43 protein-coding genes (2 of these 43 cut by a window edge) are annotated in these 57,671 nt (G+C 43.0%); 32 read left to right on the top strand and 11 right to left on the bottom strand.

Annotated features, from left to right (window positions below; genetic code table 11):
* The 3 genes from JMX70_RS04180 to JMX70_RS04170 form a co-directional block, all read left to right on the top strand.
* Positions 1–598, top strand: partial view of a YhdH/YhfP family quinone oxidoreductase gene (locus JMX70_RS04180; protein WP_201589863.1) — the 3' portion only. The gene continues 407 nt to the left of window position 1, outside the view; the window shows 598 of its 1,005 coding nt (coding positions 408–1,005); the start codon falls outside the window, past its left edge; its stop codon occupies positions 596–598.
* A 195-nt stretch (positions 599–793) separates the two neighbouring features.
* Positions 794–2,425, top strand: a complete 1,632-nt coding sequence (locus tag JMX70_RS04175) for a site-specific DNA-methyltransferase (RefSeq protein ID WP_201589861.1) — start codon at positions 794–796, stop codon at positions 2,423–2,425.
* Positions 2,416–5,061, top strand: a complete 2,646-nt coding sequence (locus JMX70_RS04170) for a DEAD/DEAH box helicase (protein ID WP_201589859.1) — start codon at positions 2,416–2,418, stop codon at positions 5,059–5,061. Before JMX70_RS04175 ends, JMX70_RS04170 begins: the two co-directional genes overlap by 10 nt.
* A 288-nt stretch (positions 5,062–5,349) precedes the next feature.
* Here JMX70_RS04170 and guaA read toward each other — a convergent pair whose 3' ends face one another.
* On the bottom strand, positions 5,350–6,960 hold the full coding sequence (gene guaA / locus JMX70_RS04165; protein WP_201589857.1) for a glutamine-hydrolyzing GMP synthase: 1,611 nt from the start codon (positions 6,958–6,960) through the stop codon (positions 5,350–5,352).
* Positions 6,961–7,362: 402 nt separating this feature from the next.
* On the opposite strand from guaA, the gene JMX70_RS04160 reads away from it, so the two are divergent.
* From JMX70_RS04160 to JMX70_RS04145, 4 genes are all read left to right on the top strand, one after another.
* Entirely contained in the window at positions 7,363–9,105 is a 1,743-nt protein-coding gene (locus tag JMX70_RS04160) for an FAD-binding oxidoreductase (protein WP_201589854.1), read from the top strand.
* Between the two features lie 24 nt (positions 9,106–9,129).
* Positions 9,130–10,836 (top strand): glycerol-3-phosphate dehydrogenase/oxidase, encoded by a 1,707-nt coding sequence (locus tag JMX70_RS04155; protein WP_201589851.1) that lies wholly within the window; start codon positions 9,130–9,132, stop codon positions 10,834–10,836.
* 29 nt (positions 10,837–10,865) lie between these two features.
* A complete protein-coding gene (locus JMX70_RS04150; protein ID WP_201589848.1) occupies positions 10,866–12,434 on the top strand; it encodes an FGGY-family carbohydrate kinase in 1,569 nt (522 codons plus the stop codon).
* A 71-nt stretch (positions 12,435–12,505) separates the two neighbouring features.
* A complete protein-coding gene (locus tag JMX70_RS04145) occupies positions 12,506–13,003 on the top strand; it encodes a cupin domain-containing protein (RefSeq protein ID WP_201589845.1) in 498 nt (165 codons plus the stop codon).
* Between the two features lie 35 nt (positions 13,004–13,038).
* On the opposite strand, the gene JMX70_RS04140 is transcribed toward JMX70_RS04145, so the two are convergent.
* Both JMX70_RS04140 and JMX70_RS04135 read right to left on the bottom strand, forming a co-directional pair.
* Positions 13,039–14,196, bottom strand: coding sequence for a MalY/PatB family protein (locus JMX70_RS04140; RefSeq protein WP_201590583.1), 1,158 nt, complete (start codon positions 14,194–14,196; stop codon positions 13,039–13,041).
* Between the two features lie 27 nt (positions 14,197–14,223).
* Positions 14,224–15,030, bottom strand: a complete 807-nt coding sequence (locus JMX70_RS04135) for a crotonase/enoyl-CoA hydratase family protein (protein ID WP_201589842.1) — start codon at positions 15,028–15,030, stop codon at positions 14,224–14,226.
* Positions 15,031–15,271: 241 nt separating this feature from the next.
* Between JMX70_RS04135 and rlmF the strand changes: the two genes are divergently transcribed.
* Positions 15,272–16,324: a 23S rRNA (adenine(1618)-N(6))-methyltransferase RlmF gene (gene rlmF, locus JMX70_RS04130; RefSeq protein WP_201589839.1), complete on the top strand. Its 1,053-nt coding sequence runs from the start codon at positions 15,272–15,274 to the stop codon at positions 16,322–16,324.
* 120 nt (positions 16,325–16,444) lie between these two features.
* Here the strand turns inward: rlmF and JMX70_RS04125 are convergent, their stop codons facing one another.
* The 6 genes from JMX70_RS04125 to dnaA all read right to left on the bottom strand — a co-directional run bounded on the left by JMX70_RS04125 (position 16,445) and on the right by dnaA (position 26,083).
* Complete coding sequence (locus tag JMX70_RS04125; protein ID WP_201589836.1) at positions 16,445–17,053, bottom strand: manganese efflux pump MntP; 609 nt, start codon at positions 17,051–17,053, stop codon at positions 16,445–16,447.
* 59 nt (positions 17,054–17,112) lie between these two features.
* Positions 17,113–18,594 (bottom strand): DUF6880 family protein, encoded by a 1,482-nt coding sequence (locus JMX70_RS04120; RefSeq protein WP_201589834.1) that lies wholly within the window; start codon positions 18,592–18,594, stop codon positions 17,113–17,115.
* A gap of 132 nt (positions 18,595–18,726) precedes the next feature.
* Positions 18,727–21,261: a DNA topoisomerase (ATP-hydrolyzing) subunit B gene (gene gyrB / locus JMX70_RS04115; RefSeq protein WP_225211616.1), complete on the bottom strand. Its 2,535-nt coding sequence runs from the start codon at positions 21,259–21,261 to the stop codon at positions 18,727–18,729.
* A 670-nt stretch (positions 21,262–21,931) separates the two neighbouring features.
* Positions 21,932–23,191, bottom strand: a complete 1,260-nt coding sequence (gene recF / locus JMX70_RS04110) for a DNA replication/repair protein RecF (RefSeq protein WP_201589832.1) — start codon at positions 23,189–23,191, stop codon at positions 21,932–21,934.
* 80 nt (positions 23,192–23,271) lie between these two features.
* Positions 23,272–24,447: a DNA polymerase III subunit beta gene (gene dnaN / locus JMX70_RS04105; RefSeq protein WP_201589830.1), complete on the bottom strand. Its 1,176-nt coding sequence runs from the start codon at positions 24,445–24,447 to the stop codon at positions 23,272–23,274.
* Between the two features lie 190 nt (positions 24,448–24,637).
* Positions 24,638–26,083 (bottom strand): chromosomal replication initiator protein DnaA, encoded by a 1,446-nt coding sequence (gene dnaA, locus JMX70_RS04100; RefSeq protein ID WP_191690856.1) that lies wholly within the window; start codon positions 26,081–26,083, stop codon positions 24,638–24,640.
* A 647-nt stretch (positions 26,084–26,730) separates the two neighbouring features.
* Here dnaA and rpmH point away from each other — a divergent pair.
* From rpmH to JMX70_RS04060, 8 genes are all read left to right on the top strand, one after another.
* Positions 26,731–26,865, top strand: coding sequence for a 50S ribosomal protein L34 (gene rpmH, locus JMX70_RS04095; protein ID WP_007394757.1), 135 nt, complete (start codon positions 26,731–26,733; stop codon positions 26,863–26,865).
* A 205-nt stretch (positions 26,866–27,070) separates the two neighbouring features.
* Entirely contained in the window at positions 27,071–27,442 is a 372-nt protein-coding gene (gene rnpA / locus JMX70_RS04090) for a ribonuclease P protein component (protein ID WP_201589828.1), read from the top strand.
* 1 nt (position 27,443) lies between these two features.
* Positions 27,444–27,818, top strand: a complete 375-nt coding sequence (yidD, locus tag JMX70_RS04085) for a membrane protein insertion efficiency factor YidD (RefSeq protein WP_201590580.1) — start codon at positions 27,444–27,446, stop codon at positions 27,816–27,818.
* A gap of 215 nt (positions 27,819–28,033) precedes the next feature.
* Positions 28,034–29,716 (top strand): membrane protein insertase YidC, encoded by a 1,683-nt coding sequence (gene yidC, locus JMX70_RS04080; protein ID WP_200663705.1) that lies wholly within the window; start codon positions 28,034–28,036, stop codon positions 29,714–29,716.
* 214 nt (positions 29,717–29,930) lie between these two features.
* Complete coding sequence (gene mnmE / locus JMX70_RS04075; RefSeq protein ID WP_201590577.1) at positions 29,931–31,376, top strand: tRNA uridine-5-carboxymethylaminomethyl(34) synthesis GTPase MnmE; 1,446 nt, start codon at positions 29,931–29,933, stop codon at positions 31,374–31,376.
* A gap of 107 nt (positions 31,377–31,483) precedes the next feature.
* Positions 31,484–31,942 carry a transcriptional regulator NrdR gene (nrdR, locus tag JMX70_RS04070; protein WP_068405041.1) on the top strand — a complete coding sequence of 153 codons (459 nt, stop codon included), beginning with the start codon at positions 31,484–31,486 and terminating at the stop codon, positions 31,940–31,942.
* Positions 31,943–32,051: 109 nt separating this feature from the next.
* Entirely contained in the window at positions 32,052–33,107 is a 1,056-nt protein-coding gene (gene ribD, locus JMX70_RS04065) for a bifunctional diaminohydroxyphosphoribosylaminopyrimidine deaminase/5-amino-6-(5-phosphoribosylamino)uracil reductase RibD (RefSeq protein WP_201589826.1), read from the top strand.
* 465 nt (positions 33,108–33,572) lie between these two features.
* Positions 33,573–34,247, top strand: coding sequence for a riboflavin synthase (locus JMX70_RS04060; protein ID WP_201589824.1), 675 nt, complete (start codon positions 33,573–33,575; stop codon positions 34,245–34,247).
* Positions 34,248–34,304: 57 nt separating this feature from the next.
* Here the strand turns inward: JMX70_RS04060 and JMX70_RS04055 are convergent, their stop codons facing one another.
* Positions 34,305–37,238: a response regulator gene (locus tag JMX70_RS04055; protein WP_201589822.1), complete on the bottom strand. Its 2,934-nt coding sequence runs from the start codon at positions 37,236–37,238 to the stop codon at positions 34,305–34,307.
* Between the two features lie 233 nt (positions 37,239–37,471).
* On the opposite strand from JMX70_RS04055, the gene fmt reads away from it, so the two are divergent.
* From fmt to JMX70_RS04010, 9 genes are all read left to right on the top strand, one after another.
* Positions 37,472–38,578 (top strand): methionyl-tRNA formyltransferase, encoded by a 1,107-nt coding sequence (fmt, locus tag JMX70_RS04050; protein WP_201589819.1) that lies wholly within the window; start codon positions 37,472–37,474, stop codon positions 38,576–38,578.
* Between the two features lie 84 nt (positions 38,579–38,662).
* Positions 38,663–40,249, top strand: coding sequence for a transcription antitermination factor NusB (locus JMX70_RS04045; RefSeq protein WP_201589816.1), 1,587 nt, complete (start codon positions 38,663–38,665; stop codon positions 40,247–40,249).
* Between the two features lie 58 nt (positions 40,250–40,307).
* Positions 40,308–41,729, top strand: coding sequence for a threonine synthase (gene thrC, locus JMX70_RS04040; RefSeq protein ID WP_201589814.1), 1,422 nt, complete (start codon positions 40,308–40,310; stop codon positions 41,727–41,729).
* A gap of 348 nt (positions 41,730–42,077) precedes the next feature.
* Positions 42,078–43,175, top strand: a complete 1,098-nt coding sequence (locus JMX70_RS04035) for a LysM peptidoglycan-binding domain-containing protein (protein ID WP_201589812.1) — start codon at positions 42,078–42,080, stop codon at positions 43,173–43,175.
* A gap of 79 nt (positions 43,176–43,254) precedes the next feature.
* A complete protein-coding gene (dprA, locus tag JMX70_RS04030) occupies positions 43,255–44,520 on the top strand; it encodes a DNA-processing protein DprA (RefSeq protein ID WP_201589810.1) in 1,266 nt (421 codons plus the stop codon).
* A 106-nt stretch (positions 44,521–44,626) separates the two neighbouring features.
* A complete protein-coding gene (locus tag JMX70_RS04025) occupies positions 44,627–45,286 on the top strand; it encodes an L-threonylcarbamoyladenylate synthase (RefSeq protein ID WP_201589808.1) in 660 nt (219 codons plus the stop codon).
* A 159-nt stretch (positions 45,287–45,445) separates the two neighbouring features.
* Positions 45,446–46,408: a TIGR01777 family oxidoreductase gene (locus JMX70_RS04020; RefSeq protein ID WP_201589807.1), complete on the top strand. Its 963-nt coding sequence runs from the start codon at positions 45,446–45,448 to the stop codon at positions 46,406–46,408.
* Between the two features lie 492 nt (positions 46,409–46,900).
* A complete protein-coding gene (locus JMX70_RS04015; protein ID WP_227671162.1) occupies positions 46,901–47,677 on the top strand; it encodes a metallophosphoesterase in 777 nt (258 codons plus the stop codon).
* Between the two features lie 119 nt (positions 47,678–47,796).
* On the top strand, positions 47,797–48,933 hold the full coding sequence (locus tag JMX70_RS04010; RefSeq protein ID WP_201589805.1) for a metallophosphoesterase: 1,137 nt from the start codon (positions 47,797–47,799) through the stop codon (positions 48,931–48,933).
* 107 nt (positions 48,934–49,040) lie between these two features.
* Here the strand turns inward: JMX70_RS04010 and JMX70_RS04005 are convergent, their stop codons facing one another.
* Positions 49,041–50,528, bottom strand: a complete 1,488-nt coding sequence (locus JMX70_RS04005) for an alpha/beta hydrolase (protein ID WP_201589801.1) — start codon at positions 50,526–50,528, stop codon at positions 49,041–49,043.
* Positions 50,529–51,005: 477 nt separating this feature from the next.
* On the opposite strand from JMX70_RS04005, the gene grpE reads away from it, so the two are divergent.
* The 7 genes from grpE to JMX70_RS03970 form a co-directional block, all read left to right on the top strand.
* On the top strand, positions 51,006–51,620 hold the full coding sequence (gene grpE, locus JMX70_RS04000) for a nucleotide exchange factor GrpE (RefSeq protein WP_201589798.1): 615 nt from the start codon (positions 51,006–51,008) through the stop codon (positions 51,618–51,620).
* A 253-nt stretch (positions 51,621–51,873) separates the two neighbouring features.
* On the top strand, positions 51,874–53,817 hold the full coding sequence (gene dnaK, locus JMX70_RS03995) for a molecular chaperone DnaK (protein ID WP_201589795.1): 1,944 nt from the start codon (positions 51,874–51,876) through the stop codon (positions 53,815–53,817).
* 332 nt (positions 53,818–54,149) lie between these two features.
* Complete coding sequence (locus JMX70_RS03990; RefSeq protein WP_183619232.1) at positions 54,150–54,692, top strand: porin family protein; 543 nt, start codon at positions 54,150–54,152, stop codon at positions 54,690–54,692.
* A gap of 238 nt (positions 54,693–54,930) precedes the next feature.
* Positions 54,931–55,506, top strand: a complete 576-nt coding sequence (locus tag JMX70_RS03985) for a porin family protein (protein WP_201589792.1) — start codon at positions 54,931–54,933, stop codon at positions 55,504–55,506.
* Positions 55,507–55,654: 148 nt separating this feature from the next.
* Positions 55,655–56,128: an NfeD family protein gene (locus JMX70_RS03980; RefSeq protein WP_201589790.1), complete on the top strand. Its 474-nt coding sequence runs from the start codon at positions 55,655–55,657 to the stop codon at positions 56,126–56,128.
* A gap of 21 nt (positions 56,129–56,149) precedes the next feature.
* Positions 56,150–57,010, top strand: coding sequence for an SPFH domain-containing protein (locus tag JMX70_RS03975; RefSeq protein WP_201589788.1), 861 nt, complete (start codon positions 56,150–56,152; stop codon positions 57,008–57,010).
* A gap of 156 nt (positions 57,011–57,166) precedes the next feature.
* Positions 57,167–57,671: the 5' portion of an esterase-like activity of phytase family protein gene (locus JMX70_RS03970; RefSeq protein ID WP_201589786.1), read on the top strand. It continues 872 nt past the right edge of the window; the window shows 505 of its 1,377 coding nt (coding positions 1–505); the start codon lies at positions 57,167–57,169; its stop codon lies off the right edge, out of view.

Genomic DNA, 57,671 nt, shown 5'->3' with positions numbered 1-57,671 from the left:
AACCGCAGCGTTAAGTGTGCAAAAGCTTGAGAAAATGGGCGCAAAACCTGAAGACGGTCCAGTCGCGGTGACAGGTGCAACGGGCGGCGTCGGTAGTATCAGCATCGCCATATTAAGTCAGCTTGGTTATGAGGTCATCGCCTTTTCTGGCAAGCCTGAGCAAAGTGACTATCTAAAAGAGCTTGGTGCAAGCGAAGTCCGTCATCGCGATACCATCAATGAGATCGGCGATAAACCTGTCGGTCGTGAGCTCTGGGCCAATGCTATCGATACCGTCGGCGGTGACTATTTAGCGAATCTACTTAAGCAAACCAAAGCAGGCGGCGCGGTGACGTCTTGTGGTCTCGCTGCTTCCGCTGAATTCTCCATGACGGTATTACCGTTTATCACTCGCGGCGTGTCCCTACTCGGTATCGATTCGGTCTATATTTCCCTTGATGATAAAAAGGCGATTTGGCAGCGTGTCGCCACTGATATGAAATTGCCTAATCTTGATAATTACGGCGAAGAGATTACCCTTGAGCAAACGCCTGAGTACTTAGATCGCTTTATGGCGAGTCAGACGGTTGGGCGTTATGTGGTGAATGTGCAGGGTTAGTTTTTGGTTTGGAAACTAGGTTTTTAGATAATGGCAGCGCTCCTTTTGGGGTGCTGCTTTTTTTATGACTCGAATTTGTGACTATTCAAAACTGTAAAGTAACTGTGAAATTAGACAAAGATAGTATTAAAATGTTCTGAGACATATACTAACCATATCAAATAGAAACAAACTCATATGACTAAAGGGATATAAATGCCAACACTCAATTGGATTGGTAAAGAAGCAGTAGAAAAGCACCATAAAGAAGTACCATTTCGCTTATTAGAACCTGTAGAAGCGTTATCTTGCGGGGATGCTGATAGCGGGAACCTCATTGTGCAAGGTGATAATTTAGATGCCCTCAAGGCCTTATTGCCACGCTATGCTGGAAAAGTAAAGTGTATCTATATTGACCCGCCCTATAATACGGGTAATGAAGGCTGGGTGTATAACGATAATGTGAATAGTCCGGAAATTAAAAAATGGCTAGGTGAAGTTGTGGGTAAAGAAGGCGAAACCTTAGACCGTCATGATCGCTGGTTGTGTATGATGTATCCACGGTTATTATTGTTAAAGCAGTTCTTAACTGAGGATGGTGTTATTTTTGCATCGATTGACGATAATGCACATTGCTACTTGAGATTTCTTCTTGATGAAATATTTGGCTCAAATTGTTATAAAAATACAATAGCAGTTAGACGTGGGATAAAAAATGTACAAGCACAATTTGATGATTGGAGCGCTCTTGCTGTAGGTCATGAATATATCTTAATGTATTCAAAAAACAAAAGTACTCGTTTACCAAAGCTAATGTTAGAGCATGAAGTTGAAAAACCTGGGAAATGGGATACTTTTTGGCGTGGTACTGATAGACCAACAATGAGATATAAACTATTTGAATTCACTCCTGATAAAGGTCAGTGGCGTTGGGAACGCGGAAGAGCGACTAAAGCTCAGAAGAACTACGAGTATTATCTTAATAATATTCAAGACGATATGAGTTTAGATGAATGGTTTATTGAAAACCTTACTGCTAATAACTCAAAGTTAGATTTCGTGCGCGAGAATGACCAAGGAAGTATTCAGTATTACGTCCCACCTAGTAGCGGAAAAATACTGAGTGATAATTGGATGGATATATTACTCAGTGGGACTGAAACCACTTTTGAGACAGAGAAAAGTATAAAAATAATAGAGCGTATTATCTCTTGGATAACGAAAGAAGGAGATGTCATTTTAGATTCTTTTGCTGGTTCAGGTACAACCGCACACGCCGTAATGGCAGTTTCACATAGAGAAGACTGCAAGAGAGATTTCATTGCGATAGAAATGGTAGAAAATATCTCTAAAAATATTCTTATACCTAGGCTAAAAAATGCTGTAACTGGCTACACCAAAGGAAAGAAGGAAATTCCACCATTAGGTGGCGGCTTTCAAGTTCTTAAATTATCAAAGTCGTCGCTTTTTAGTTCTGATGGTCAAATTCGCTCCGACGTTACCTTTAAGCAGTTAGCCGAATTTGTATGGTTTATAGAAACAGGAACTGGCTTAAATCAGTCTGATTTAAAAGCTACGGATAAAAAAAGTAGTACGCCCTATCTTGGGCAATACAAAGATAGAGCAATGTTTTTACTGTATAACGACATCTTAAAAGATAAATCTGACGCTGGCGGTAATGTACTAAATGGTAGAACTCTTGAGCTACTAGAAGAGGCTTTGCCAGACTTTAAAGGACAAAAGATTGTCTATGGTGCTCGCACACGGTTTGATAAAACAAAACTAGCCAGACTGAATATTACTTTTCACCAACTCCCTTATGAATTGGCGGTTAAAACATGGTTCTAAATAATAAATCACTAAAAGACTATCAAAAAAACTTACTTGCAGATTACTCAAGCTATCTATACCGCTGTAGAGAGTTGAAAGACCCTGCTGCCGCCTTTGCAGAATCTACCCAGTTGATGACTTCTGGTCTAGCTCAGCCTTACCATCCATTGCCAGAGATGGATCATGTGCCTTATGTCTGTCTTCGAGTGCCCACTGGTGGCGGAAAAACACGCATAGCAGGACAATCTATAAAGCGTGTGAATGAGGCATTTTTAGCGACAGAACATTCTCTAGTGCTGTGGTTAGTACCTTCAGACCCTATACGCGAGCAGACCTTGTATGCGCTCAAAACTGAGGGAGAAATGCTTCATCAAGATATGCGTCACTTATTTGGTGCCGTCAACGTCTTAGATATCAACGAAGCCTTGTACGTGCAGCCTGCTACGCTAAATACAGGTAATACTATTATTGTCGCGACTATGCAGAGCTTTAAGCGTGATACAGATGACGGTTTACGAGTGTATCGTCAAAACGGTGCCCTTATGCCACATTTTGAAGGGGTAAGTAATGAGCAAAAAGGCGAGCACTCGTTAGTAGATGTTATCCGCTTGCGACGACCTTACGTTATTGTAGATGAGGCGCATAACCAAGGTACTCAATTAGCGACTGACACGCTCAAACGTTTTAATCCTAGCTGTATATTAGAACTTACCGCAACGCCAGATAGATCTCATCAACCCTCTAACGTCTTACGTAGTGTTTCTGCTGCTACTTTGCAGTCAGAAGATATGTTAAAGCTACCATTAGAGTTAGCCATTCATCCAGAGTGGCGCGTTTCATTGACAGAAGCAATCGCTCGGTTACGCCAACTAGAAAAGAATGCTGAACAAGAAAAACAACTCACTGGTGAAATCATAGACCCAGTCGTTATGCTGATACAGGCTGAACGGACGGCTAAGAACAAAGAAACGTTCACACCAGATAAAGTAAAACAACACTTGATTGAGGACTTTAATATTGCCGAAGAGGCGATAGCTATTGCAACGGGCGCTATCGATGACTTAAAGGGCAAGAAGCTAGGAGATCCTGACTATCCGCAGTTTATTATTACCGTTGATAAACTACGTGAAGGCTGGGACTGTCCGAATGCGTACGTTTTGTTTTCGTTCAGAAATACTACTTCTGCTACCGCAGTAGAGCAAGTGCTTGGTCGAATATTACGTATGCCTCACGTTGTACGTAAAAATAAAGAAGCGCTCAATCGCAGTTATGCCTATGTTGTTTCAAGCGAGCTTGCCACGACTGTTCAGAATTTAAAAGATGGTTTGGTGCAAAGTGGTTTTGAGCGTTTAGAAGCGAAAGATTTAATAGTCGATCGAAGTGAAGAGCATAATGGCGATTTATTTTCGCAACCTACCGATTTGATTATCCCGTTGCCTGAACATGATGGATTGTTGTCCCTTCCTGATGAGGACTCAGTGTTAGGATTACCCAAATCTTTACGTGAGAAAATTGAAATTTCGCCAGAAACTTCTACATTGACCATAAAACAAGGTGCAACCTCTAAACAGATTCAGCAGATATCAGAAACCTTTAAACAGCCAGATATAGCAGAATCGATAAAGGAACAACTAAATACAGCGCTTGCCATTCAAGCCGCGCCCATAAAAGAACTAACGCCTGCAGAAAAAGGGGTTTCAGCTAGAATACCTTTACTTAGCTATACTCAGTTTAGTTTTTTTGACGTTTTTGATGAAACGCCACTATTAGATGCTGACTGGGAAATATCAGACTTCGACTACAAGCTAACAGATTCTGAGTTTTCTCCAGATATAGAAACTATGCGACGTGCTTCACTAAGTATTTCTCAATTAGAAAAAGTAGAATGTGATGTTTATGACCAAATGGATAGTCAACTCGCGCTTTTTGGCAAAGAACAAGGTTGGCAAGTAACAGATCTTATATATTGGCTAGATAGAAATCTATATTTTCCATACTCTGAACGGGATGTAAAAGTTGCTTGGCTGAATGCTGCTGTTTCTTACTTAATGGACGAAAAGAATTTTACATTAGACGAATTAGCGTACCGTAAGTTTCGTTTGCGAGGGGCACTGCAAAGGAAAATGGCTGCAGGACTGGTAGAAGTGAAACAACGTGTTTTTGATAATTTGTTTGATGATGAAGATAAATTTGAAGTCAGAAATGAACATGCCATTACTTTTGAACAAGGTCGCTATGGTTATGACAGTATTTACAACGGTCTAATTCCTTTAAAAAAGCATTTTTTTAAGGCTATTGGTAACCTTAAGGATAAAGGAGAAGAGTTTGAATGCGCCGAATACATTGCGCATCAAATGCAGGGAGTCGAATGGTGGGTACGAAACGTAGAAAAAAAACCTACTTCTTTTTGGCTACAAACAGCTTCTGATAAATTCTATCCTGATTTTGTTGTTCAGCTTACAAGCGGAGTAATCTTAGCTATTGAGTATAAAGGAAAGGATCGCTCTGTAGAGATGGGTAATCGAGACAGTATAGAAAAGAAACGTATTGGAGATTTATGGGCAAAACGCAGCAATGGCACTTGTGGCTTTGTATGGGTAGAAAATAAGAACTGGCAAGCTTTGAAAGAAGCGGCTGTAAAATATGGTTCTTAGTAAACCTCTAATTAATTTAAATGAGCTACTTTCAATAACCGTTCAATCCACGACTTGTAGAGCGTTTTAGTCTCGATTGCAGCGGTTATCCTTGTTTGAGCACTAGATTGCAGCGACTTAGCTCGCGGTGGTATCGCGGTAGCAGGAACACAGCGAGCTTTAGTCGGTGCTCTAGTTGGCAGACAAGATAATAGCAGAAAGCGAGAATAGCTCCAGAAATTCCAAAGCAAAAAAAACACCCAACCAAGTTGAGTGTTTTTTTTATTTCAGCTAAAGACTAAGTAGATATTACTCCCATTCAATCGTCGCAGGCGGCTTGCTCGACACATCATAAGTCACGCGTGAGACGTCAGCGATTTCATTCATAATGCGGTTCGATACCGTTTCAATCAAATCATACGGCAGATGGGCAAAGCGCGCGGTCATAAAGTCGACAGTCTCAACCGCACGTAGCGCAATCACCCACGCATAACGGCGGCCATCACCAACCACCCCGACCGATTTAATTGGTTGAAATACCGCAAAGGCTTGTGCGGTCTTATCATACCAGCCTGAGCGCTCAAGCTCTTGCATAAATATGGCATCGGCAAGGCGGAGGATATCAGCGTATTCTTTCTTCACTTCACCTAAGATGCGCACGCCTAGACCTGGTCCTGGGAACGGATGACGATAGATCATTTTGGCTGGCAAGCCTAAAGTAATACCGAGTTTACGCACTTCGTCTTTAAACAGGTCGCGTAGTGGTTCAATAAGCTTAAAAGCTAAATCATCAGGTAGACCGCCGACGTTATGGTGGCTCTTAATCACGTGCGCTTTGCCTTGGTGCGACTTAGCGGATTCGATGACGTCGGGATAAATCGTGCCTTGTGCTAAGAACTCAATCTCTTTGCCATCGCTCTCTTCGCTGACTTTACGGGCGCTATCAGCAAATACATCAATAAAGGTTTTACCGATGATTTTACGTTTGGCTTCGGGATCTGACTCGCCTGCTAGTGCGTTTAAGAATAAATCTTCGGCATCGACACGGATGACTTTGACGCCCATGTTTTCGGCGAATACTTGCATCACCTGATCGCCTTCATGCAGACGCAATAGGCCATTATCAACAAACACACAAGTGAGCTGATCGCCAATGGCTTTATGCAATAGCGCGGCGACCACCGAACTATCGACCCCGCCTGACAAACCTAGCAATACTTGCTTATCACCGATTTGCTCTTTGAGCTGTGCCACGCGCATATCGATAATATTGTCAGGCGTCCAATCGCCGGCGCAGTCGCAAATCTGATGGACAAAACGACCCAATAACGCTTGACCTTGTAAAGTATGCGTCACTTCAGGGTGGAACTGTAGACCATAGTACTGCTTGTCGTCATTGGCCATAATGGCAATCGGACAGCTCGGCGTACTGGCGATAATATCAAAGCCTTGCGGCGCTTCGATCACTTTATCACCATGACTCATCCAAACGTTTAGCGTGGTCGCGTTGTCTTCACTGACGTGGTCTTCGATACCTTCGGTTAATTTTGAATGACCATCGACATTGATGGTCGCGGCACCAAATTCATGGATATCGCTGGCATGAACTTTACCGCCGAAACGATCCGCCATTGCCTGCATACCGTAGCAAATGCCCAATACTGGCACACCAAGCTCAAACACAGCGTCATTGATACGCGGACTGTTTTCAGCATGCACGCTCTCAGGGCCGCCCGATAGGATGACACCCTTTGCGCCAAAGTCCGTGATGCGCTGGGTGTCGATATCATAAGGGAACATCTCACAAAAAACGCCAGAGTCGCGTACACGGCGAGCAATCAGTTGGCTATATTGCGAGCCAAAATCAAGAATAAGAATACGATCTTCTTTGATAGTAGGGATAGCAGCGGCAGTGGTCATAAATCGATGTCCATCAAGAAAAAATTAGTGCCCTATTTTAACAAGTTTGCGCCTATTAATGGCTATTAGATGGTGAATTATTGACGATTTTTGCGAGATATTACGCCTTGATAAGAATAATACGCCAACGCGAACCCCAATAATGCCGCTACTAAATAAAAGTCATAAATTCTTATTATACAAAAGCCGAGTCTATATGAAATATTTGTTTATATTGTGCTATGCTCAAACGATAAATATGTTTGCTTTAGGATTGGTGATTGGCATCAGCGCTTAATATCGTATGATTTTTACGATAACCCTGAGCCTAATCATTCATCTATGCTGAGTAGAAAAACTGAATCAGCTTTAACCGAATTCTTTAATATAAAACCGTGATAACGAATCGACAGGTATGTCCCTATGAGCATAATCAAATCTCTTATTCGTAAAACCACCAACTTTCCTGCTACCAAAAACACTGATAATAATTTAGAACCTATCCAAAAAAATAATACGGCTACTAATTCGACTGCCAATACGCCTATTGAGCAGACGCGCTGGAACGGTTGGGGCAATGTCAGTATCAATAAAACTGTCTCGCCGCATGGTGCAAAATTAATAAAATCACATATCGGTAAAACCAAAAAACTGTCCTCTGTGAGCTTACAACAGGTACTCAAAACCGTACCAAAATCACGCCTGCCTGCTGCGCTCACCGACCTTAATATCGTCTCAACTGATAAAGAAGTGAGGCTCAGACATGCGCGCGGTCAAAGCTTCCCTGATTGGATAGCGATGCATGGCGGCGACTTTGAAGTATTTCCTGATGGAGTCGCTTTTCCTGAATCGACCGCTGATGTCGAGACTTTATTAACGCTCGCCAATGAGCATGACTTAATTGTCATTCCTTTTGGTGGCGGCACCTCCGTGGTCGGTCATATCAACCCACAAAAGGGTTCACGTCCAGTCCTTACCATCGCCATGAGCAAGATGGATCAGCTGCTTGACTTAGATTTTGAGAGCCAAATCGCAACCTTTGGCGCGGGCACACAAGGGCCAGCTGTCGAAGCGCAATTGGACGCGCACGGTTACCGCCTAGGACATTATCCGCAGTCTTGGGAGCTATCAACGCTTGGTGGTTGGATTGCCGCGCGCTCTAGCGGTCAGCAGTCATTGGGCTACGGACGCATCGAGCAGCTATTTGCCGGTGGTACATTAGTCACTCCGCAAGGTGTGCTCAATATCGCCGATATTCCAGCGTCATCAGCAGGACCTGATTTGCGTGAGATGATGATGGGCACTGAGGGTCGTGCTGGTATTTTTACGACAGTCAAAATGCGTGTACAACCGCAGCCTGAGGAAGAACTGTTTAAAGTGGCTTTCCTGCCTAATTGGGAAGCAGGTAAAGAAGTGCTTAGACAAGCGGTGCAAAAAAATGTTCGCTTATCTATGTTACGTCTCAGTAATGCCGTCGAAACTGATGCGCATCTGCATTTAGGCACGTCACCGAGCCAATTTTTAGCCATTAGCACCTATCTAAAAGCCCGTGGACTAAGCTCAGATAAGGTTATGCTCACTTACGGCGTATCAGGCGATAAAGCGCAGAATAAATTGGCGCTGACACAGTTTAATAAGCTGTTAAAGCAGCACGGTAGTGTCACGGGTAAAATCACTGATATCATGGGCAGTGTTTGGGCGCATGGGCGCTTTAAATTCCCTTATTTGCGTGGCACTTTATGGGACAAAGGCATCATGGTCGATACCTTTGAAACTGCTACTAATTGGAATAATATCGACGAGCAGATGCAGCAGATGCAAGAAGCGGTGCAAAACGCCTTAACAGATGAAAATGAGGCGGTTATGGCCTTTACCCATATCTCACACGTCTATAAGCAAGGTGCGAGCCTTTATACCACTTACTTTTTCCGCGCGGCAAAAGACCATGCGACTACCTTACAGCGCTGGCAAAAAATTAAACATGCTGCCAGTGTTAGCCTTGCTCATGGTAAAGCGACCATCTCGCATCAACACGGCGTTGGCCGTGATCATGCGCCGTATCTTGCCGTCGAAAAAGGAAAGCTTGGCATGCAAGTAACCCATGATATGCTCAAAAGCCTAGACCCTGAACAGCGTATGAACCCAGGTGTATTGCTTGAGAAGTAATAAACCAATTAAGAAGAGTGAGATATGACTCAAACCAAGCAACGCCAACAAGTATTAGCGCCTTTATCTTGTGGCTCGTCTCAAGTAAAACCTTGGGACATGCTTATCATCGGTGGCGGCATTACTGGCGCTGGGATTGCGCGCGAAGCGGCACGGCGCGGCTTAGCAGTATTGTTAATCGAACAAAAAGACTTTGCTTGGGGCACCTCCAGCCGTTCAAGCAAGATGGTACATGGCGGATTGCGCTACATTGCCTCGGGTGATTATAAAACCACCTTGCTGAGCGTGCGCGAGCGTGAGCGTATGCTCAGTGAAGCAAGCGGCCTTGTGAATGAAATGCACTACATCATGCCGCATTATAAAGGCAAGTTTCCGCCGCCATGGATATTTAAAATTTTATTACGCGTTTACGATGGACTGGCGGGCAAGCGCTACTCTAAGTACTTTAAAAAAGATGCCTTTCTTAGCCTGAACCCAAATATCAAACAAGACAAATTTTTGGGTGCCAGTCAATTTAGCGATGCGGTGACCGATGACTCGCGGCTGGTGATGCGCGTCCTTGCTGAGGCGATTCACGACGGCGCGCAGGCGATTAATTACCTAAAAGCCGAAACGTTGATTACCAATCAACAAGGCTTGGTAGTAGGCGCAACGCTTAAAGATACTTCTTCTGAAGACAAAGCTCAAAACAAAGCTCAAAACAAAGCTCAAAACAATGTTCAAAGCAAAGCTCAAAGTTATGATGTTTACGCCAAAGTGGTGGTCAGTGCCACAGGCGCTTGGGCGGATACCTTACGTATGCAGGCCAGTAAGCAAACCGAACAAAGTTTTCATAAGCAAATTCGTCCGTCACGTGGCAGTCACTTGGTCGTGAGCAAAGAGCGTTTGCCAATTAAGCAAGCCTATACCTTTTTGCATCCTGTCGATAAAAGAGCGGTATTTGTCTTCCCATGGGAAAACCGTACCGTCCTTGGTACTACCGATTTGGATCATCCGCCTTTGGATGATAGTGAAGTTGGTATCACGAATGAAGAGGTCGATTATTTATTAACTGCAACCAACACGCTGTTTAACGATGCTCATCTAAACCGAGAGGATGTCATTAGTACGTGGGCAGGCGTGCGTCCGCTGATATCAGAAGGCGGTGACGGTAAGCGCGTGAGCCCTAGTAAAGAAAAGCGCGACCATAGCGTGTGGCTCGATAATAATCTGGTGACCGTCAGCGGCGGCAAGCTAACAACCTTTCGCCTTATTGCTTTAGATGTCCTTGAAAAGTGTCAAGAAGTGCTCGCGCTCGATAAATCTGTCATTCAAAATCAAACCATAAATGGCGATCACGTCTTTAGCGATACCACACCAAGCAATCCTAAATTTTCTACTTTACCAAAAGATCTACAACAACGCTTACAAGGGTTTTACGGCTTACAGCTCGATACTTTGCTTGAACTAGCGCATGACGAAGACATGGCTTATGTCACCGATAGCAATACCATTTGGGCGGAGATTCGCTTTGCCGCGCGCCATGAGCAGGTTATTCATTTAGATGATTTATTATTGCGACGTACACGCTTGGGTTTAATCCTACCGCATGGCGCAATGACGCCGCTTATCAGCACAAGACTAAAGCAAATATGTCAGCAAGAGCTCGGCTGGGATGAGCAAAAGTGGCAACAAGAAGTTGCTCGCTATCAGGACTTGTGGCAGCGCTATTACCATTTGCCTGCGGCTTAATTTATATGACTACATAGTTAAGGACGACTATGACCACGAACCTTGATGACCCTATTTATTTCTTAGCCATTGATAATGGTACCCAAAGTGTTAGAGCGCTTATCTTTAATCAGTTTGGCACTGAGATTGCCAAAGCTCGCGTCCCTATCGAGCCGTATTTCTCTCTCCAGCCCAATTTTGCCGAGCAACATGCCGATTATTATTGGCAAAAGCTAAGCGAGGCTTGTCAGCAGTTGTGGCAAACCAGCGCTATAAGCCCTGAGCAAATCGCAGGCGTCAGCCTCGCCACCCAGCGCTATACCATGATATGTCTGGATAAAGACAAGCAACCGCTGCGCCCTGCTATTGTTTGGATGGATTTGCGCCGCGGCGAAACCAACGATATCGGCTTTCTTAGTCCATTAACCAAAATCATTGGTATGGGCGAACTGGTAAAAGAAGCACAGCAAAAAGCCCGCTGTAATTGGCTTGCACACCATGAGCCAGAGATGTGGGCAAAGACCGCTCATTACGTCAATCTATCAGCGTACCTTACCTATCAGCTCACAGGCGAATTAGCCGATTCCAATGGTCACGCCCTAGGCTATCTGCCTTATGACTATAAAGCCCAAACGTGGATGAAACCTAAAGATCTTAAATGGCGTTTATTTAGCTGTCGACCTGAGCAAATGCCTAAGATAGTGCCGCCAGGTCAGCCACTAGGTCATATCAGCGCAAAGGCAGCTAAAGCCACGGGGATTTTAGAAGGTACGCTGATGATTGCTGCTGCTAGCGATAAAGCTTGTGAAGCTTTAGGCTCTGCCGGTCTGGCAGCAGATACTGCCTGTTTAAGCTTTGGCACTACTGCGACTATCAATACCACGTCGAGCAATTACGTCGAAATCCTTAAGCATATGCCCGCCTACACTGCTGCCGCGCCGAACTACTACAACCATGAGTACATGATCTATCGCGGCTTTTGGATGGTTAGCTGGTTTAAGGAACAATTTGCCCACTATGAAGAGCAGCTAGCAAAGACCCAAGGCATCGATACCGAAAAACTCCTCGATCAGGCAGTTAAAGATATTCCGGCGGGTTGTATGGGGCTGATGATGCAGCCGTATTGGTCACCCGGCGTCCGTCATCCGGGACTTGAAGGTAAAGGTGCGCTCATTGGTTTTGGCGATGTGCACACGCGGGCGCATGTTTATCGCGCTATCTTAGAGGGGCTCGCTTACGAGCTAAAACTTGGCTTTGATACCATTGAAAAGCGTACAGGCAAAACCATCAAGCACCTGCGTGTCTCAGGCGGCGGCTCCCAAAGTGACTCAGCGATGCAGCTTACTGCCGATATCTTTGGTATGCCCGCTTATCGCCCGCACACTTACGAGGCTTCAGGTTTAGGCGCTGCCATCAACTGCGCAGTCGGAATCGGCGTCTATCCCGATCATGCGGTTGCAAGTGAGGCAATGACCCATTTAGGCGATGAATTCTTACCTATTGAGGCCAATGTCCAACTCTACAAACGCCTTTATAATGAGGTTTATCTAAAAATGTATGAGCGCCTAAAACCTTTATATCAAAGCATACAAGATATTACTGGTTATCCTGCAAAGTGAATTAAGCCTCTAAGTTAACTTTATTACTTCTATAGACTCAAGCTTAAGATAATAATAACGGAGACTAAGCTATGACTACACCAAAGTCTGCACTCAAAAACACTCAGCATTACGTCCTAACCAAATCCAATATTGAAAACACCCCTGCAACCAAACACGTCCATCAGTTTAACGACAATGCCATTCGCCATACGGTTTCATTAAGTGATATTGTCGGTCTTACCAAATTCGGTCTGCATCTCGTACGTGTTGAATCGGGTGATGAAACCACGCAACACCACTATCATGAAAATTCAGACGAGTTCATTTATATGCTATCTGGCGAGCTTTCACTACATTATGGCGATGAAGTTTATCAACTACATGCAGGAGATTTTGTCGGTTTCCCCGCACACGGTGCAGCGCATTCTATGCGTAATAATAGTGATACGGACGCTACCTACTTAATGGGAGGCAACAGACCAGCGTTTGATATCTGTAATTATCCAGACATCAAACGCAGAATGTATACTATCCATGGCAAAAAGGAGTTTGTAGACTTAGAGAATTTAGGTCAAATAGAGCATTGAGAACATTAAATCTCGTCTCGCTTTATAAATCCTTATTAACCAATAAACGCCGCATAAACTCGATTTAATCCCTCGCGCAGCAGTGCCTCAGGACACGCCACATTTAGGCGCATTTTAAGATGTCCCTCAGTGCCGTATTTGATACCCGCATTGAGCTCAACCTTCGCCTCTCTTAACTTATCATAAAGCTTCTGATTATCTTGTACATAAGCCGAACAATCCAGCCAAATTAAATACGAGGCTTCTGGGCGCATAATCTTGATATCGGGCAAATGCTCTTCTAAAAAGCTAATGGTTAAGTCAATATTGGCTTCAATATAATTAAGCGCCTGCTCCAACCACTCACCACCCTCTTCATAAGCACTTTGCATCACGGTATAGGCAAATAAATTGAGCTCATATTCATCATTTAACTGCTGCTGCTGACTGATTTTTTTGATTAATGCATCGTCTTTAGCAAATATCATCGAGCCTTTAATACCTGCTACGTTAAAGGTTTTGGTCATCGAGGTCAGGCTGACGACTTTATGCTCGTAACCTTTTGCGAGGGTTAAAAGAGGTGTAAAAGTATAACCACTCAAGGTTAAATCTTGATGAATCTCATCACTGACAATCGCCACATCATGCTTTTTGCAAAGTGCCAGTAACGCTTCAAGCTCCTGCCTCGTCCACACGCGCCCGCCCGGATTGTGCGGATTGCATAATAAATATAGCTTAACCTTATGCTCGATTATCTTGGCTTCGATATCAGCCAAATCCAGACGATACTTCCCCTCGACCTCCTTTAATAGCGATGTCACAAGCGCGCGACCATTTTGCTCAACCTTGGTCATAAAAGGCGTATAAATGGGGTCATTAACCAGTACCGCATCGCCTACTTCAGTAAATACGTTCATCATCAGCGCTAAACTTGGCACGACGCCCGGCGAGAACAAGATATTTTCTTTATCTAGCTGTAAATTATAACGACTGCCATGCCACTGAATAATAGACTCGTACAATGCCTCAGTCGGTTTGGTATAACCCAATATGCCATGCTGCGCAACTTGCTCAATCGCCTTTAAGATAGGCTGGGCGGCCTTAAAGTCCATGTCCGCGACCCATAGCGGGATGGTATCATCGTTATAATGCCATTTGACTGACCCTGTATCACGTCTATCTATTATTTCATCGAAATTGTATTGCACCATCAGTCTCCTAAAGCATAGATCTTTGAATTATTAACGCCCCTTAAACTCAGCCTCCCTTCTCTCTACCATCGCCATCGCACCCTCTTTCGCATCTTCTGAATGAAATAAATGCGGCAAATAGCTATGAATATTAGCCAATGCAGCGGCAGTTCCACTACGACTGACATCTTGTGCTGAGGACAGTAACCCTTGTACGCCAAGCGGTGCAGCTTTACAAATCTCTTGCGCAATAGTTATTGCTCGTTCGTATTCTTCGCCATTCGGCACTACTTCACTGACCAGATTTAGTCTATCAGCAGTTTGCGCGTCAAAGGCTTTACCAGTAAGCAAATACGGCATAGCTTTTTGCCAACCTGCTGCTGCGACGAAACGTACCGTCGCGCCACCAAACGGCATGATACCGCGCTGAACTTCCATTTGTGCAAAGTTGCAGTTATCACTTGCGATAACGACATCACTATTTAGCATTAATTCAATGCCAGCGGTAAAGCAAGTTCCTTGAATCGCAACGACCACAGGTTTGCTGCGTAATTTGCCACCGATTCCCCATGGGTCAATCTCATTATCATTAAACTCAAACGCGCCTTTATCCCACTTATCTTGCAACTCCATTAGATCAAGTCCGGCGGTAAAGTGCTCACCATGGGCAAATATGAGCGCACAGCGTAAGTTCTCGTCGTTTTCATAACGCGTCAGTGCTTCGGATAATTGCTTAATCATATGGCTATCAAAGGCGTTGCGTTTATCGGCGCGATTGAGCCCGATTAGGCAGATATAGCCGTCGGTTTCATAGGTGATGCGGTTATCGGTACTGGATTTATTACTTTCCGTTGTCATATTTTTATCCTTTTAAATGCATTATTGTCATCTGCTGCGCTTATAAAATAGCCGCTTTATGCTCATTTGGCTTAGTTTCAATATAGACACCCCCATGCGATAACGCAAGGACAGATATACGCGCACAGGCAGATTGCTATTTTATTCGCCATAGGTAAATGAGTAGCCATGGATAAACCGATAGACGGGCGTGAAATCTGCTAAACTGGGTGATTATATTCAAACATTGTAGTCCGAAACTATGACCAGTAAGCCCAGCACCAATATATCAAACGCCCGTAGAGCAAATGCTAATACTCATCGCAACCGCTCACCTGAGACTGCCAAAAAGCTCGGCAAGCTACATCCGCGCAATCCGCATCAAGGGCGCTATGACTTTGCGCTATTGACCCGTGCCCTGCCGGAATTGGCTAAGCACACCATCACTAACCCGAAAGGTGAGCCGACGATTAACTTCTCTGATAGTGAGGCGGTACGCGTCCTCAATCAGGCGTTACTCGCGCATTATTATGGCGTGAAGTTTTGGGATATTCCAGAAGGCTATCTCTGCCCACCGATACCGGGTCGCGCCGATTACATCCATTATATTGCTGATTTACTGGCGCAAACCACGCACGTTAATGACGACAACACACCGCCGACGGGTAAAGAAATTCACGCCCTTGATATTGGTACCGGGGCCAGTGCGATTTATCCGATTATCGGTAGCCAAAGCTATGGTTGGCGCTTTACCGCGAGCGACATTGACCCTATTTCAGTCAATACCGCCGCGCTGATTTGCGAAGCCAACCCAAAGCTAAAAAGTGCCGTTAAAGTAAAACTACAGCCTGAGCCTAAGTTTATTTTTAAAAACATCATCGGTCGTCAAGATTACTTCGATGTGGTCGTTTGCAACCCACCGTTTCATGCGTCATTAGAAGAAGCGATGCAAGCCAATACCCGCAAGCAGCATAATCTGCAACGCCATCGTGGTAAGAATGAAAACGAGCAAATCAGCCGCCATTCAACCAAGGCTGGAAATGCTGCGCAAAATCTCAACTTTGGTGGTCAGCATAAAGAGCTGTGGAGTGAGGGCGGCGAAATTGCCTTTTTGACCAAAATGATAAAAGAAAGTCAAGATTTTGCCGAGCACGTTGGCTGGTTTACCAGCTTGGTGTCAAAGTCAGAGAACGTGAAACCATTACAACTGTTATTAAAACAGCTTGATGTTGCCCAAATGCGCATCATCGAGATGAGCCAAGGGCAAAAGAATACCCGTGTTCTAGCGTGGCGCTTTAATACTGACGAAGCGTAATTAATAAAAAATGACTGTCTGAAAAACATCTATTTGAAGTTTCACGTGAAACAAAAAAAAACACCGCTTTGATTACCAAAGCGGTGTTTTTTTATAGAGTAAAAGGTAAAGATTAATAAACTAGCTAAAGAACATCACCTTTAAGCCAATGAGTATAAGTACTAGCCCACCAAGCGCTTCCGCCTTATCTTCAAGATACGTCCCTGATTTCTTACCCAAATACACACCAAAGACGCTAAAAATAGCAGTGATAATAGCGATAATTAAACAAGCCAACCACGCATTAAGCGCCAACAAATTCAGCGTAAAGCCAGCTGCCATGGCATCAATACTGGTGGCAATCGCAAGGGTAAACATGGTGCGATGATTGATATTTTTCTTTAAGCTGTCATTTACAGACACTGTCTCACTATTTATATGCAGCGCTTTATCTACCGCCTCTTCTCCATCTCCTAAAAACACTTCATAAAGCATTTTGCTACCAAGACCGATAAGAATAAATCCACCAATCCAAGGTGCAGCAGCAGCCAACCAGCCTAATAAAGCTGCGCCCAATAAATAACCAATCAGTGGCATCACGCCCTGCGCAATACCAAAATACAAACCCGCATAAATCGCCAAACGCAGCACATAATGACGATGCTGTTTTTGTGATTTCGCCCCTAGCCCAATCGCAACAGCAAACGCATCCATCGCAAGAGCAATGGCAAGTAATATAACTTCAATCATTTTATTCTTCGCTTATTTCTGCTTATTGTCATAAGTTTCACGTGAAACACTATATCAATCTAATCGTTTACCTTTTCCCAAAAACTACGCTTTTTACCATGCTTGTCTTTAAGGGTAATGACATATTCTTTATGGGTCGCAAGTTCACTGTAAGGCTTAGACGATTTACTAATAACCGTATCAAGTTTGGTTAGACGATCGAAGTAGCGAGCGGCGTGACCATAAGCTTTGCTGCGAGAGCTGTCTAGAATATCGTTAAGTAAAGTGCGGTAAATAATAACTTGAAGTAAATCTGTCTTAGTTGGCAAATCTTTTAACATGCTTGTGAGATCTGTGTAATGCACATCAGCAAACTGGGAATGACGGGCAACTGCAACCTCATTAGCAAGCTCAATCTCTCCTATTTCTAGCAGTAGCGATGTGGCCATAAATACATTTTCTTGTTGTTCTGCCAGCTCATAAGCTCTTTTTCGCCACTTAGATTGCTGAGCAGGACTGGCCACAGCCATGATAGCTTTTAACCGCGAAGGGGTTGATTGTAGCTCAAACGCCTCGCCTAGCACCTCCATGAGCGCGTCGGTATCTTTTTGCATGTGATATATGTGACTCAGCCAATCCAAACGTCTGATCTTATCTAACAGACCATCGCTTTGCCACTCTTCATTTAAGTAGTGTAATGCCTTATCAAAAGCTCTTTGATTTAGCAGAAATGTTAGCAACTCTTCTAATCTTCGAGGATGAACCGGTCTAGTCTCTTGCATCTCAAAGAATATGGTTTCAAAAAAACCCACATCACCTAGCGCCCTTGTTAGGTTTTTTATGGCGATCTCAATTACCATTTTTTCATAGTTAATTGAAAAAGCATCATCACTTAAAGGGCTGTTTTGCCTTTCATTGAGCGTATCTTTAATTGCTTTTTTTGTTTGGATATTCTCACGCTCTTGTTGATAATCAGCGATCAATCCACGTATCTCAGTCTCAGATAACAGTTGATCAATATTTTCTAATAAACTATCTTTGGTACCATAATCATTATCGTCAGCCAGCACTTTTACTTTCTTTATCCAAGCTTGACTGAGTATATCGCGCTCATCAACAGGTATGTCTCGCTTTTCTTGCTCATAGCAAGTGCTAGCCACTGCTAGCCAAAATGACGTCAAACTCCTATAAATATCACCGATATAACCGTTGGAATCATCAGCACGTTCTAGGCTAGCATTAGTAGACTCTATAAATAACTCAAGTAACGTCAAGCACTCTCGTGGTTGCGCAGGGTAAAGGCTCATTATATCGCTGGCTAAGTGCTGAAGCTCAGTAGCAAATTCACTAGATTCCCAGTAATCTACAAACTTCCTTCGTCTTCTAAGTCCTTTTAGTGTAGTGGTTAACTTTTTTATAAGTTTAGGTTTATCTGATTGTAATAGCAGACGCTCAATTTTTTTATCGAGCATTTTATCTATACCATACACCTCAGAGACAAAATCAATTAAGGTCTTTTTTGATAGTTGTGACAAATACTTCTTTTGTTCTGCGTTTAGCATAGTATTCCCTTCACTACTTTATTGATAATATTTCACATGAAAAAAGCCACCTTGCGAGCAAGATGACTTTATACCAATAAACAATTATATTCAAACTTCAAAACTATAACTTCAAGGTCTATAAACTAAAAGCTAAATATCTAAATTAGACACGGTCAGCGCATTCTCTTCAATGAAAATGCGACGTGGCTCGACATGGTCACCCATTAGGCAGGTAAACATATGGTCAGCGGCAATCGCATCTTCAATTGTCACGCGTAACATACGGCGGTTTTCAGGATCCATGGTGGTATCCCAAAGCTGATCAGCGTTCATCTCGCCCAGCCCTTTATAACGCTGAATCGCCAAACCACGACGCGCCTCAAGCATCATTTGTTGCCAGAGATAATCAAAATCGCGTACTGGGATATCTTTGGTCGTACCTGCGCTTGCTTCACGGCGGATAAAGGCATCTTCTGCAAGCAAGGTATTCCATTCAGCGGATAAGCGCAGCAGCTTGGTATACTCACCTGAATTGATAAAGCTGGCATCTAACAAATAATGATGCGCCAATTGATGCACATAAACAGTGATACGCGGTAACCATTGAGCTTTGGCAGATAAAGAATCACTGTCATCAGCAGATGTTTCACTTTCATCAAGTTCTACCACTGCGGTCATACCCAATAAATCAGCAGCGGCAGCATCCATATTTTTTGGTTGCGGCGCATGGATATTGACCAGTTCAATCTCAGGATTTAAATCACTACCAAAGTGCTCAAGCTGTGTTTGTAATGACGCTTTCCACGCTTCCATTACTGACTTATCATAAGTCATATCGGTGCTAAGCTTCGGCGTATGCGTCAATGCATCCAATAATACTGCAGGATAACGAATCTGCAAACGCGCTTTGATAAGCTGGGTTTGGTTATAGTCATTGAGCAAGGTCTCAAGCGCTTGACCAGTAATAGCCGGCGCATCAGCACTGATATGCAACTTAGTATTATCGATTGTCGAGGATAATAAATACGCTTTTAAGGCTTCATCGTCTTTTAAATACAGCTCTTGACGACCTTTTTTTACTTTATAAAGTGGTGGCTGGGCGATATAAATATAACCGCGCTCAATCAATTCTGGCGTTTGACGGAAGAAAAAGGTCAACAGCAGCGTACGAATATGCGAACCATCGACGTCCGCATCGGTCATGATGATGATTTTATGATAGCGTACTTTGTCCGGATTATATTCATCCGGGCCAATGCCGCAACCAAGCGCGGTAATCAAGTTACCGACTTCAGCAGATGACAGCATTTTGTCAAAACGAGCACGCTCAACGTTAAGAATCTTACCTTTTAGGGGCAAAATTGCTTGGGTCTTACGGCTACGACCTTGCTTAGCTGAACCACCAGCAGAATCCCCTTCCACAATATAAAGCTCTGATAATGCCGGATCTTTTTCTTGGCAATCTGCCAATTTACCCGGTAAACCTGCGATATCTAGCGTGGTTTTACGGCGGGTCATCTCGCGAGCTTTACGCGCCGCATCACGCGCACGCGCCGCATCGATAATCTTATTGGCAATTGCTTTACCGGCACTTGGGTTTTCAAGCAAATAGTCGTTAAACTTATCATGCATGGCCGATTCAACGGCAGATTTCACTTCGCTCGACACCAGCTTATCTTTGGTCTGACTGGAAAACTTAGGATCAGGTACTTTTACCGAGACAATCGCTGTCAAACCTTCACGCGCATCATCACCCGTGGCGACGATTTTCTCTTTTTTGAATAAGTTTTCGCGATCCATATAGCTGTTAAGACCGCGCGTCAAAGCTGAGCGGAAGCCAGATAAATGCGTCCCACCATCACGCTGTGGGATATTATTGGTAAAACACAATACTTTTTCGTTATAGGTGTCCGTCCACTGTAGCGCCACTTCGACACTGATGCCATCGTCTTGCTCGCTGGTGAAATGAAAGACTTCATTGATACCGTCTTTGCCCGCATTGATGTAGCTGACAAATTCTGACAAGCCGCCCTTGTGCTCAAACTCATGACGTTTATCGATGCGCTCATCGGTTAGGACAATGCGCACACCAGAGTTTAAGAATGATAGCTCACGTAAGCGTTTGGCTAAAATATCGTACTCAAAAATGGTACCAGTAAAGACATCGTTACTTGGATAAAAACGGATTTGCGTACCAGTTTTATTGGTCGCCTCCATCTGCTGAATATCGGCATCAGGAACGCCATCGGTATAGGTTTGATGATAATGATAGCCTTCGCGCCAAATATTCATCTCAAGCTTTTTAGACAAGGCGTTTACAACTGAAACACCGACGCCGTGTAGGCCGCCCGATACTTTATAGCTGTTGTCATCAAATTTACCGCCAGCATGCAGTACGGTCATAATAACCTGTGCTGCCGATACGCCCTCTTCTGGATGGATATCCACAGGGACGCCGCGACCGTTATCCATGACACTGACCGACTCGTCTTCATGGATAATGATATCAATTTGGTCGCAATGACCAGCCAGCGCCTCATCGATAGAGTTATCCACCACCTCAAAGACCATATGATGCAAGCCGGTACCATCATCGGTATCACCAATATACATACCCGGACGTACGCGCACCGCTTCTAGTCCGCGCAATACACGAATATCTTTGGAGCTATAATCAGAGGGCATTCCTTCAGGGGCTGCAGCAGGCGCAGTAATCTCTACAGCGCTGTCGCTCATCAATTGTTCGTGGTCGGTAGGTAATGAATCACTCATGTGTATTCCTTAATCTAGCCATTATCAGCTATATGTCATCTGCTCACCACAATGGCAACGCTCGACGACGTTATCTTAAATTTAACGTTTCATGGTCAAAATATGTAGTTATAGAGTTAGCAAAAGTTTTATCAGAAGTCGCCTAAAAGAAGATAAAACAGTAATAAAAAAGTGGACTTAAATACAGCCAATTTCTCAAAGACTGTTTTTAATATACGCTGTCATTTCTTTTACGTTTCATTAAAACAGCTTAGAAATAAGCATATATCTATCAAGCACTTAGAAGCTGAATATTATCAAAAAACCCTTAAACAATACTGATAAAAATTTATAAGATAACTTGCTGAGAACAGGGCAAAAATAAAGCTCTATTTTAACATTTTTCTGGCGCTAAGTCACTGTTTACTGACAGTTTTCTCGGTATCAAGCAAGTATTTTAGCAAGATCACTTTTCTACTACACCCACAAGCATAACAATGAAATTTTTCGGAAGATATGAAGTGTGGTTGATAAAAATGAAGCCCAAACTTAGCGGATATTGATTATCGAAACTATTTCTAAAAAACGTTTTTATAAAACATCTTTATAAAGACCTTAGGCCTCCTTGTTTCACGTGAAACAAATTAGGTTCTGACCAATATACATGCACCAAAGGTAAAATATCGTCGGTTAAGCTGGTCATAAATACCTGACATGGCAGCTGCGCCAATGTCGACAACAGAATCTCTATCGCCCTAGCATCAAGTTCAGCGGTAATATCGTCTAGTAGCACTACTGGCGTGGCTCGCGCTTTATTATGGTCATTTGGCAAAATAACACTGCTATTGTCCTTTTCTATCGCATGGGTAGAAGTGTTTTCATTAAGCAATAACGGCAATTGTGATAAGCGTAGAGCGGTAATTAACAGTTTTTTCTCGCCGCGAGAGAGAACGTTAGCAGCCTGTTCTTTTATAGTCGGTAGTTTGGCCGCGGTGTCTGCTTTTTCTATGGTTTTTGATACTGCGTTCGCATTGCTGTCTGCTTCGTTGTTAGCATGCTCTGATAAATCACTAGAGCGCCAATGTACATGAATATCGGCGCGGTGATTACCTATCCGCGTATAACCCAGCTGCAAATCCTGCTCCAAACGCTCGTTAAGCTGGATATCTAACGGGATATTGGTGTCGTAGCCAGCGTTATAGCTTAAGCTTAGTTGCTCAGCGTAGGTAGGCAATAACTGCGTGATACTCTTCGCAAAGTAAGGCTGCCAATCGCTAAAGACTCGCTCACGATAATGATGAATAAGCGCCGCATGACTAGCAAGCCCTTTGTCCCATGATTTTAACTCAGCAAGCTGCACTGGCGTTAAGTAACGGCTCTTTTTTAGCAAACTATTGCGCTGTTTTAGTAAACGCTGATAAGCGACCCATTGCGGATGGAAACCCTGTTTCATGTGAAACACTAGCCAATCTAATAGCTGCCGGCGACTGGCACTGCCCTGCTCTAACATATCCATCGACGACGGATCTATCAGTAATGTGGGTAGTTGCTCGGTTAAGATACTTTGGTTATAAACCGTGGTTTGATTCAGCCGTAGAACCGTCGTCGCATCTGTTTGCTTTTGAATAGCTAAGGTATTGCTATCATTGAGCTTAGCGTGCACCGTTGCCGCATTTTGATGGTGCTGAATATAGCGTTTAGGCTGATGATGGCGGAAGCTTTTACCTCTTGAAAGCAAGAATATCGCTTCAAGTAACGAGGTTTTGCCACTGCCATTTGCACCGATAATAACGTTGCAAGCAGCAGTATTTAAACTAATCTGGGTTAGATTACGCAGGTGTGAAATTTGTAGACGTTCAATCATAAGGGTGACAGCCGCCTATATTACGCCCACTATTTAGTAAGCAAAAGTTTATTACTGTTATTTTTCATAAGGTCACCAAGTTATATACGCATAGGCATAATAACATACTGATGAAAGTCATCATTGAGCTGATTGACCAATACCGAGGCATTGGATTGGCTCATATGCATTTGCAAATCACCTTGAATCACGCCCAAAACGTCTTGTAGATACGCCGCATTAAATGACAACTCCATCGGCTCGCCTTGGTACTTTGCTTGTATCATCTCGACTGCCTCGTCTTGCTCAGCATTATTAGCACGAACTTCTACCATGCCATCACTGGCAAAATTAAACACCACACCGCGAGATTTCTCATTACTTAAAATTGCCACACGGCGCAGCACATCAGTCATTTTTTCTTGGTTAAACAAAGCAAGCTTATCTGTATTACTTGGCATGACACGGCGATAATCCGGGAATTTACCATCGATAAGACGCGCGGTAAAGGTCACCATTAAATCATCACTCACCTGCCCTGTACTATCCACATCACCAAAGGGTAAGCTTACTTGTAAGAATTCACGGCCAAAGCTCAATGTCACAGCATTGTCTTTATCGCCCAGCATCTTGCCAAGCTCAGAAGCCAAACGCTCAAGCTCAATCACCGCTTTACGCGGCAAAATCGCTTGCATATTTAAGTCGCTACTGACATCAATAACACTACGCGCTAACGCCAATCTATGGCCGTCAGTCGCAACTGTAGTCAGTTGCTGCTGTGACACATCAAATAGCATACCAGTCAAATAGTAACGCACATCTTGGATAGCCATTGCAAATTGGGTTTTATGAATTAAGTCGGTCAAACGACTACGACTGATGGTCAAAGGTGTGATATTTTCAGGATTACCAAGACTTGGATAGTCTTCGCTTGGTAATGTGCCTAAAGTAAAACGACTTTTACCACTGGTCAAGAGACAGCGCTCATTTTCTTGAGTGGTCAGATTGACCTGCGCTTGCGACGGCAATGATTTACAGATATCTCTGAGCTTTGTGGCAGGTAATGTGGTGGTACCTGCTTCGATACAGGCACCAGCAGGCAATTTTAATGTCGATGTCAGCTCTACTTCTAAGTCAGAAGCAGTTAAAATAAGCGCCCCCTCAGACAATTGCAGCTTAATATTGCCCAAGATAACCATGTTGTGGCGCTTATCGGCGGCCTTGGCAATCAAGTTAATGGCTTTTAGTAACGACTCTCGATTAATCGATAATTGCATGCTTAGTTACTCTTGTTTATTAGTTGCTCTTATTAAAAGAATTTTTATACGTTTTTAAATCATAGGGTTTTAAAATAATGGCTTAATAATACCTTGTCTACTGATGATAATCCATACAGCGTCTGTCCGCTAATCATTAAAATATTATAAATCATATCGACTCGTGACAACATTATGACGCCATAAGCTTCTAACCCGCTTGCAACATCAAGGCAAGCGTTTTGTAATCCTTATCAAACGCGGGGTCAGCGGCGCGTAGCTCATTGACCTTATCACAAGCATGCATCACTGTCGTGTGGTCGCGTCCACCAAATGACTGACCAATCTCAGGAAAGCTATCACTGGTTAATTCGCGTGATAACGCCATCGCTATTTGTCGTGGTCTAGCAATGCTGCGCGTACGTTTACGACCCATGATATCTTTTACGCTCACATCATAGTATTCGGCGACCACTTTACGAATATTATCCATATTTACCGCTTGCACACGCATCGCAACGATATCTTTTAGGGCGTATTGCACCATCTCAAGTGTAATGGGCGCTCCCGTCAAGTTGGCATTGGCAAACACCTGATTGAGAGCACCTTCTAATCGCCTGACATTAGAAACCACGTTTTGAGCGATGAATAGGGCACACTCTTTAGGCAGGCTCATGCCGTACGATGCCGCCTTTCTTTGTAAAATTTGTACTCGAGTGTCAATCTCAGGTGGATCTACTGCAACCGTCAAACCCCAAGAAAAGCGCGACCTGAAACGCTCGTCAAACTCCGTCATTTGTGATGGATGACGATCTGATGCCAGAATCAGTTGCTTATCACCGCTGGTAAAATCTGCAAATAAGGTTAAAAACTCATTACTACTTTTTGTTTTACCCGCTAATACATGAATATCATCTACAATTAATAAATCTACTTTTTTTATTTTCTTTTTAAAATCTTCTATTTTATTATTTCTTAATGAATAAACTAATTGATTAATAAATTTTTCGGAAGTGAAATAGTAGAAAGTTAGATTATTTTTTAAATAGCGATGCGCTACAGAATGCATTAAATGCGTTTTTCCCAAACCAGAAGGTCCGTATATAAATAAAGGATTGTGACGATTTTTTGATTGGCGTTTTCCAAGCTCGTAACAGGCCTTATAAGCTAAGTTATTAGACTTACCAGTGACAAAGGTTTCAAAGGTGAAGTCAGGATTCAGATAGCTTAATGATTTGGCATCGGCAGACTCAATCAGTTCTGCATGACGCATATTGGCATCGATATCCGCTCTAGCAATATCATTATGCGTACTTTGAAAATTATAATCAGTAGGGGGAGGGGAGGGCTGGTCTTCTTCAAACAATGAGCCTGACTGGGCCAGATTACTATCAACCATCTCACGGCCAGCATTATCAACACGTACAATAACGGCTTCAATACTACCTTGGCTATGTTTAGCAACCAACTGCTCGATGTCGTGTAAATGATTCTTTTTGATATAGGTTACAAAGTAATCATTAGGAGCAAGAATAATCAAGCTATTGGCTTCTTGATGTGCAGATAACGGTCTCAACCACATCGTAAAGACATTATCTTTAACATGATAACGTAAGTCGTTTAGGCATTTATCCCAAATAGTTGCTGTATCAATCATGAAAAATACTAACCCCATAGTCCAAGGTGATCGGTCAAAAGAACGTCATTTTTATAGTGTAAATTTATCAGCTTTAAGCCCCAGAAAGCCTCTTTTCTTAACAAAGATATCTTATGATCACATAACTTAAAATCATACATCTAGTAGGGCGCCAATCTAACACAAACAGCCTGTGGATAATACCTCGTTTTTTGTGGATAAGACTGTGGATAGTTTTGTGGATAAGTATATATCATGAGTTATCCATATTCCACCCACAGGTTATCCACAACCTTACCCATAGTCTATCCTATTGATAAAAAAGTAAAAAAACAAGTTAATCACAGATAATACGATCCCCAATAACAACAATACTTATATATATTAATAGCTAATTATTATAGAGTTCGACACAAGCTGTGGATAAGTTTCAAAAATTGATTATCAAAATAGTTTTTCTAAGAAGATAATTTGGGTCTACTGATATGAGTTTATTTAACTAAATCTCTTAGCTGTAAATATCTCATTACCGATAAATATAAGAAAACTCACTCTGTTGTAAATCATCTGTATGAAAACAGAGCAAATTAGTTCGTTGACCAAAATACTATGCGGTGGTATAATCCTCCGCTATTACGAATTTAGTCCATTATTTTGATAGGTGAGTTATGAAACGTACATTCCAACCAAGCGTGATCAAGCGTAAACGTACTCACGGTTTCCGTGCACGTATGGCAACCAAAAAAGGCCGCCAAGTCTTAGCTCGTCGCCGCGCTAAAGGACGTCATCGCCTTACTGTATAATTAATCAGTAGATTGCGATAAGCATGGCCGATAGTGCTTGTTGTGTTTCTATTATTTTATAGATTGCGATCGTCAATCATCACAACTGTCACTCAGCCATATATTAAAAGCGCCCACATCGGCGCTTTTTTTGTCTCTATACTTTGTTATTCTTTCTACGCTATTATCTCTGCTAGTGTTACTAGCTCTTATATTAGGTTGTATTATGTCCAATACCGTTTCAGCGCCCCCTAATGCTCGATTTACCAAAGCACAGCGTCTACTCACGCCTTCGTCCTTTCGCGAGGTATTTGACGCGCCTGAGCGCAAGCTGCATCAGAGTCATTTAATGGCGTTTGTACGTAGTAACCATTGTGAACAGCCTCGAGTCGGTATGGCCATTACCAAACGTAAAGTACCGACGGCTGTCACACGAAATTTAATCAAACGCCATGTTCGTGAACAATTTCGTATAAAGGCAAGTCACTTAGAAAACAAAGATATTGTATTTATTGTCAAAAAGTCTATAAAGCAATTAAATAATAAAGAAATAATAAATGAAATTAATAATATCTTTAAAAAGATGGAAAAAAAATAAAATGAATTTTTTATTAAAAGTAGTAAATAATTTTTTATATAAGTTGTCTTATTATTTTATTGTTTTTTATCAAAAAGTAATCAGTCCTATTTTACCTGCGCGCTGTCGTTATTATCCAACTTGCTCAAATTACGGTAAACAAGCTTTAGCATGGCATGGCGTTTGGTCAGGTAGTTGGCTATTATTAAAACGTATTAGTAGCTGTCATCCGTTAGGCGGACATGGCATTGATTTTGTGCCACTACCTTTGTCTTCTTATCATTATCAATATATATCGCCTACGACACCAGTTCATGGCAAAGCGCAAAGCTGGTATGTTTATAAAGATACTAAGAGCTATGTGGCTCGCCTAAATCATCTAATGAAGTCGATATAAACTTTATTATCGACTGAGAAGTTGTGGATATCTTTTAAGTTACCCACAAGTTATCCACACGCTTGTATCATTTAGAGCGGTTTTTTAGTAAAATGATGAACATTTTATGTGATTGACTGCTGGTATGACTGCTAGGAAAGGGGTTTGATACTGTGTGGTGGTCATGACACATGCCTGATTTTTCATTCCCTAATTTTTTAATCTAGGAAAGGTTTATGCAAAAGATATTTCGGGTGATGATCATCATTGCGATGCTAATCACCGCTTATCTGCTGATTTTAGCATGGCGAGATGATTATGCCGATGCACCAGCTGTAGACGCGGTACCAGAAACGTCAACATCGGTAGGGGCTGATATTCCTGCTACCACTGGCGCAGCAGGTGATATTCCAGCACAAACGCTACCAGTTGATGCGGGCGCTGTTGCGGAGGCACCTGCGACCAATACGGGTCTCATTACGGTCACAACCGATCGCTATGACATTAAAATCAATCCAGAAGGCGGGGATATCGTTTATGCGGCATTAAAGCAATATGATGCCACGCTCAATAGCGAAAAACCTTTTGTGTTGTTAGAAAATAATAGCGGTCGCGTTTACGTGGCACAATCTGGTCTTATCGGTCCAAACGGTATTGATACCGCCGAAGGTCGCGCCAAATATAGCCACGCTGCCAATAATTATGTGATGGAGAAAGGTCAGCAAACCTTATCAGTACCGCTTACCTATCAAAAAGATGGTGTAACGGTTACTAAGACCTTTACTTTTACCCAAGATAAATATCCGATTGATATCAGCTATCAAATCCAAAATGCTTCTGCCAATGCTTGGCAAGGTCAGATGTTTGCGCAGTTAAAGCGTGACGATAGTAAAGACCCTGGTATGTCTGATAAAGGCGCGCTAAGCATGGCGACGTATTTGGGCGGCGCTTGGGGCACACCTGAAGATCCTTATAATAAATTAAAATTCGGTAAATTTAACGATGGTGAGTTGACCACGACCAGTGATGAAGGTTGGGTTGGCATCGTTCAGCATTACTTTGTTTCTGCTTGGACGCCTGAAAACTTTACGGGTAAGTTCTTTAGCCGTGAAACGGGTAATGATTACTTTATTGGTTTTAACAGCCAGCCTGTTAATGTGGCACCGAACAAGCAAATTACCTTAAATGCAACTCTCTATGCTGGTCCAAAAGTACAGTCTGAGCTAAAAGAGGTGGCAGTAGGTCTGAATCAAACCGTCGATTATGGCTTACTTTGGCCAATATCAAAAATATTATTTGCGATTTTGGATGGTATTCATAAAGTCATCGGTAACTGGGGCTGGTCAATTATTCTGTTGACGCTGCTGGTTAAAATCGCCCTGATGTGGGTTTCTAATAAAAGCTACTACTCAATGGCGAAGATGCGTGCTATCGCCCCAAGACTAGCAGCATTAAAAGAAGAGCACGGCGACGATCGTATGAAAATGTCGCAAGAAATGATGGCAATTTATAAAGAAGAGAAAGTCAATCCCATGGCGGGTTGTTTACCTATTCTGATGCAAATGCCGATTTTCTTAGCCCTATATTGGGTATTGGTTGAAAGTGTTGAGCTGCGTCATGCGCCTTGGATATTGTGGATTCAAGATTTATCAGCGATGGATCCATGGTTCATTTTACCGCTCTTAATGGGTGCGTCGATGTTTATCCAGCAGCAACTAAATCCGCAGCCCGCTGATCCAATGCAAGCTAAAGTGATGAAGTTTTTACCGATTATCTTCACTGCGTTTATGTTGTTCTTCCCAGCAGGTTTGGTACTATACTGGACGGTGAACAACTTATTTAGTATGACCCAACAGTACATCATCAACCGTAAAGTTGAAGAAGAACAGAAACGTCGTACCGTGAAAGTTCTGGATTAAATAAAGTTCAAGTCTAAAAAACCATCGCTACGGCGGTGGTTTTTTTATGTATCAAAGAGAATGCTTTTCTTGTGTTAATAAACAAGGAAAATAGCTATATAACCATACTTTAGGATTTTAATAATCTACTCGTTGAAGTTTGCTTTGTCAGTGCCTGCTAAGCCGTCTATAATGGGGTTTTTGCTTATTGAGAGTGATTGTGGATTCTTTAGAGATGGCACTAGCCGCCGATAATTTGGATGAGTCACCTAAAAATTCTAACGTATCTGGACTTCCGACCATTGCGGCGATTGCTACACCGATCGGGCGTGGTGGCGTCGGAGTTATTCGTCTGTCAGGCGCGCGTGCTTACGATATTGCTTGTCAGCTTACTAGTAAGTCGACTTTCACGCCGCGTATGGCCAGTTTTTGCCGTTTCTATCAGGCTGATGGCACGACCATTGATGAAGGTTTGGTGCTGTACTTTAAAGGTCCGCACTCGTTTACTGGCGAAGATGTGATTGAGCTGCAAGGTCATGGTGGCATGATTTTACAAAATCAGCTGCTAGCGCGGGTGTTTGAATTGGGCGCAAAACAAGCGGGCGCAGGGGAATTCTCTTACCGCGCTTTTGATAATGATAAATTGGATTTGGTGCAAGCAGAAGCCATCGCTGATGCGATTGATGCCACCAGCGCCGCTGCTGCCAGTAGTGCGATTCGCTCGCTTAGTGGTGAGTTTTCCCAAAAAATTAATCAATTGCTTGAGCAATTGATTCATCTGCGCTTGCACGTCGAAGCGGCAATTGATTTCCCCGATGAAGAGGACGTTGATTTCTTATCGGACGGCGTTATTCAAGATAAGCTCGAGCAGACGCAAGCTAAAATTCAGCAAGTGCTAGCGACCGCCAAGCAAGGTCAGCTATTACGCGACGGTATTCATGTGGTGCTTGCTGGCAGACCAAATGCGGGTAAATCAAGCTTGCTGAATCGTTTGGCAGGGCAAGAGCGTGCTATCGTGACCGATGTCGCTGGGACAACGCGCGATACCTTACAAGAGACCGTCGTGCTTAACGGCTTAACCTTGCATCTAACCGATACCGCAGGTCTGCGCGAGACTGAAGATACGGTCGAGCGTATCGGTATTGAGCGTGCGCGTACGGCAATTACGCAGGCTGATATGCTTCTGATGGTCTATGATGTGACTCGTGACCTTGCAAGTGACAGCACACCATTACAGCTGGCTGAGCAGCTATTTGGCGAGTTACCAGAAGCCAAGCGCTTACTAATTATTGCCAATAAAAGCGATTTATTGAACGATAACAGCAGTGAAGAAAGAATCGCTACTTCACAAGCAGAAATAAAAAATCGTGGCTATGAGCAGGTGAATGTTTCATGTGAAACAGGTGCAGGAATTGATGATTTGGTCGAAATCTTATGTGCTAAAGTAGGCTTTCATCCGCCAGAAAATAGCTTAATCGCCCGTACACGACATATTGATGCGCTAAGACGTACCGCTGATTCCTTAGCAGAGGCACATGAGCAGCTGACAGTGTTTAAAGCAGGTGAGTTGGTGGCAGAAAGCCTACGCCAAGCGCAGCAAAGTTTGGGAGAAATTACTGGTGAATTTAGCGCTGACGATTTATTAGGAAAAATTTTTGGTAGCTTTTGTATTGGCAAATAACGAGTAAAAGTCTGCTTCTTTATCTGATAGTAAAATTATCATTTTTTAGAAAATTTAGTTTTATCAATAATTATATTCGCCCTCACTATCAACCTAAGGAAAAGCGTATGCATTGCCCATATTGTAATGCGTCAGATACCAAAGTTATCGACTCACGGCTAGCAGCTGATGGCGCGCAAGTACGCCGCCGCCGTTCATGTAATAGCTGTCAGGAACGCTTTACGACCTTTGAAGTGGTAGAAGTGGTAATGCCGCGTATTATCAAATCAAGTGGCAAAATCGAACCTTACGATAATGACAAATTGCGCCGCTCGATTTTATTACCGCTACAAAAACGTCCGATTACCATCGATGAGCAAGAAGCGATGATTAGTCGTATCGAGAAGCGCGTACGCCAAATGGGCGAGCGCGAGGTGAGCAGTAAGGTCTTGGGTGAGATTATTATGAGTGAGCTTAAAACGCTCGATGATGTCGCTTATGTGCGTTTTGCCAGTGTTTATCGTGATTTTCAAGATATCGACGCCTTTCATCAAGAAATTGCCAATATCCGTCCTAATGAAAAATAAGCATCACTCATGCTAAGTATTTAGCCTGCTTTCAAGTTTATATTGCTTACTCACTCTACTCTATAAAATCTTTAATAATAATTATCAGTTGTTGATTAAGTCCACCTTTATGTCAAACTCAAAACACTCTCAAGACGCCAAAGATCGTTATTTTATGATGCTCGCTATTGAGCAGGCCAAGCGTGGTCTGTATACGACGCGTCCCAATCCGTCGGTCGGCTGTATGATTGTGCAAGCAGATGAAGTAGTCGGCCAAGGCTTTCATCCGAAAGCAGGGCAGCCGCATGCTGAGGTGTTCGCCTTAAAAGATGCGGGCACGCGAGCGATCGGCGCGACCGCTTATGTTACTTTAGAGCCTTGTAGTCATACCGGACGTACACCGCCCTGTGCTTTAGGTCTTATCAAAGCTGGAGTGGAGCGTGTTGTCATTGCCGGTCTCGACCCCAATCCACAAGTGGCTGGTCGCGGTGTGAAACTTTTAGAACAAGCAGGTATTGCTGTTACCGTCGGCGTGCTAACAGCGCAAGCAGAGGCATTAAATAAAGGCTTTTTAAAGGCGATGCGTAGCCAAATGCCTTATGTCAGGCTTAAAATTGCCACCAGTCTTGACGGTCGTACTGCTATGGCGTCTGGAGAGTCGAAGTGGATCACCGGTACAGCAGCACGCGAAGATGTACAGAAACTGCGTGCGCAAAGTGGCGCTATTGTCACAGGCAGTGAAACAGTCATCGTTGATAATCCGCAATTAAATGTGCGCTCTAGTCAACTAGGTATTAATCCTGAACAAGTACCACAACCTAAAATAGTGATACTCGATAGACGAGGACGATTAAAACACGATTTACAGTCTGACTATCAGCTATGCCAGAGTCCAAAAACTCTTTATTGGCGTGAAGAAAGTTTAATTGAATTATTAAAGAACTTAGTGAGTGAACATCACTGTTATGACATCTTAGTAGAGGCGGGCGCAAGCGTTGCAGGAAGCTTTTTACAACTGCAACTGGTGGATGAGCTCATTGTTTATCAAGCACCTTGCTTATTAGGCACACAAGCACGGCCTATGGTCGCTATCAATCCATTAGCGTTAGCGCAGCAGCTACGTTTTGATATCCATAGTCATGAGCAGCTTGGTACTGATCTTAAGCTTACCTTATTACCTGTATAGTCGGCGTTATAAAAGCCTTGTCTTTCAATATTTTACCCACAAGATTAAACTTACATACAATGTATGTGGATAAGTGGAATAGTTTTATAAAGGTTTCACATGAAACTGTGTATAACTTTGTTTCACATGAAACTTACTAGTAATTGTTAATAATGTTTTAAAGTTATAATTTATTTAAAATCAGTTACTTATGTATATAGCTCAAGTGTAGTGAATAATTATTAAAAAGCAGACTTATTGTGGATAACTCTTTAAAAACCAAGTTTCTCATACTACTACTCCTTATGTCAGCGCTAGTTATCCACAGTTTATCCGCTGAGTCTTTTTATTCTCGCTAATTTTATAGTAAGCGCTATAAACAGCTTAAAGACTAATAGCGATTATCGTTATTGATTTTGAATGAAATAATAGGTTTAAATAATATATGCTGCCTTTAACGGCCATAAAAAATACCAAGAGGTTAATATGTTTACTGGAATTATAGAAAGCGTTGGCAAAGTAAAGTCCATGCAGCCAACGGGCGGTGATATCCGCTTGACCATAGAATCTGCTGGCTTAGATTTTAGCGATGTGAAACTAGGCGACTCGATTGCTTCAAATGGCATTTGCTTAACGGTGGTGGAGTTTGGTAGTAATTATTACTCTGTCGACGTTTCACGTGAAACTATTGCTCGTACAGCGCTGGCAGATTTAAAGCCCGGTTATGCGGTGAACTTAGAAAAAGCCATGCTACCAACTACCCGTTTTGGTGGGCATATCGTTGCCGGTCACGTTGATGGGGTAGGCGTGGTTAGTAAATTGCAAAAAGATGCGCGCTCACTTTATATTGAAATTGAGATACCGCACGAGTTGGCACATTATACGGCTACCAAAGGCTCTATTACCCTTGATGGTATCAGTCTCACTACCAACTTAGTTCGCGATAATATCGTTTCGCTCAATATCATTCCGCATACCGCGCAAGTCACCAATATTGCCCAGCATTGGCTGGTAGGTAGTAAAGTCAATGTTGAGGTCGATATTGTAGCGCGCTATTTAGAGCGTTTACTAAGCAAATCGCAAGCGGATAATGCACATGTTAGCAGCCCGCAAAGTACGATTACTGAGGAGTTTTTAGCTGAGAATGGTTTTATGAAATAAGGGTTAAATAGCCAAAATCATCACCAAGCTGTTATAAAAGACAGATCTTGCAAACGCTTATTGGTTTTTAATCAGCGTTTGCAAAACAGTTTTTAGCTTTTGTTTATTAATAGGCTTGGCCAAAAACTCATCCATGCCCACTTGTAAACAGGCGATTTTATCTTCTTCGCTGTTATTTGCGGTTAGCGCAACGATTGGAATATCATCGCCTTGCGCGCGAATCGCTTGGGTCGCTTGCAGTCCATCCATCACGGGCATCCGGCAGTCCATCAAAATAAGCGCAATTTCCTGACGCTGCGCTTGCAATTTGTCCAACGCCTGCTGCCCATCTTCCGCCACGATACTGCGATAGCCAATCTTTTCCAGTATCTTACAAGCTATTTTTTGATTGGTTGGACTATCTTCTACCACTAAAATCAGTGGCGCTAATGTTTCATGAGCGGCGTTATCTGCGCCTAACGGGCTACTGCTTTGCTGTTTGTTTTCTTGGCTAGTTATTTGCGGTAACAGTGTTTGTCTAACGGGTAGGGTTAATCGCAGTAATTCAGAGAGTGATAATGCCACATCGAGTGGTTTGTTTAAAAAACCGTCACATTGATCCAGTAACATAGAAGGAATGCGGCGCTCAGCTTTCATACTGACCAATATTTTTGGCAGCGCAGTATTAGACAGTAAGCTATTTAGAGCCTGCTGTTTATCGATATCTATACGTGCTTTATCTTCTGATTTCTCCAATTTATTTTCAGCGTCTATATTTTTATCATCAATGTTTATTTGATGTGATAACGCGAGCGTGATGTTTTCATAATATTCGTAATCTAAGAGCAAAATAGGTGCAAGTTTTTGCGCATCTTGCGCCAGTTTATTATTTATTTGCTCAAGCGCCACTCTATCTATAGAAGTGGAAATAGTGGCTGGGATAGATAAATAAGCGCACAAATCGCGTAAATGCTTGGCTCGCAGCGGTTGTTTAATGACGGCAATAAGATGAATATAAGTCAATTGCGGATTAAAGTGGTAAATAGGCTGATAGGCTGGTCGTCTACAAGGCAAATACAGCTTAAAAGTACTGCCTTTATTAAGCGTGCTTTTCATCTCAATAAAACCGCCTAATAGTTTAGCGAAGCTATTAACGTCGTTTAATCCGAGCCCTTTTATGGCGCTGTTTTTGTGCGCGTAGTTAATAGGGTGGTTTTTGATGTGAACACTGTTTTGGCTGTTGCTTTCATTAAAATACGTCAGCAGTTGGTGCTGCTTTGCGATATCGATGCCTGTGCCGCTGTCTTTTATACTAAACCGAATCCAGTCGTGCGATGGATGAATGGTAGTGTTTGATTTATCTAGATTGCCGTGATTCGTATCATGGCTGTTATTAGAAATGTGCTCTTTATCTACCTCGCCTATACTGGTACTTTTGATATCAGCTATGTCCGCATTGGTCACCGCATCGATGGTAAGTGACACATAGCCAGAATTGGTAAATTTAATCGCATTATCTAATAAATTACGTAGGATTTGCCGCAAGCGCCTATAATCGGTATCGATACAGCGCGGGCTGTCAGGTGCAAAAAAATACAAGAGCTCAAGTCCTTGCTGCCTTAAACTTTCTACCATCGATTGACTGACTTGTTGACCAAGCTTATAAATATCCACCGCTTCAATAGATAGACGGGATGTACGAACCTCTATCTCTCCTATATCTAACATATCGTTTAGCATCGTCAGCATAGAATGGCTGGTTTGAGTCAAAGTCGTAACGATTTGATGTTGCTTAGCGCTCAGATTATCGGGATTGATAGGCTCTAACGTGTCAATCATGGCTTCTAACGGCAGGCGTAAATGATGTCCCATCGTCGATTTAAGTGCTTCAAACTCATCAAGCTGACGTTGTAGTTGACGATTTTGTTGCTCTAAATGCGCGGTTTGTTCGACAAGCTCATGGATGTTATTGAGTAAAACGGTAAAACCATGCACCTGCCCGTGTTCGCCAAACCAAGGCGTGATATGCAACTGATAAGCTTTTTTATTGTGCAAACCGTAAACCAATAGCGTGCGCGTGACTCGCAAATCTGCCAGTTTTTGTAGCAGGGCTTGGGTTGATTGGTCTTTAGTAAAGAAAAAATCGGTCAGTTGATAGTTGCTATCGCTGTGAAAGATAATGTCAAATACTTGCTCAAAGCGTTGATTAAAAAAGCTGATTTGACCATGTCTCATAATCATCAGCATTGGCAAGGGCGCATGATCGACCAATCGCTCTAACCGATGCTTTAGCGTGGTAATGCGGCGATGATTATTATGCAACTGATAACTGATACGGCTAAGTGCGTGACCCAAACGCAAAAATTCAGCCGTGGTTTTCTTTTCGATAAACGGCGGCGCGATATAACCATCCTTGGTATGGCTACTTAACTCATCGGTATAAATGAGCAGTTGTTCCCAGTTGGCACGCCGTTTTAGGGTATAGAGTAAGGCCATAGCAAATAGTAAGATGGCTGTCATCAATGGCAACCAATAGCGATACGACATCCAATTGATATCAAGCGCTTCATGCCGCAGTATCAGGTACACCTTGTGACCATTTTCAAGTCCAATGGTGCCAACCAAATTGCGATTATTTAGCTCGTAGGCACTATGATGATTGCTAGCAGAGGGCAAGGAAGTGATAACGTTGGGGAAGGTGATACCGGCAAATTCCCGTTCATTAGGACGGGTATGACGATGAATATAAGTCTGTCCAGACGGCATCATAAAAATCAGCTGATAGCTGATGTCTTTTAGAAAAGGTTTTTTTAAGACCTTTTTAATGTCAGTATTGTCAGGGTTGGCAAGCTCAGAAATCTCATACTGCAATGCATAAAAGCTCTCTATGCTGTCTTGCTTACTATCCTGCCTTATCTCATAAAACATGGTGAAGTAATACACTGACAACATCGCCAATAATGTCAGCGTATAAAAAATCAGCAAGCGTTGTAGAGACTGGAACTGTTGCATAAAAGCATGACCCTAAATCGACCGTAAGTCGGTGTGATGGCGCATCGTAAAATAATGATAAATCTGACAGATTTGCTTGCTGTGGCTTATTTGAGGAATAAGTAGCTGAGCCTGCTTACTATTATAGAGATAAATAGCACCATTAATAGCGCTGGATGGCTGCTATTACAATCATGGCACAACACCACAAACTCACCTATAATAGACAAATTAACCATAAATACTGCCTGACTATGACCACACTTGCTGCACAATCTGATATATCTATTGACGCCAATCAAGCTGAGCAAAGCGCCGTAACCGAAATACCAACAGTCGCTAAGCCGCTAAGAGTGATATTTGCCGGTACACCTGAGTTTGCTGCTGTCAGCCTTGAAGCGCTTATCAAGCAGCAAGATGCGTTGAATATAGATATCGTTGCGGTCTATACCCAGCCTGATCGCAAAGCAGGGCGCGGGCAAAAGTTATCAGCATCTGCCGTCAAGCAAGTGGCATTGGCCAATGACATCGCGGTTGAGCAGCCTCTCACCTTTAAAAAATCTAGCACAGAAGGTATGGCTGCACGTGAGACTTTACGTACTTATCAGCCAGATGTCATGATTGTCGCGGCTTATGGTCTGATTTTACCGATTGGCGTATTGTCCACGCCTACTTATGGCTGTCTAAATATTCATGCTTCGCTGTTGCCACGTTGGCGCGGTGCCGCCCCGATTCATCGGGCGTTACTAGCGGGTGATAGCGAGACTGGCATTACCATTATGCAGATGGATAAAGGCTTGGATACGGGTGATATGCTTTACAAGGTCAGCGCACCTATCGAAGCTGATGATACGGCCGCCAGCTTGCATGATAAGATGGCAGCACTTGGCGCGGCGGCTATTACTACCGTATTAAAAGACTTGGCGCATTACCAAGCACAAGCTATTGCTCAAGATAATAGCAAAGCCAATTATGCGGAAAAATTGGTCAAAACCGAAGGCGAAATCGACTGGACGCAGTCTGCTACACAGATTGAACGTCAGATTCGTGGGTTGACTCCTTGGCCTGGTGCCTACACCTTTTTAGCAGGGCAGCGCGTCAAAATTTTGGCCAGTCTGCCGGTAAATACATCACAGCAAACCATTAAGCCTGCGGGCACTGTTATCAGCGTTGGGCGAAAAGCCATACTGGTCGCTTGCGGCAAAGACACTACTAGCGAACCACAAAGTAATGAATACTCAGCGACGACTTTGGCGATTACCAGCTTACAATTTGCAGGTGGTAAGCCAGTGACTGCTGAGCAAATTTGCCATGGTAATCAATTAAACGATGGCGATCAGTTTATGGCAGAAGTAAAGTAACTTACTTACGCTTAATGTATTTAATAACAAGCACTCTAACTTTTATCAGACGCTGTCGATCAGACGTCAAGGAAATTCAATTTAATGAGACAAACCAGCACTGCACCAAGAAATAATAAGCTCAAACCTTCAAGCAACCTTATTATGAATGGTAGCGTCCGTGTCCGGGTGATTCGCACTTTATTGGCCATTCAAAATGGCCAATCACTTGCCAGCGTCCTTGACCCGTTACTCAACAGTCTGCACGACGGCGATAAAGGCTTTGCACATGCCTTACTACTGGCGACACTGCGTCAGTGGTACGCGCTGGCGCGTTTGCTCGATACGCTAGCAGACAATCCTATCGATGAGGTCGAAGTTCGTACGACTATTCAAGTGGGCTTAGCGCAATTGCTGTATTTAGAAGTGGCGGACCATGCAGCGATTCATGAAACGGTTGAAGCGGCAAAAGAGATTGATTTTGCCCATGCAACAGGTTTGATTAACGCTATCTTGCGTAAAGTCGCTAAGAATCCTAGCAAATTTCGTAAAAAATGTGATAAAAAGCACAGTCTGCCGAACTGGCTTGCTTATCAGCTTAAGCAGGACTGGGGCGAGCAGTATGACGAGCTGATGCAAGGTTTGCGCCATGCAGCACCGATGTTTTTACGCGTAAACTCAGCGGTTAGCTCAGTAGAGGATTATCAGAAAACACTTGATGGGGCAGAAATTGATGCAGACATCGTTGAGCTAACGACTGGTTTTAATTTACCGAACTCATCAGATACAGCTATAGCAACAACGCTATCCACCAAAGGTCTCCGGCTACATCAAAGCACAGCCGTAAACGCTTTGCCTGATTTTGCTTTTGGAGTTGCCAGCGTACAAGACATGCATGCTCAACTTGCTGCTCCGATTATTAATAAAGCGTTAATGGCTAAAATAAGCACTGATAAATCTAATACAGACATTGATTCAGAAGCCAATAATAATGAGCTGCATATCTTAGATGCTTGCGCTGCACCCGGTGGTAAATTGGCTCACTGGTTAGAACTTATAAGCTCTAATGACCAATCATCATTGTTTCACGTGAAACAAGATGATGCAGAAGCGACACCAGTAATTACTGATATCAAGGTAACGGCTATCGATAATGAAGCGCCGCGTATTGAGCGTATTCGTGAGAACTTACAGCGCTTAAATTTAAGTCAGCACGATTTGCAGCAAGCAGAGAAAAGTGTCGCACTGAATATCGTCTGTGCTGATGCCACCAGATGGCAGCATGGGAAAAATAAAAAAGCGGCTACCAATGAGCCGGTATTTGATGCAATATTACTCGATTCTCCTTGTACCGCGACAGGCGTGATTCGCCGTCATCCTGATATCAGTATTTTGCGTACCGAAGAAGACGTTGAGCAAACCGCATTGTTGCAAGCCGATATTTTGCATAATTTATGGCCACAATTGAAAGCGGGTGGTTATCTATTGTATGTGACCTGCTCTATCTTAAAGCAAGAAAACGTCGAGCAAATGCAGGATTTTATCAGTCATCATAATGATGCGGTAGCGATTGAGTTTACCGAAGATTGCAGTTGGGGCATCGCGCAAGCAATCGGTCGTCAGTGCTTGCCGATTGATAGCGAGAGTGGTGATGGCTTTTATTATGCGTTGCTTCATAAGACAATGGCATAAAACTGCTGAATAAACCGTTTTAAATATTGAATAACCTCATTATAGACAGGACAATCTAATGAAATATATCAGTACCCGTGGTCAGACAGCGCCGATGGATTTTAGTGATGTGCTATTGATGGGTCTTGCGCCAGATGGCGGTTTAATGCTGCCTGAGCACTATCCAAACATTGATAGCAGGACTCTTGATGAGTGGCGCACGCTCAGCTATCCACAGCTTGCCATGGCGATTATGCAGCGCTTTGCCACTGATATTCCTGCCGCTGATTTGCAAGATATCATCGAGCGTACTTATACCTCCGAGGTATTTGGTTCTGATGAGATTGTTCCTGTCCGTAAGCTTGAAGATAATTTATATATTTTAGGACTATCAAACGGTCCAACATTGGCATTTAAAGACGTTGCCATGCAGTTCTTGGGCAATGCCTTTGAATACGTACTGAAAAGAAAAGACGCGCGTATTACCATCATTGGTGCAACCAGCGGTGACACCGGCAGTGCAGCAGAATATGCCCTACGTGGTAAAGAAAATATCGAAGTCTTTATGCTGTCACCGCACGGCAAAATGAGCGAATTCCAGCGTGCGCAAATGTATAGTTTGACCGATGATAATATCCATAATATCGCCATCGACGGTATGTTTGATGATTGCCAAGATATTGTCAAAGCGCTGCAACAAGATGCCGAATTTAAAGCGGCTTATAACCTCGGTACAGTCAACTCTATCAACTGGGGTCGTATCCTTGCGCAAATCGTTTATTACTTTAAAGCCTATTTTGCCGTTACGACGAGCAACGATGAAAAAGTCAGCTTTAGCGTCCCATCAGGTAACTTTGGTAATATTTGCGCCGGTCATATTGCCCGCGAAATGGGACTGCCAGTTGACCGTTTAATCGTCGCGACCAATGAAAACGATGTACTAAACGACTTCTTTAATCAAGGTGCTTATCAGCCGCGTCCGACCGATAAAACTTACGTAACGTCCAGCCCGTCAATGGATATCTCTAAAGCCTCTAACTTTGAGCGCTTTGTCTATCTACTACTCGACAAAGACAGCGCCCGTGTCAGCGAGTTATTTGAAGGGGTGAAATCCGGTCAAGGTTTTGATTTGTCTGACTTGATGGAGGCGGTCAATACGCGTTATGGCTTTGCTGCGGGCAAATCGACCCATAGCGACCGCTTGCAAACCATTAAAGCGCTTTATGAGCAGCATGGTGAGCTAGTCGATCCACACACAGCCGACGGTATTAAAGTTGCTAAAGAATTACAGCGCGAAGGTGAAGTGATAGTTTGTGCCGAAACAGCATTACCAGTTAAGTTTGCCGATACAATTGTCGAAGCTATTGGTCACATAGAGATTACTCGCCCTGCTCATACCGAAGGCTTAGAGGACTTACCGCAGCATGTGGTGGTGCTAGATAACAAAGCTGAGCTGGTCGCTGAGCAAATCCGTCAGCACGTGACGCCAAATCTTGCCTAGGCAGCTTATTTATATAAAGTATTCATTGAAATTAATATCCAATTAAAGGTTACGCTATTGTAATAAAGTGTTTATGATTGTGTTATGGTAGATATAATTGTAATATTAGAAACAGCGTCGGCGAGTCATCATTATGCTCGGCGCTTTTTTAGCAATCAAACCCGTCAATCATATCAGTCGACAACACTGAACAGCTGCTCTAGAGGCTTTATGATGGTGATACTTAAGCCTTTTATACTTTTATTTTCTAATCGTTACTTAATGACTAGAATGGAATTTTGAACCTAAGTAATAGACTTAAGTAGACCAGATTCGACGCTAATAGCGCTACATATTGTGGATATAAAAATGAAGATGAGCTTAAAGAAGATAGCAAAAGCACTATTACTGACGACATTTAGTGGTGCAATGCTGCTGACCACTGCCCACGCTAATAATCCACCGCCTACTATTAAGGCTGATGCGCCCAATCGCTATATCGTCAAAAAAGGCGATACCTTATGGGATATCTCAGGGCGTTATCTCGATAGTCCTTGGCGCTGGAAAGAGATTTGGGCGACCAATAAGCAAATCAAAAACCCCAACCTTATTTATCCTAACGACGTTCTTATTCTATGCGTGATTCAAGGTAAAACCTTGGTCGGGGTCGATACCGGCGAAGGTTGCGCAGGAGTTGAAAAACAATTGACTGGTAATGTGGTTGCCAGCTCAGTCACGGTGACCTCTACTGCTAATAGTATTCCCCCTATTCCGTGGTCTGCTATTCAGCATTGGCTCGACAAGACCATCATTGTTAATCCAGCAGATTTTAATACCACCCCATACATTTTAGCCTCAAAAAAAGGCAATTTAATTACCGCTAGTGGCGATAAAGTCTATGCCAAAGGCGTACCACTTATCGTTGGCCAGCGTTACGGTATTTACCGTGAAGGCGAAAAATATGTCGAGCCTAAAACACAAAAAGTTATCGGTTTAGAAGTCACGCAAGTCGCAACTGGGTTAGTGACGTCTACCGAAACCAATGGCGTGACCAGCTTGCAGCTTATCGACAGCTATGGCAAAGAAGTCCGTGAAGGCGACCGCGTTTTTGTGGAGCTAAATAATTCAATACCGCCAGTATTTTATCCAACGCCAGCAACCGTTAATCGCGGCGGTATGATTGTTCGCGTGATGGATTCTATTAGCTCAGCGGCTAAGGGCAGCGTCGTTGCTATCAATTTGGGCAGCGCACACGGTGCCAAACCTGGAGATGTATTGACCATTTTTCAAAAAGGCGCGGTCATACGCGATATCAAGGATAATGACACGCCAGTCCGTTTACCAAGCGAGCCTACTGGTATGGTAATGGTGTTTAATACCTTTGATAATATCAGCTATGCGTATGTGCTTGATTCTGAGCTACCGCTTAATGTCGGTGATCAGCTGTTACCACCGCCGTATCTATAATAAGTTCAATATCTCTAATAAGTACAATACTTATTCTTTGAGCTAAAAGTTTAACTTAAACTAAATGAGCTAGATGATTATGACCGCAGTCACTTCTCTTTTATCCGCCGAGCAGCGTGCCGTTTTGGCGCTGTGGACTGAAGTGAATGCGTCATTATCAGCATACCATAAACTCATCTCTAACTTTGGCACGGCAGGGCTTGCTTGGAATGCTAAAGTAGAGGCATGGCGTCAATTGGGCATTCATAGTACCCATCTTAAGCGTCATGAGCAGCCAGAACAAACGCTCACTACTATCGATAAAATCCAGCAAGCATTGTTAGACGGAAAATACGGTCTTTTATTTGCTGACCAGCCTGACTATCCAGCGCAGCTGCTAGAAATATACGACCCACCACCATTGTTATTTTACCGCGGTGATAAAGCGCGTTTGCAGCAAGCGCAAATCGCCATCGTTGGTAGTCGCAAACCCACCGCCCACGCGCAAAAAATCACCTTTGATATGGCGCAATACTTAGCGCAAGCTGGTTATATTATCACTAGCGGTCTTGCGCTGGGTGTCGATAAGCGCGCCCATTTAGGTGCTTTAGCTCAGTCTGATACCGAATATCAAGGCCGTACGATTGGCGTGATGGGGACGGGGATTGATGTCAATTACCCCAATCATCATGATAAATTATTTGGTCAGATTATTGACCAAGGTGGCTGTATCATCAGCGAGCTGCTACCGCATACACTGCCACATAAGCATACCTTTCCGCGCCGTAATCGCTTAGTTGCAGGACTCAGCCTCGCGACAATTGTCACTGAAGCGACGATTCAAAGTGGTTCGCTCATTACTGCGCGCCTAACCTCTGAGCAAGGCAAGCAAGTCTTTGCGATTCCAAGTCATATCGATAATAATAATGCTGAAGGTTGTCATCACTTGATACGTGAGGGCGCAACTTTAATTTATCATCCACAGCAAGTCCTCGAAGATATTAACAGTCAATTAGGCTATCAAAGCCGTAACTACAATTCATCGGACAGTACAGAATCTCATATTACTCAAGAAAATAGTACTCAAGAAAGTATTAGCCAAAGCTCTCATTCTATAAATACAGACAGAACTTCTACCACCACTATTAGTCACGCGCCGCAGTCTAATCTTAAACCTTCTTCCCATACTAGTGTTATTCCTGAGCATTTAGCGCTCATTTATGAGCAACTTGATTGGCATGGGCAGGATTTAGATGCGTTGTTAAATACTACCGATATGTCGGCCGCGCAATTGATTGGGCAACTTATGGAGCTGGAGTTATTAGGCGTTATCAGTGTACAAGGTGGGCGTTATTTGCGCGTGTAGTTTTATTTTTAATCAAAACGCGATTTTAAGAAATCTTTAAACCTGCTGTTTTACCCATCGTTTAAGTTGTATTATATCTCCTCATACTTTCCTTTCTCATTCCGCTATGTCTACATCTAAAGCTCTTATCACCGATTCTGTCATCGAAGCTGCGCATTGGCTGCAAAAAGGGCAGCTGCTTGCTTACCCAACCGAAAGCGTTTGGGGTATCGGCTGTGACCCCTTCAATCAACAAGCGGTAGAGCAGCTTTTGGCTATCAAACAACGACCGTTAGAGAAGGGCATGATTGTGGTCACTGATAGTGTCAGTCGACTGACAGCGCTATTAAGTAATCTAAATGATGAGCAACGCCAGTTAGTATTAGATAGCTGGTGTAGCGACTCTAATTCTGATGCTGATTCTGTTTTTGATTGTGATGTCGATAGCCAACAGGCGCATACGTGGTTATTACCGTTATCAGAAAACTTACCCGTCTCTATCCCTGCGTGGATTACCGGTGCCCATCATAGTGTGGCGGTGCGGGTGATTGACCATCCTTTGGTGCAGCAGCTGTGCCGTCAAGTGGTGTCCGTCCATAATCCCTATGGCTTTGTCGTTTCGACCAGCTGCAACCCGTCCGGTCAGCCGCCTGCTTTAACGCTCTCACAAGCACAGGCTTATTTTTCTGATAGCAATGAGCAAGTTGGCTATCTAAAGGGCGAGACGCTTGGTTATCAGCTCCCTAGCCAAATCAGCAATGCTCGAACGGGTCAAGTGATTCGTTAGTAACCATTTAAAAGCTAATATTTTTTATATTAGTAGTTCAGTCCTCTATTTATACCCAATCTTACTTTACGCCTTATACCTACAATTCATCTCTTGTTTTTGTAGATGGTTTTTTGTCACACTGAGAAAAAGGCAAGACAACTATAAGGATAAAAAGCGATGGATATTCTAATCAGTGGCGGCTCGGGATTTTTAGGTAGTGCGTTTAGTGAAGCAATCATTAAGCGCTATCAAAAAGATGATAAAAAAGTGCAGATTACGTGGCTGACGCGCGATAGTAAGCAGGCGCATCCTAATGATATTAAAATGATGACCTATGATGAGCTGGTGAAGTCAGATAAAAGCTTTGATGTTATTTTGAATCTAGCAGGCGCAGGGATTGCTGATAAACGTTGGAGTGACGCGCGTAAAGAGCAGTTGCTTGCCAGCCGTATCAAACCTACTGAGGCGATACTGGATTTTATTGCGCGTAGTAGTAGCAAACCTAAGCTATTGGTTAGCGGTTCAGCGATTGGCTGGTATGGTCCTCAAGGTGATAAGTCTTTGACAGAAAGCAGTGGTTTTAACGCTGATTTTTCGCATAAACTCTGTGACGACTGGGAACAGTTGGCGCTAAAGGCTACCGATCACGGTGTCCCTGTGGCTATCGTACGCACTGGCGTGGTTATCCATCCTAAGGGCGGTATGGTCAGTAAATTATTAACGCCGTTTAAAATGGGTGTCGGTGGTCAATTGGGTGACGGTAAGCAAATTATGAGCTGGATCAGTCGTACCGATTGGGTAAGAGCGGTGATATTTATCATTGAGCAACATCTTAGTAGTCAGAGACAGCAAGTGAATAGTATTGATAATACTCTAACAACAGCAAACGCTACGCCAGCGCTGGTTTATAACTTGACCGAGCCCAATCCTGTGACCAATCATACTTTTACTAAAACGCTTGGCGCATGGCTACATCGTCCGACATTTTTTACTTTACCAGCATTTTTATTAAAGCTGATGTTTGGTGAGATGTCGACCTTGTTGATTGATGGGCAAAAGGTGCTGCCACAAGCGCTACTGGACGCAGGTTTTGAATTTGAACACACAGCTTTAGAGCATGCACTGGAGCAGCAAGGGTGAGTTTTTAGAGGTATGTTTCATGTGAAACAATGGATTTAAAACAACGTTTTTGAAGCATTGATTTAAAAATAACGTTAAATTACTAAGTGCTTTATATTTCTAGTTCTATAAAGTTTCAATAAACCATCATGCTGTCTACAACAGGTAAGAATATTGGCGTACTATAAGCCCGTCTTTGTCTGATTCAATTTTATCATGTGGCCTTTTATCATTCTTACCCAGCTGCTCGCCCTGATGAGTAGCGTGATATTTTACTGGTTCTTTCAACCAAAACAGCGCTTAGCTAAAGCCGGTTTGTTTTTAAGTATTTTTATTATCAACAATGTTTTTCTGCTCTACGGCTTGAGTGAATTTTAGCGCGAGCGCTTTCATGTCTATCTGGTTGTCGGCATTTTACAAGGCTTTATGTTTTATGCCGCATTAATAACTGCGGTTATTGCCTTGGTCTATGTTTATATTCTTAAACAAAAACTCCGGCCAAAACTTATACGCATGCTCGCAGCGATAATTTATATTGGTATTGTAGGTTTGGCGGTATTTAATGCCTATTCACCTGTCGTCCATCGTCTAAACGTCACAACAGATAAGCCGCTTAAGCGGCCGCTGCAAATTGCTTTGGTGTCTGATACGCATTTGGGTAGATGGTTTGGCAATCGGCAGATTGATAAGATGGTGAGGCTAATTGATGCCCAAAATCCTGATGTCGTGGTCATCGCAGGCGACGTCATGAATGATTCTACTGACGCTTATGATAAAACCAATATGCATGCGCACTTATCAAAATTGACAGCGCCGCTCGGTGTTTATGCCACTTTAGGCAATCATGATTATTCTGGTAATGAAGTGGCAATTGCCAAGGCCGTTGAACGCGCAGGGATACAGGTAATTGACAATAAAAGCGTTTGGTTAGACGATTCAGTCTTGCTGATAGGGCGTTCAGATGAGACAGATCCCGCACGTCCTGCTGCGACAGATTTGCTTAGTGAAGTGAGGGCGGATAAGCCGGTGGTATTTTTAGCGCACAGCCCTGCTGACTTGGAGCAAATAAAAGGTTTGCCAATCGATTTGCACCTGTCAGGGCATACGCATGGCGGGCAGATATTTCCTTTAACGATATTACTAAAGTGGTTTACGCCGCTGGTTTATGGGGCAAAGTACAGTGAGGGCACGCAGTTTTTGGTGACTTCTGGCTATGGTATTGGCGCAGTACCCTTTAGGCTTGGCACGCGCTCTGAGATATGGATGATTACCTTGCAGTCAGCGCATTAGTAGTTATCCCAGCGGTCACAAGTATTGAGAAAGCAGTTGCTATAATCCGCTAATTTATAAATATCGCCGCCACAACCCAGCAAACGCTTTAACAAAATATTATCTCGCTAGGAATTTTCATGCGTTACGCGTTCATTATCACTATTATTGTCCTGCTGCAGCTGTTTAGTTTTGGCGCAGCGTGCAGTCTAGAATGGTGGCTACAGCCTTGGAGCACGCCTTTATTAATACAAAACACTTGGATTGCTGTCTTTGCGGCTACCAATGCTCTTTTGCTGCTTAGCGTCACAAAATCATTTGCCAATAGCTATCGCTGGATAAGTGCTTGGATGATGGTAATGCACTTTATGCTACTAACGGCGCTATTGAGCAGTCTATTGTATGGTGGTTTTTGGCTTTTACATGCTTTGGGTATTCCTACTTTTTATGATACAGACGTAATTAGTATTGGCTTACGCATTTTTGCCCTAGTTTTCTTTATAGGCTTATTTAGCTATACGCTGTATAACGCTTACGTGCCGGCGGTGCGCGAGCTGTCTATTAAGATTAATAAGCCGCTAAATTACTCGCTGCGTATTGCGGTAGCCAGTGATTTGCATTTGGGCCGTTTATTTGGCAATAAATCTATCGAACGGCTCAATGACATTGTGCAGAGCTATCAAGCAGACATATTGTTGATGCCAGGCGATATTATGGATGACAATACCAAGGCGTTTGCGGCCTATAATATGGCAGAAGATTTGGCAAAGCTGGTGAATAGTCTGCGCTACGGTGTCTATGCGACGTTAGGTAATCACGATTTGTACGGTCACGAGCAGCCAATTAGTGAAGCTTTACAAGCTGCTGGCGTGCAGTTGCTCAACGATGAAGCGATTTGTCTGTCGCATCAAGGTCAGCCGGTTTGGCTCATTGGACGTTTTGATAATCATAAACGGCAGAGGGTAGCGACGACCGAATTGCTCGAACAAGTGAATACTACTGAGCCAGTGATTTTGTTAGACCACCGACCGAGCGATATTATGGCGCATAGCCAGTTGCCGATTGATTTACAGGTTTCAGGACACACCCATAATGGGCAGATATTTCCAGCTAATTTTATTGTAAAGGCGATTAATCGCTTGGGCTACGGCTACGAAAAAGTCGGTAAAGGTCACTTTGTGGTATCGTCAGGTTATGGATTTTGGGGCATACCTTTTCGTTTAGGCTCACGTTCTGAAGTTTGGCTTATTACTTTAAGCGGTCAGCAGAATTCATAAAAACTATCTTTATCATATTAATGCCCTTGACGATTTAGTTGGAATAAACCTTGAACTGCCTATTAAACGCCAACCTCACTTTTTAGTGATAACAGCCGTTTTATTTATTAGGCTGCTAATAAATTTTGTGTACTGATGACGTCACGTACAAAGCCAGCAAAGCCATGAATAATATGATTGGTTTGCTGCTCAAGTCCTTGGTGCACGCTCATAAAATGAATAAAGCCATGCGGCGCACCATAGACCGTATAAGTTTGGACAGCTCTACCATAATCCTCTAACTGCTTGGCATATGCAAACGCCTCATCACGTAAAACGTCCAATTCTGCTGCAACGACATAGGTCGGGCAAATGTGGCGATTGTCACCGAGCATAGGCGACGTCAAGATATGTTGACGTGGCAGCGGACTATTTTCTAAACAAGCCGCATCAAAAACCGCCACATCGGCGTGATCGAGCAATAACCCTTCGCCGTATAGCTCCCAGCTTGGATAATCATTTTCGATATCCGTTACGGGATATAAAGGCATTTGTGCCAGTGGCTGCGGCAGGCGCTGCAATATCTCAAACGTTTTTTGCCCATCAACGCCTAAATCTTGCCATGCTTTTGCAGACGGCGTGATGACTTGTTGCGCAATCATGGTTGATAAGCCGCCGCCTGCACTATCTCCTGCCAAAACAATACGCGATGCTAATGCCCCGAATTTATAGCAATTATCCGCCAACCAAGCATAAGCGGCAATACAATCTCTTAACCCCGTAGGCGCAGGATGTTCAGGCGCTAGGCGATAATCGACACTAACCACTGGCCATCCTGTTCGCTCACAGACGGCATGACAAAATTCGTGATGGGTGTTGATATCGCCGATACAAAAGCCACCGCCATGGAAAAATAGCATGACGGTTTCATCAGGATTGCGTTTGGCTTTCTTTTTAAAACTAAAGCCTGCTGCGTTTACTTGCTTTTGATAACAACGAACCAGCATATCGCCATCATCCGCATTGGCAATCGTCTTATCTTCCCAATTGACGCTAGGCTCATTTTTCTTGGTAAAAGGTTTTATCGTGTCAAATAACGAAGAGCTTGCCTGCTGCCAAACTCTTGGCGTTTGCATAGCAACGGCGTCAGTGGCAAAACGTTTACGCAGCTCACCCATCTCTGAGAGCTGTAAAGGGGTTTTAAGCTTACTATTCACCGCAAGGATCAAGCGCAGATGCGCATCAACGTGTTCATACTGCTTAGCCGTTGGACCCTCTAGGTAAACGACCAGACTGTCTAATACCGCCTCTGGTAAGAGACCGACACTTTTCATTGCGTAATGCAATAGATGGGGCTGATAAGTCGTCAGCAAATTGTGATGTAGTACTTTGTCTCTAATAGTTAGGTGTTCGCTGTCAATGCAGGATTGCCTATCGTCAGTGCTTATTTGCAAAGTATTGATGGGCAATGGCTCTTTTTCAACATTCTCTAAAGAGTTATTTGATGAGTTAACAGATGAATGCTGACGTTTTTCTTGAGCTAAAGACGTAAGGTTTAGTGTCCTTACTGCTTTATTAAGTAAGGTGTTAACTGATAATGTCGCTGAATAAGGCATAACACCTCCCATAAACGATAAATTATATTTGTAGTTATCATAAGATAGGCAAAAATAAAGTTGAGTATTCTTTGGTAATAGTGTGCAGGCTAATAGTAATTTATCTGGCTTAAATGACGCTTTTTTGTAGGTTTTGTTAGTGAAATGAAATACTTATTGACGATAAGGGTAAAGGGAGTAAGGTAATTTTAGAGGAGGCAAACGTTTTAATTATCACCATACCGTTATCATGGATTAAGGCGGTATTTATAACCAGCGATAAAAATTCTGCAGAGTAGGCTTGAAATTTACTCGCCTCACCTTTATTAATCAGCTATCAGAAGGTAGTTAAAAATTATTGCTAACCATAGGTGATTTATAAAATCACGGTTTGGCTAATGGTCGATTATTTCATTATCTGGCCAATTTATGGTGTTGTTTTCTAATCCATCATTATTCAGTTAATAGCCTTATTCATAATTATATAAAGGAGCCATCATGAACGAGCAGAATAATAACCACGAAAATATTGATCAAAACGTTTCACACGACAACGTTTCGCACGACAATGTCGAGCACGACGACAGTATCTTAAAAGAAACGCTAGAAGAGTTTAATCCCCAGCAAAATTCAGGTGCAGAGAGCACGATTGCAAACGATATCGATTTAGATACGTTTAAAGCGCGTATCGCTGAGCTAGAAGGCGAAGTCAAGCAAGCCAAAGAAGGCACCGCTCGCGCCAATGCCGAAGCGTACAATGCGCAAAAACGCATGGAACAAGAAGCCGATAAAAGCAAAAGATTTGCCCTGCAGAAATTCGCCAAAGAGTTATTAGAAGTAGTCGATAATTTAGAGCGCGCTATCGAAAACGCCCATGCAGATGACCCTGTTACCGAAGGGGTAAGATTGACTCATAAAGCGTTGTTAGACGTGTTGAATAAAAATGGCGTTGAAGTCGTCGAGCCACAAGGCGAGAAATTTAACGCTGATTTGCATGAAGCGGTCGGTATCGATGCCGATGCGCCAGCCGATACAGTAGGTACGGTCTTGCAAAAAGGCTATAGCTTAAACGGTCGTCTGTTGCGCCCAGCGATGGTACGCGTTGGTCAGTAGCAATCAAATATAGAAGATTTAAGGTATTAGTATTTAAAAAATAAGTCTTTAATTGTACTAAACCCTATTATTAATGGGGTTTTACACAAAAAATCACACAAAAGGCAATATTTAGTAGTGGATTGGCTTGAAAAAACGAAGCCTTAAACCGATATAAAGCAACAAGTGACCGACTAGATGTCGATAGTTTTCATAATCTAGGGTCTGATGATATAGATATTTTTATTTAAAAATAAATTAGGAGCAATTAATTATGGGTAAAGTAATTGGTATTGATTTAGGTACAACTAACTCATGTGTGGCAGTGATGGAAGGTGATAAAGTTAAAATCATCGAAAACGCTGAAGGTACACGTACCACACCATCGATTGTCGCTTATAAAGATGACGAGATCCTTGTTGGTCAGTCAGCCAAGCGTCAAGCGGTCACCAACCCAAACAACACCCTATTTGCCATTAAGCGTCTGATTGGTCGTCGTTTTGATGATAAAGTCGTGCAAAAAGACATCGGTATGGTGCCTTATAAAATCGCCAAAGCTGATAACGGTGATGCGTGGGTCGAAATCAACGGCAAAAAATTAGCGCCACCACAGGTTTCTGCTGAAATCTTGAAAAAAATGAAAAAAACAGCCGAAGACTATCTTGGTGAAGCCGTTACTGAAGCTGTTGTTACTGTCCCAGCTTACTTTAATGACTCACAACGTCAAGCAACCAAAGACGCCGGTAAAATTGCCGGTCTTGATGTAAAACGTATTATTAACGAGCCAACCGCTGCCGCACTTGCTTATGGTATGGATAAAAAGCAAGGCGATAGCACCGTTGCTGTATATGACTTGGGTGGTGGTACTTTTGACGTATCAATCATCGAAATCGCTGACGTCGATGGCGAACAGCAATTTGAAGTACTAGCAACCAACGGTGATACATTCCTTGGTGGTGAAGACTTTGACTCAGCGTTAATTGACTTTTTAGTAGCCGAATTCAAAAAAGACCAAGACGTCAACCTAAAAGGTGACTCTCTTGCGATGCAGCGTCTAAAAGAAGCGGCAGAAAAAGCGAAAATCGAGCTATCAAGTGCCCAAAGCACGGAAGTGAATTTGCCATATATCACTGCCGATAGCAGTGGTCCTAAGCATTTGGTTGTCACTATCAGCCGCTCAAAACTTGAGAGCTTAACGGAAGAATTGGTACAACGTACCATGGGTCCTTGTAAAACAGCTCTAGAAGATGCTGGTCTAAAAATCGGCGATATCGATGACGTTATCTTGGTAGGTGGTCAGACTCGTATGCCTCTGGTACAACAAAAAGTACAAGAGTTCTTCGGTCAAGAGCCACGTAAAGACGTCAACCCTGACGAAGCAGTTGCCGCTGGTGCTGCGATTCAAGGTGCGGTATTGTCTGGTGACAAAACTGACGTCCTATTGCTTGACGTAACACCATTGACGCTAGGTATCGAAACAATGGGCGGTGTTATGACGCCAATCATTGAGAAAAACACCATGATTCCGACTAAGAAATCACAGGTATTCTCAACGGCAGAAGACAACCAACCAGCAGTAACCATTCAGGTTTATCAAGGTGAGCGTAAAATCGCTAACCAAAATAAACAGCTCGGCCGTTTTGACTTGACCGATATTCCACCAGCACCACGTGGTCTACCACAAATCGAAGTGACTTTTGACATCAACGCTGACGGTATCATGAATATCTCAGCGAAAGATAAAGGTACTGGTAAAGCACAAAGTATCCAAATTAAAGCGGATTCTGGTTTGTCGGACGAAGAAGTCGAACAAATGGTGCGTGATGCCGAAGCGAACGCTGCTGAAGACGAGAAATTCGCTAACTTAGCACAAGTTCGTAACGAAGCAGATGGTCGTATCCATGCGGTACAAAAAGCACTGAAAGACGCCGAAGATAAAGTGACTGAAGATGAAAAATCAACAGTAGAAACGGCTATCTCTGAGCTTGAAGCAGCTGCTAAAGAAGACGATCATGACGAAATCAAAGCCAAGCTTGAAGCGTTAGACAATGCCTTCTTGCCAGTTAGCCAAAAGATTTATGCAGATAGTGGTGCAGGCGCAGAAGGTATGGATCCAAGCCAGTTCCAACAAGGTGCGGACAATGCTGGCAACAGCAACCAAGCTGATGATGACGTCGTCGATGCTGAGTTTACTGAAGTAGATGAAGACAAAAAATAAGCGAGATTAAAAGCTAAAATTGACGTCTGATTTATAATAAAGAACGCACCTTTCGAGGTGCGTTCTTTTATTTTGCAAACTTAGCTCGGGCTAATGAGTAGGAAGTATTACCCAAAACCGGTGGTTGTAACAAAAGATTTCATATATCAGCCTTTGTAACCCGAGTGCTGACAAACATTTGCAAAACTTAACTTTCTTACCATTAAACACTGACAGAGTCTTTGACATAGTTTGTTACTATGTATACATCGTTAGCAAACAAGGCGATATGGCTAAAAAAGCCCACATAAATAAATAACTTGTTTGTCCAAATTGATTTTAAGGAGCTACATATGAAAACTCTACAAAAAACTCTACTTGCACTAGCCGCTGGTTCTTTAGTAAGCATGGGTGCACAAGCAGCTGTATCTTATGGCAACGGCTATACTGGTCAACCATACGTCGGCGTGAAAGTCGGTCAGTTTGACTTGGATTATGCTGGTACTGATAAACCAACAGCTTATGGCATATACGGCGGTTATAACTTTGATCCTAACTTCGGTATTGAAGCTGAATACGTAGGCTCAGATGATGCTGATTATAGTAGCTTTGGCCAAAATGGTGACGTAGATGCCAAGTCTTATGGTGCTTACGGTACATATCGTTATGCTTTCCCAAACACTGGTTTATATGCTAAAGGTAAGCTAGGTGTTGCTAAAACTGAAGTGGAAGGCAAAAATACTTTGACACAAAACTTCTCGGATAGTGATACTAGCCTAGCTGGTGGTGTAGGTCTTGGATATTCAGTAAACCCTAACTTCAGCGTTGAAGCTGAGTATGACAAGTTAGGTAGTGATGTTGATCTTATGACCGTTGGTGCACAACTTAAATTCTAATTATTTGAATCTTAAGTTCTTTAATTAGCAATAGCTTAAATAATTAGTAAAGTAAAAAACGATCACTTCGGTGGTCGTTTTTTTATGCGAAAAGAAAAAGTGCTGTAAGCGTCATTAAAAAAACAAGCATTACTAAAATTGTTCTGTTAGTATTGCGCGTCCAACAATAGTTGAACCAATTTGCATGCTTTGTAATACTCATCCAAATTGTATTTTAGTTTATTTAACAGGAACATATATGAATACTCTACAAAAAGCTTTAATCGCATTATCAGTTGGTTCTTTAATGAGTGTAAGCGCGCAAGCGGCACTTAACTATGCAGGTCAGCCGTACGCTGGTGTAAAAATCGGTCAGTATAGCCCAGATGAAGCAGAAGATGACGCTGTATCGTATGGTGTTTATGGTGGCTATAAATTTACACCAGAGTTTGGTATTGAAGCTGAGTATCTAACTACTAGCGACACTGATGCATATGAAGACCGCTTTGAAAAATCAGAATATAGTGCTGATGTATATGGAGTATACGGTACTTACGACTATACTTTTCCGAGTACAGCACTCTATGTTAAAGGCCGTTTAGGTATAGCAAAAAACAAAATTGACGTAGACTATACTGATAAAGTTCTTCCAAGCGATAGTGACAGCGCTAGCTTTTCTGATACTGGTGTAGCCGGTAGCTTAGGCTTAGGTTATAACTTAAGTCCTATGGCAAGTATTGAAGCTTTATACAATATTTATCCTACAATTGATTGGGATGGTGATGAAGATTTAGATGCTAATGGATTTACTTTAGGCGCACATTTCAAATTTTAATTAGCTTCCAAAGAAGTAAAAACGATCACTTCGGTGGTCGTTTTTTTTATGCGTATAACTTTTAAGGCGCTGTTTGATAACAAAATGTGCTACATTGAAAGCTAGATTGGCAAGAATAGGGAATATGACAATAATGGAGATGTTTTGGATGATCGAACCTTGGCACTGGCTCGTATTAGGTTTTGTGCTGCTGATCGTCGAGATGTTTGTACCGACGTTTGCCAGCCTTTGGTTTGGGGCAGCCGCTATTATCGTTGCCGCCCTCTTATGGTTAATACCTATCCCTGTCTCCGTCCAAATCATTATTTGGTTGGTGCTTTCGGCTATCTTTTTAGTAGCGTGGTTTAAATTTATCAGACCCTTGTCTGTCGATCGCACCAAAGCGGGATTGGGCGGTAGTGTCATCATCGGTGAGACTGGTATGATTATCGTCGCGCCGCAACCTGAGAGAGCTGGTATGGTACGTTTTAGCGTGCCTATCGTTGGTGCTGCCGAATGGATGTGCCGTACGAGCGGTGAGCAAGTTGCCGTCGGCGATCGTGTGATAGTGACGGATATCGTAGGTAATGAGCTGATTGTCAGTAGTATGCAAGCGCAAGCAGTTATTAATAAAAATAGTTAGGCATAATAATAGAGGTGCAACATGGAAAGTTTTAGTATTGTCATGATCGTTTTGATTGCATTGGTCGTGTTTACGGTGTTTAAAGGCGTGCGCATTGTTCCTCAAGGGTATAAATGGGTGGTGCAGAGACTCGGTAAATATAGCCAAACCCTAGAGCCGGGATTAAATTTAATCATTCCTTATGTCGACGACGTGGCTTATAAAGTCACGACCAAAGATATCGTCCTTGATATTCCTTCGCAAGAAGTCATTACCCGAGACAACGTGGTCATTATCGCTAACGCCGTTGCTTATATTAATATCGTCCGCCCCGATAAAGCGGTTTATGGTATCGAAGATTATGAATACGGTATTCGAAATCTAGTGCAGACGTCTTTGCGTTCAATCATTGGTGAGATGGATTTGGACAGCGCTTTATCAAGCCGTGATGAAATCAAAACTAAGCTAAAACACGCCATCTCAGAAGATATTGCTGATTGGGGTATTACCCTCAAAACCGTAGAAATCCAAGATATCAATCCCTCGCAAACCATGCAAGCCTCGATGGAAGAGCAGGCGGCGGCAGAGCGTTTACGCCGTGCTACCGTCACCCGTGCCGACGGGCAAAAGCAAGCGGCTATCTTAGAGGCAGATGGTCGCCTAGAAGCGTCACGCCGAGATGCTGAAGCGCAAGTGGTATTGGCGAAAGGCTCAGAAGAATCTATTCGTTTGATTACTGCTGCAATGGGCGACGAAGAAATGCCGATTGTCTATTTGCTTGGCGAGCAATATATCAAATCGATTCGTCAGTTAGCCGAATCTGATAACGCAAAAATGGTGGTATTACCGGCTGACATTCTAAGTACCATAAAAGGCATGGTAGGTGATAAGCTTAAGGTTTAACTAAGTATGCTTTAGGTGTATTTAAATTTGTTAGACAAATAGTCAGTGAGCGTTTTACGTACTGACTATTTTTTTAACTTTTAATTGATAGCTAATCAACTTTTTAGCGTGCATTACTCTATTTTTAATAACAATAATAATTCAAGGAAAATAATAATGGCTAACGAAGATATCAATAATAAAATGACGGCTATAAATGAATTTGTGCAAGGTAGCCCGTTGCCTTATAGCGTACTTGATGCGTCGCATATCAATGCCGCTTATCCTGAGCAGGAATTAAAGATTCGAGGCGGCGGCTACGGCTCAGATGCAGCGGCGCATCCAACCAATGCCAATCAATTTTATGCCCTGACCGACCGTGGGCCTAATGCCGATTTTGACGGAATTGCTGGTAAAGGTAAACAGTTTCTTGTACCAAATTATACGCCGTCTATTGGGTTGTTTGAATTGCAAGCTGACAGCAAAATTATCAAAGTAAAAGAAATAATTCTAAAAGATAAAAATGGCAATCCTATCTCGGGACTACCAAACCCCAAGGCTTTTGGCGGTACCAACGAAGTACCTTATAATGTCCATGGTCAGCCGATGACAGTCAACCCGCAATTGCCTTTTGATGCAGTGAGCAATCCGATCAAAACTGATATCAATGGTTTAGACCCTG

Origin of the sequence: Psychrobacter pulmonis (assembly GCF_904846465.1) — a bacterium.
Lineage (GTDB): Bacteria > Pseudomonadota > Gammaproteobacteria > Pseudomonadales > Moraxellaceae > Psychrobacter > Psychrobacter faecalis.
Note: the sequence above shows the minus strand (reverse complement) of the source record. Positions and strands in the feature narration are given on the sequence as shown.

Bases quoted from the DNA above. Each gene is read 5' to 3' on its own strand.
- JMX70_RS04175 (WP_201589861.1), top strand. From the start codon at position 794: ATGCCAACACTCAATTGGATTGGTAAAGAAGCAGTAGAAAAGCACCAT.
- JMX70_RS04170 (WP_201589859.1), top strand. From the start codon at position 2,416: ATGGTTCTAAATAATAAATCACTAAAAGACTATCAAAAAAACTTACTT.
- guaA (WP_201589857.1), bottom strand. From the start codon at position 6,960: ATGACCACTGCCGCTGCTATCCCTACTATCAAAGAAGATCGTATTCTT.
- JMX70_RS04160 (WP_201589854.1), top strand. From the start codon at position 7,363: ATGAGCATAATCAAATCTCTTATTCGTAAAACCACCAACTTTCCTGCT.
- JMX70_RS04155 (WP_201589851.1), top strand. From the start codon at position 9,130: ATGACTCAAACCAAGCAACGCCAACAAGTATTAGCGCCTTTATCTTGT.
- JMX70_RS04150 (WP_201589848.1), top strand. From the start codon at position 10,866: ATGACCACGAACCTTGATGACCCTATTTATTTCTTAGCCATTGATAAT.
- JMX70_RS04145 (WP_201589845.1), top strand. From the start codon at position 12,506: ATGACTACACCAAAGTCTGCACTCAAAAACACTCAGCATTACGTCCTA.
- JMX70_RS04135 (WP_201589842.1), bottom strand. From the start codon at position 15,030: ATGACAACGGAAAGTAATAAATCCAGTACCGATAACCGCATCACCTAT.
- rlmF (WP_201589839.1), top strand. From the start codon at position 15,272: ATGACCAGTAAGCCCAGCACCAATATATCAAACGCCCGTAGAGCAAAT.
- JMX70_RS04125 (WP_201589836.1), bottom strand. From the start codon at position 17,053: ATGATTGAAGTTATATTACTTGCCATTGCTCTTGCGATGGATGCGTTT.
- JMX70_RS04120 (WP_201589834.1), bottom strand. From the start codon at position 18,594: ATGCTAAACGCAGAACAAAAGAAGTATTTGTCACAACTATCAAAAAAG.
- gyrB (WP_225211616.1), bottom strand. From the start codon at position 21,261: ATGCCCTCTGATTATAGCTCCAAAGATATTCGTGTATTGCGCGGACTA.
- recF (WP_201589832.1), bottom strand. From the start codon at position 23,191: ATGATTGAACGTCTACAAATTTCACACCTGCGTAATCTAACCCAGATT.
- dnaN (WP_201589830.1), bottom strand. From the start codon at position 24,447: ATGCAATTATCGATTAATCGAGAGTCGTTACTAAAAGCCATTAACTTG.
- dnaA (WP_191690856.1), bottom strand. From the start codon at position 26,083: ATGATTGATACAGCAACTATTTGGGATAAATGCCTAAACGACTTACGT.
- rpmH (WP_007394757.1), top strand. From the start codon at position 26,731: ATGAAACGTACATTCCAACCAAGCGTGATCAAGCGTAAACGTACTCAC.
- rnpA (WP_201589828.1), top strand. From the start codon at position 27,071: ATGTCCAATACCGTTTCAGCGCCCCCTAATGCTCGATTTACCAAAGCA.
- yidD (WP_201590580.1), top strand. From the start codon at position 27,444: ATGAATTTTTTATTAAAAGTAGTAAATAATTTTTTATATAAGTTGTCT.
- yidC (WP_200663705.1), top strand. From the start codon at position 28,034: ATGCAAAAGATATTTCGGGTGATGATCATCATTGCGATGCTAATCACC.
- mnmE (WP_201590577.1), top strand. From the start codon at position 29,931: ATGGCACTAGCCGCCGATAATTTGGATGAGTCACCTAAAAATTCTAAC.
- nrdR (WP_068405041.1), top strand. From the start codon at position 31,484: ATGCATTGCCCATATTGTAATGCGTCAGATACCAAAGTTATCGACTCA.
- ribD (WP_201589826.1), top strand. From the start codon at position 32,052: ATGTCAAACTCAAAACACTCTCAAGACGCCAAAGATCGTTATTTTATG.
- JMX70_RS04060 (WP_201589824.1), top strand. From the start codon at position 33,573: ATGTTTACTGGAATTATAGAAAGCGTTGGCAAAGTAAAGTCCATGCAG.
- JMX70_RS04055 (WP_201589822.1), bottom strand. From the start codon at position 37,238: ATGCAACAGTTCCAGTCTCTACAACGCTTGCTGATTTTTTATACGCTG.
- fmt (WP_201589819.1), top strand. From the start codon at position 37,472: ATGACCACACTTGCTGCACAATCTGATATATCTATTGACGCCAATCAA.
- JMX70_RS04045 (WP_201589816.1), top strand. From the start codon at position 38,663: ATGAGACAAACCAGCACTGCACCAAGAAATAATAAGCTCAAACCTTCA.
- thrC (WP_201589814.1), top strand. From the start codon at position 40,308: ATGAAATATATCAGTACCCGTGGTCAGACAGCGCCGATGGATTTTAGT.
- JMX70_RS04035 (WP_201589812.1), top strand. From the start codon at position 42,078: ATGAAGATGAGCTTAAAGAAGATAGCAAAAGCACTATTACTGACGACA.
- dprA (WP_201589810.1), top strand. From the start codon at position 43,255: ATGACCGCAGTCACTTCTCTTTTATCCGCCGAGCAGCGTGCCGTTTTG.
- JMX70_RS04025 (WP_201589808.1), top strand. From the start codon at position 44,627: ATGTCTACATCTAAAGCTCTTATCACCGATTCTGTCATCGAAGCTGCG.
- JMX70_RS04020 (WP_201589807.1), top strand. From the start codon at position 45,446: ATGGATATTCTAATCAGTGGCGGCTCGGGATTTTTAGGTAGTGCGTTT.
- JMX70_RS04015 (WP_227671162.1), top strand. From the start codon at position 46,901: ATGCTCGCAGCGATAATTTATATTGGTATTGTAGGTTTGGCGGTATTT.
- JMX70_RS04010 (WP_201589805.1), top strand. From the start codon at position 47,797: ATGCGTTACGCGTTCATTATCACTATTATTGTCCTGCTGCAGCTGTTT.
- JMX70_RS04005 (WP_201589801.1), bottom strand. From the start codon at position 50,528: ATGCCTTATTCAGCGACATTATCAGTTAACACCTTACTTAATAAAGCA.
- grpE (WP_201589798.1), top strand. From the start codon at position 51,006: ATGAACGAGCAGAATAATAACCACGAAAATATTGATCAAAACGTTTCA.
- dnaK (WP_201589795.1), top strand. From the start codon at position 51,874: ATGGGTAAAGTAATTGGTATTGATTTAGGTACAACTAACTCATGTGTG.
- JMX70_RS03990 (WP_183619232.1), top strand. From the start codon at position 54,150: ATGAAAACTCTACAAAAAACTCTACTTGCACTAGCCGCTGGTTCTTTA.
- JMX70_RS03985 (WP_201589792.1), top strand. From the start codon at position 54,931: ATGAATACTCTACAAAAAGCTTTAATCGCATTATCAGTTGGTTCTTTA.
- JMX70_RS03980 (WP_201589790.1), top strand. From the start codon at position 55,655: ATGATCGAACCTTGGCACTGGCTCGTATTAGGTTTTGTGCTGCTGATC.
- JMX70_RS03975 (WP_201589788.1), top strand. From the start codon at position 56,150: ATGGAAAGTTTTAGTATTGTCATGATCGTTTTGATTGCATTGGTCGTG.